General features: G+C 60.4%; 45 protein-coding genes and 1 pseudogene. 7 read left to right on the top strand and 39 right to left on the bottom strand.

Annotation, left to right across the window (positions count from 1 at the left end; genetic code table 11):
* Positions 1-290: pseudogene (locus H8A92_RS18085) on the bottom strand (AGE family epimerase/isomerase); the annotation flags it as partial.
* Between the two features lie 107 nt (positions 291-397).
* Here H8A92_RS18085 and H8A92_RS18080 point away from each other — a divergent pair.
* Together H8A92_RS18080 and H8A92_RS18075 are read left to right on the top strand one after the other, a co-directional pair.
* A complete protein-coding gene (locus H8A92_RS18080) occupies positions 398-1,621 on the top strand; it encodes a phenylacetate--CoA ligase family protein (protein ID WP_229197027.1) in 1,224 nt (407 codons plus the stop codon).
* Positions 1,622-1,724: 103 nt separating this feature from the next.
* Positions 1,725-2,252: an HAD family hydrolase gene (locus H8A92_RS18075; RefSeq protein WP_229197026.1), complete on the top strand. Its 528-nt coding sequence runs from the start codon at positions 1,725-1,727 to the stop codon at positions 2,250-2,252.
* 31 nt (positions 2,253-2,283) lie between these two features.
* Here the strand turns inward: H8A92_RS18075 and H8A92_RS18070 are convergent, their stop codons facing one another.
* Genes H8A92_RS18070 through H8A92_RS18060 form a run of 3 tightly spaced genes read right to left on the bottom strand, consistent with a single transcriptional unit; the run spans position 2,284 to position 4,917 of the window.
* Complete coding sequence (locus H8A92_RS18070; protein ID WP_229197025.1) at positions 2,284-3,381, bottom strand: DegT/DnrJ/EryC1/StrS family aminotransferase; 1,098 nt, start codon at positions 3,379-3,381, stop codon at positions 2,284-2,286.
* Positions 3,382-3,391: 10 nt separating this feature from the next.
* On the bottom strand, positions 3,392-3,859 hold the full coding sequence (locus H8A92_RS18065) for an acyltransferase (protein ID WP_229183894.1): 468 nt from the start codon (positions 3,857-3,859) through the stop codon (positions 3,392-3,394).
* Complete coding sequence (locus tag H8A92_RS18060) at positions 3,856-4,917, bottom strand: Gfo/Idh/MocA family protein (RefSeq protein WP_229183893.1); 1,062 nt, start codon at positions 4,915-4,917, stop codon at positions 3,856-3,858. The genes H8A92_RS18065 and H8A92_RS18060 overlap by 4 nt, the downstream gene beginning before the upstream one ends.
* A 234-nt stretch (positions 4,918-5,151) precedes the next feature.
* Here H8A92_RS18060 and H8A92_RS18055 point away from each other — a divergent pair, with 234 nt between their 5' ends.
* Complete coding sequence (locus H8A92_RS18055) at positions 5,152-6,633, top strand: hypothetical protein (RefSeq protein ID WP_229197024.1); 1,482 nt, start codon at positions 5,152-5,154, stop codon at positions 6,631-6,633.
* A gap of 71 nt (positions 6,634-6,704) precedes the next feature.
* Here the strand turns inward: H8A92_RS18055 and H8A92_RS18050 are convergent, their stop codons facing one another.
* The 32 genes from H8A92_RS18050 to asnB (H8A92_RS17895) form a co-directional block, all read right to left on the bottom strand.
* Positions 6,705-8,009: a nucleotide sugar dehydrogenase gene (locus H8A92_RS18050; protein ID WP_229197023.1), complete on the bottom strand. Its 1,305-nt coding sequence runs from the start codon at positions 8,007-8,009 to the stop codon at positions 6,705-6,707.
* Positions 8,010-8,248: 239 nt separating this feature from the next.
* Positions 8,249-9,304 carry a non-hydrolyzing UDP-N-acetylglucosamine 2-epimerase gene (gene wecB / locus H8A92_RS18045; RefSeq protein ID WP_274613399.1) on the bottom strand — a complete coding sequence of 352 codons (1,056 nt, stop codon included), beginning with the start codon at positions 9,302-9,304 and terminating at the stop codon, positions 8,249-8,251.
* Between the two features lie 8 nt (positions 9,305-9,312).
* Positions 9,313-10,224, bottom strand: a complete 912-nt coding sequence (locus H8A92_RS18040) for an NAD-dependent epimerase/dehydratase family protein (RefSeq protein WP_229197022.1) — start codon at positions 10,222-10,224, stop codon at positions 9,313-9,315.
* 7 nt (positions 10,225-10,231) lie between these two features.
* Positions 10,232-11,443, bottom strand: a complete 1,212-nt coding sequence (locus H8A92_RS18035; protein WP_229197021.1) for a class I SAM-dependent methyltransferase — start codon at positions 11,441-11,443, stop codon at positions 10,232-10,234.
* Positions 11,380-13,242 carry an asparagine synthase (glutamine-hydrolyzing) gene (gene asnB, locus H8A92_RS18030; RefSeq protein ID WP_229197020.1) on the bottom strand — a complete coding sequence of 621 codons (1,863 nt, stop codon included), beginning with the start codon at positions 13,240-13,242 and terminating at the stop codon, positions 11,380-11,382. The genes H8A92_RS18035 and asnB (H8A92_RS18030) overlap by 64 nt, the downstream gene beginning before the upstream one ends.
* Positions 13,243-13,248: 6 nt before the next feature.
* Positions 13,249-14,382 (bottom strand): glycosyltransferase, encoded by a 1,134-nt coding sequence (locus H8A92_RS18025; protein WP_229197019.1) that lies wholly within the window; start codon positions 14,380-14,382, stop codon positions 13,249-13,251.
* Between the two features lie 72 nt (positions 14,383-14,454).
* Positions 14,455-15,402, bottom strand: a complete 948-nt coding sequence (locus H8A92_RS18020) for a methionyl-tRNA formyltransferase (protein ID WP_229197018.1) — start codon at positions 15,400-15,402, stop codon at positions 14,455-14,457.
* On the bottom strand, positions 15,403-16,101 hold the full coding sequence (locus H8A92_RS18015) for a polysaccharide deacetylase family protein (protein WP_229197017.1): 699 nt from the start codon (positions 16,099-16,101) through the stop codon (positions 15,403-15,405).
* A gap of 170 nt (positions 16,102-16,271) precedes the next feature.
* Positions 16,272-17,819 (bottom strand): glycosyltransferase family 4 protein, encoded by a 1,548-nt coding sequence (locus tag H8A92_RS41025; protein ID WP_229197016.1) that lies wholly within the window; start codon positions 17,817-17,819, stop codon positions 16,272-16,274.
* A gap of 25 nt (positions 17,820-17,844) precedes the next feature.
* Complete coding sequence (locus tag H8A92_RS18005; protein WP_229197015.1) at positions 17,845-19,182, bottom strand: glycosyltransferase; 1,338 nt, start codon at positions 19,180-19,182, stop codon at positions 17,845-17,847.
* 101 nt (positions 19,183-19,283) lie between these two features.
* Positions 19,284-20,693: a glycosyltransferase family 4 protein gene (locus H8A92_RS18000; RefSeq protein ID WP_229197014.1), complete on the bottom strand. Its 1,410-nt coding sequence runs from the start codon at positions 20,691-20,693 to the stop codon at positions 19,284-19,286.
* Between the two features lie 47 nt (positions 20,694-20,740).
* Positions 20,741-22,687 carry a glycosyltransferase gene (locus tag H8A92_RS41020; RefSeq protein ID WP_229197013.1) on the bottom strand — a complete coding sequence of 649 codons (1,947 nt, stop codon included), beginning with the start codon at positions 22,685-22,687 and terminating at the stop codon, positions 20,741-20,743.
* A gap of 78 nt (positions 22,688-22,765) precedes the next feature.
* Positions 22,766-24,088: a glycosyltransferase gene (locus H8A92_RS41015; protein WP_229197012.1), complete on the bottom strand. Its 1,323-nt coding sequence runs from the start codon at positions 24,086-24,088 to the stop codon at positions 22,766-22,768.
* 159 nt (positions 24,089-24,247) lie between these two features.
* The gene (locus H8A92_RS17985; RefSeq protein ID WP_229197011.1) at positions 24,248-25,381 is read right to left on the bottom strand and encodes a DegT/DnrJ/EryC1/StrS family aminotransferase; all 1,134 of its coding nucleotides are present in this window, start codon (positions 25,379-25,381) and stop codon (positions 24,248-24,250) included.
* A gap of 59 nt (positions 25,382-25,440) precedes the next feature.
* Positions 25,441-26,040: a hypothetical protein gene (locus tag H8A92_RS17980; protein ID WP_229197010.1), complete on the bottom strand. Its 600-nt coding sequence runs from the start codon at positions 26,038-26,040 to the stop codon at positions 25,441-25,443.
* Positions 26,041-26,045: 5 nt separating this feature from the next.
* Positions 26,046-26,777: an SDR family NAD(P)-dependent oxidoreductase gene (locus tag H8A92_RS17975; RefSeq protein ID WP_229197009.1), complete on the bottom strand. Its 732-nt coding sequence runs from the start codon at positions 26,775-26,777 to the stop codon at positions 26,046-26,048.
* Between the two features lie 24 nt (positions 26,778-26,801).
* The gene (locus H8A92_RS17970) at positions 26,802-28,190 is read right to left on the bottom strand and encodes an ANL family adenylate-forming protein (protein ID WP_229197008.1); all 1,389 of its coding nucleotides are present in this window, start codon (positions 28,188-28,190) and stop codon (positions 26,802-26,804) included.
* The gene (locus H8A92_RS17965; RefSeq protein WP_229197028.1) at positions 28,175-28,630 is read right to left on the bottom strand and encodes a MaoC/PaaZ C-terminal domain-containing protein; all 456 of its coding nucleotides are present in this window, start codon (positions 28,628-28,630) and stop codon (positions 28,175-28,177) included. The genes H8A92_RS17970 and H8A92_RS17965 overlap by 16 nt, the downstream gene beginning before the upstream one ends.
* 11 nt (positions 28,631-28,641) lie before the next feature.
* Entirely contained in the window at positions 28,642-28,884 is a 243-nt protein-coding gene (locus tag H8A92_RS17960) for an acyl carrier protein (protein WP_021080477.1), read from the bottom strand.
* An 83-nt stretch (positions 28,885-28,967) separates the two neighbouring features.
* Entirely contained in the window at positions 28,968-29,657 is a 690-nt protein-coding gene (locus H8A92_RS17955; RefSeq protein WP_229197007.1) for an LbetaH domain-containing protein, read from the bottom strand.
* Complete coding sequence (locus H8A92_RS17950) at positions 29,639-32,158, bottom strand: lipid II:glycine glycyltransferase FemX (RefSeq protein WP_229197006.1); 2,520 nt, start codon at positions 32,156-32,158, stop codon at positions 29,639-29,641. The genes H8A92_RS17955 and H8A92_RS17950 overlap by 19 nt, the downstream gene beginning before the upstream one ends.
* The gene (locus tag H8A92_RS17945) at positions 32,155-32,994 is read right to left on the bottom strand and encodes a class I SAM-dependent methyltransferase (RefSeq protein ID WP_229197005.1); all 840 of its coding nucleotides are present in this window, start codon (positions 32,992-32,994) and stop codon (positions 32,155-32,157) included. The genes H8A92_RS17950 and H8A92_RS17945 overlap by 4 nt, the downstream gene beginning before the upstream one ends.
* Positions 32,991-34,313: an ABC transporter ATP-binding protein gene (locus tag H8A92_RS17940; RefSeq protein ID WP_229197004.1), complete on the bottom strand. Its 1,323-nt coding sequence runs from the start codon at positions 34,311-34,313 to the stop codon at positions 32,991-32,993. The genes H8A92_RS17945 and H8A92_RS17940 overlap by 4 nt, the downstream gene beginning before the upstream one ends.
* Positions 34,297-35,160, bottom strand: a complete 864-nt coding sequence (locus tag H8A92_RS17935) for an ABC transporter permease (RefSeq protein ID WP_229197003.1) — start codon at positions 35,158-35,160, stop codon at positions 34,297-34,299. Before H8A92_RS17935 ends, H8A92_RS17940 begins: the two co-directional genes overlap by 17 nt.
* A gap of 27 nt (positions 35,161-35,187) precedes the next feature.
* A complete protein-coding gene (gene asnB, locus H8A92_RS17930) occupies positions 35,188-37,059 on the bottom strand; it encodes an asparagine synthase (glutamine-hydrolyzing) (RefSeq protein WP_229197002.1) in 1,872 nt (623 codons plus the stop codon).
* 53 nt (positions 37,060-37,112) lie between these two features.
* Entirely contained in the window at positions 37,113-38,108 is a 996-nt protein-coding gene (locus H8A92_RS17925; RefSeq protein ID WP_229197001.1) for an NAD-dependent epimerase/dehydratase family protein, read from the bottom strand.
* A 5-nt stretch (positions 38,109-38,113) separates the two neighbouring features.
* Positions 38,114-38,707: an acyltransferase gene (locus H8A92_RS17920; protein WP_229197000.1), complete on the bottom strand. Its 594-nt coding sequence runs from the start codon at positions 38,705-38,707 to the stop codon at positions 38,114-38,116.
* Positions 38,704-39,642 carry a Gfo/Idh/MocA family oxidoreductase gene (locus tag H8A92_RS17915; RefSeq protein WP_229196999.1) on the bottom strand — a complete coding sequence of 313 codons (939 nt, stop codon included), beginning with the start codon at positions 39,640-39,642 and terminating at the stop codon, positions 38,704-38,706. The genes H8A92_RS17920 and H8A92_RS17915 overlap by 4 nt, the downstream gene beginning before the upstream one ends.
* 116 nt (positions 39,643-39,758) lie before the next feature.
* Positions 39,759-40,274, bottom strand: a complete 516-nt coding sequence (nusG, locus tag H8A92_RS17910) for a transcription termination/antitermination protein NusG (RefSeq protein ID WP_229196998.1) — start codon at positions 40,272-40,274, stop codon at positions 39,759-39,761.
* A complete protein-coding gene (locus H8A92_RS17905) occupies positions 40,274-40,912 on the bottom strand; it encodes a winged helix-turn-helix transcriptional regulator (protein ID WP_163152961.1) in 639 nt (212 codons plus the stop codon). The genes nusG and H8A92_RS17905 overlap by 1 nt, the downstream gene beginning before the upstream one ends.
* Before the next feature lie 104 nt (positions 40,913-41,016).
* Complete coding sequence (locus H8A92_RS17900) at positions 41,017-42,267, bottom strand: glycosyltransferase family 4 protein (protein WP_229196997.1); 1,251 nt, start codon at positions 42,265-42,267, stop codon at positions 41,017-41,019.
* Positions 42,268-42,343: 76 nt separating this feature from the next.
* Positions 42,344-44,095: an asparagine synthase (glutamine-hydrolyzing) gene (asnB, locus tag H8A92_RS17895; RefSeq protein WP_229196996.1), complete on the bottom strand. Its 1,752-nt coding sequence runs from the start codon at positions 44,093-44,095 to the stop codon at positions 42,344-42,346.
* Between asnB (H8A92_RS17895) and H8A92_RS17890 the strand changes: the two genes are divergently transcribed.
* The 3 genes from H8A92_RS17890 (at position 44,075) to H8A92_RS17880 (ending at position 46,941) form a co-directional block, all read left to right on the top strand.
* The gene (locus H8A92_RS17890) at positions 44,075-44,251 is read left to right on the top strand and encodes a hypothetical protein (protein ID WP_229197029.1); all 177 of its coding nucleotides are present in this window, start codon (positions 44,075-44,077) and stop codon (positions 44,249-44,251) included. The genes asnB (H8A92_RS17895) and H8A92_RS17890 overlap by 21 nt on opposite strands.
* A gap of 194 nt (positions 44,252-44,445) precedes the next feature.
* Positions 44,446-45,750: a glycosyltransferase family protein gene (locus H8A92_RS17885; protein ID WP_229196995.1), complete on the top strand. Its 1,305-nt coding sequence runs from the start codon at positions 44,446-44,448 to the stop codon at positions 45,748-45,750.
* Between the two features lie 45 nt (positions 45,751-45,795).
* On the top strand, positions 45,796-46,941 hold the full coding sequence (locus H8A92_RS17880; RefSeq protein ID WP_229196994.1) for a glycosyltransferase: 1,146 nt from the start codon (positions 45,796-45,798) through the stop codon (positions 46,939-46,941).
* Between the two features lie 141 nt (positions 46,942-47,082).
* Here H8A92_RS17880 and H8A92_RS17875 read toward each other — a convergent pair whose 3' ends face one another.
* Both H8A92_RS17875 and H8A92_RS17870 read right to left on the bottom strand, forming a co-directional pair.
* Complete coding sequence (locus tag H8A92_RS17875) at positions 47,083-48,498, bottom strand: HlyD family type I secretion periplasmic adaptor subunit (RefSeq protein WP_229196993.1); 1,416 nt, start codon at positions 48,496-48,498, stop codon at positions 47,083-47,085.
* Entirely contained in the window at positions 48,485-50,629 is a 2,145-nt protein-coding gene (locus H8A92_RS17870; protein ID WP_229196992.1) for a type I secretion system permease/ATPase, read from the bottom strand. Before H8A92_RS17870 ends, H8A92_RS17875 begins: the two co-directional genes overlap by 14 nt.
* 711 nt (positions 50,630-51,340) lie before the next feature.
* Between H8A92_RS17870 and H8A92_RS17865 the strand changes: the two genes are divergently transcribed.
* Entirely contained in the window at positions 51,341-52,090 is a 750-nt protein-coding gene (locus tag H8A92_RS17865) for a hypothetical protein (protein ID WP_163152927.1), read from the top strand.
* A gap of 191 nt (positions 52,091-52,281) precedes the next feature.
* Here the strand turns inward: H8A92_RS17865 and H8A92_RS17860 are convergent.
* Positions 52,282-52,476: hypothetical protein (locus H8A92_RS17860; RefSeq protein ID WP_229196991.1), on the bottom strand; the 195-nt coding region annotated here is incomplete at its 5' end.

Below are 52,476 nucleotides of genomic sequence, written 5' to 3'. Positions count from 1 at the left end.
CTTGGCCAGCAGGAATTCCAGCCCCTTCAGCGCGACCGCGCGGCCGTCGGGATACCAGCCCAGCTGGCCGCCTTGGCGTAGCAATAGATCTGGCGGGCCTGCACCATGGTCCGGCGCGGCGCGGCGTGATCGGCTGTCCCATCCTGATGCAGCCGGTCGACAAAGCCGCCGGCGGTGCTGTCCCAGCCTGTGGTCGACCACAGCGGCAGCGCATGGTCGATGATGCGGTGCTTCAACCTCGCGACGACATCGGCGGCCCCGTCCGCCCCAACGCTCTCTGCCTCAGCCATCGTGCTTCCTGGAACCGTCCCAATGTCAGCGGTCACCGTCTGATAGCACGGGCGGACCGGCACGCAACCTGCGCACATCCTCTCAAGGACCTGCCAAAGGACCTGACATGACCGACCACTACGACGCCCTTGAAACGCGCGATCCGGCCGAGCGTGAGGCCGCCCTGCTCGCCCTGCTGCCGGAGGTGCTGCGCAAGGCGATGGCAGCGCCGGCCTACTCCAACCTGCTCAGGGGCATCGATCCCGCCTCCATCACCAGCCGGGAGGCCCTGGCGGGGCTGCCGGTGCTGCGCAAGTCGGAACTCCCTGCCCTGCACAAGGCCGCTCCACCGTTCGGCGGCTTCGTGGCCGACAAACCCGGCTCATTCGCCCGGCTGTTCACCTCGCCCGGACCGATCTTCGAGCCAGAAGGCCGCCAGGCGGACCCCTGGCGCGGCGCTCGGGCGCTGTTTGCGGCGGGCTTTCGCGAGGGGGATGTGGTGCTGAACACCTTCAGCTACCACCTGACCCCCGGCGGCTTCATCTTCGACGCGTCAGCGCGGGCGCTCGGCTGCGCGGTCATCCCGGCGGGCCCCGGCAACACCGAGCAACAGTTCGAGCTCATCGAGGCCTATCGCCCGGTCGGCTATAGCGGCACCCCTGATTTCCTGAAGATCCTGCTGGATGCGGCCGCCACCGGCGGCCGCGACGTCTCCTCGATCAAGCGCGCGCTGGTCTCCGGCGCCGCATTTCCGAAATCGTTGCAGGAGGAGATGAAGTCGCGCGGCGTCGAGGCCTATCAGGCCTTCGGCACCGCCGATCTCGGCCTGATCGCATTCGAGACGCCGGCGCGCGAGGGAATGACAGTCAATGAGGATTTGATCCTGGAGATCGTCAAGCCCGGCACCGGCGATCCCGTTGCGCCGGGTGACGTGGGCGAGATCGTGGTGACCTCACTCGATCCGCACCACCCCTGGATCCGCCTCGCCCTCGGCGATTTGACCGCGGCCCTGCCCGGTGCCAGCCGGTGCGGACGCACCAATATGCGTATCAAGGGCTGGATGGGCCGCGCCGACCAGACCACCAAGGTGAAGGGCATGTTCGTGCGCCCCGAGCAGATCGCGGAAATCGGCAAGCGCCATCCCGAGCTCGGACGGCTGCGCCTCGTCGTCACGCGTGCCGGCGAGGCCGACGCGATGACGCTGAGGGCCGAATGCGCTTCCGCGCCGGAGGCCCTGCTGAATGAAGTCGCGGCGACGCTGCGCGCCGTGACAAAACTTGGCGGAGCCGTCGAGCTGGTCGGGACCGGCTCGCTGCCGAATGACGGCAAGGTGATTGCGGACGAGCGATAAACGCAAAAGCACCCGGAGCGTGGTCGATCCGGATTTGTCGCGCGGGGCATTGTGAACTATTGAGCTAGTTCGTGCCTCGTGGAGACGGACGGATCACCAGCTCATGAACAACGTTTCAGGAAATCAGCCGCGACGACCGGCGGTTTTCTTCGATCGGGACGGCGTCCTGAACAGGGACATCGGCTACCTCTTCGAGAGCCACAGGCTGATCTGGATCGACGGCGCGCGCGAGGCCGTGAAGGCCGTCAACGAAATCGGCTATTTCGCGTTTGTCGTGACCAACCAGTCCGGCGTTGCAAGAGGCCTCTATGAGGAGTCCCACATCCAGCAGCTTCACGACTGGATGGCGGCTGAGCTCGGCAGGATCGGCGCACATATCGACGCCTTCGAATACTGCCCGTTCCATCCTGAGGGGACCGTGGAGCGATATCGGCAGGTCAGCCACCGCCGCAAGCCCTCGCCGGGCATGATCAACGATCTCCTGGAACGCTTTCCGGTCGACGTCGAGCGAAGCTTCCTGGTCGGCGACCAGCCGACCGATCTCGAGGCCGCGCGCGCAGCGGGCCTGAAAGGCCACCTGTTCACTGGCCCCAATCTGGAGCTGTTCCTGCGGCCTCTGCTGCGAGGCTAAGCCCGCGCCCGGCGCGAGCCCACGATCACGATCAGAACTTCCGAACCAGCTCGATCACTTCATCCTGCTGCTGGCGCGTGATCTCGGCGAACATCGGCAGCGAGAGGATCCGGCCCTGATCGCGATGGGCGTTGGGGAATTGCTCCGGCCGATGACCAAACCGGGCATAGGCCGGCAGGAACGGCAGCGCCGTCGGGTAATTGATCGCGGTCTGCACCCCATTGGCATTGAGGTGTGCGGCGAGCGCGTCGCGGCGCGGATGCCTGATCGTGTAGAGGTGATAGACGTGGCTGCGCGCCGGCGCGACCTCGGGCACCACGACGTCCTCGATCTGGTTGAGGCCGGCGTCGTAGACTTCGGCGGCGGCCTGCCGGGCCTCGGTCCAGGCGGCGAGATGCGGCAGCTTGGCCGAGAGGATCGCGGCCTGCATACCATCGAGCCGGCTGTTGATGCCCTCGATATGGTGCTGGTGCTTCACCAGCCCGCCATGGCGCGCCAGCATGGCCATCTGCTCCGCGAGCGCCGCATCGTTGGTGACGACCGCGCCGGCGTCGCCCATCGCGCCGAGATTCTTGCCGGGATAGAACGAATAGGTCGCGGCCTCGCCGAAGGTGCCGACCATGCGGCCCTTGTAACGCGCGAGATGGGCCTGCGCACAGTCCTCGATCACCCAGAGCTTGTGCTTCTGCGCGATCGCCATGATCGCGTCCATATCCGCGGGCTGGCCGTACAGATGCACCGGGATGATGCCGACCGTGCGCGGCGTGATCGCCGCCTCGATCGCGGCCGGATCGATCGTGAACGTCGCATCATCGGTATCGCAGAATACGACGGTGGCACCGGAATGGGTGATCATCGCCGCGGTCGAGATCCAGGAATGCGCTGTCGTGATCACCTCGTCGCCCGGCTGCACCTTCAGCGCGCGCATGGCGAGGTAAAGCGCGTCGGTGCCGTTGGCACAGGATACGCAGTGAGCGACCTCCGCAGCCGCCGCAAACTCGCGCTCGAAAACGTCGACATAGCCGCCGCGGATGAAGGCGTTGTCGCGGATCACACCGGCGATCGCCGCATCGATCTCGCCCTTGATCGACTGGTATTGCAGTTGCAGGTCGGCATACGGCACAACCATCGATGTTCCCCTATTGGCTCGCCAGCAGCCGGCGCGCCGGATTGCCGGCATAGGTGCCTGATGTCGTGATGTCCTTGGTCACCACAGATCCCGCACCGATGACGACATCGTCCGCGATCCTGACCGGCATGATCGTGGCATTGGAGCCGATCGACACACGATTGCCGATCACGGTCTCGCGCCACAGCTCCTTGCGTCCGCGCGCCGGGCCGCCGGTTGCGAACGTGTCGTTGACGAACATTACGCCGTGGCCGACGAAGCAATCGTCACCAATGGTGACGAGCTCGCAGACGAAGGCGTGCGACTGCACGCGGGTGCGCGCCCCGACGACCACGCCTTTCTGGATCTCGGTGAAAGGCCCGATGAAGCAGTCGTCACCGAGCTTGCAGCCATAGAGATTGCAGGGCTCGACGATCTTGACGCGCTCGCCGAACGCGACATCGCGCACGCTGGCCTGATGCACTTCCGGCCGATTCACGAAACGACACCCAATCGGCTCAAGCGCGGCGTGAAGCGCAGCGCAACTTCCTCACCGGTCTCGATCGACTCATAGAGGGCCGAGATCAGCTCCAGGCTCTTGCGGCCCTCGAGCCCGTCGACCAGCGCAGCGCGTTGGTTCTCCAGGCAATCGACCACGTGATGGTAGTAGGCCTGATGGCCGAAGCCGTAGACGTTGGGCGGGTTGACCGAGAACTTCTCCACCACGTCCTTGTCCGACGGCAGCTCGTTGACAAAGCGCCAGTGCCGGATCTGGTTGACCGCGAAGCCGGAAATCTCGACCGTGCCCTTCTCGCCGAGAATCGACAGCGAGCCCTCGAGATCGGTCGGACGCGCCGCGGTGGTCGCCTCGATAATCCCGAGCGCGCCGTTGCGAAACTTCAGCGTTGCGACGGCCGTATCCTCGGTTTCGATATTGGCCAGCGCCGTCGTCGCGCGCGCGTGCACGCTCACAACGTCGCCGAAGAACCACTCCAGCATGTCGACATGGTGGCTCGCCTGATTGGTCAGCACTCCGCCGTCATAGGCCCAGGTGCCGCGCCAATCGTCCTGGTCGTAATAGGCCTGATCCCGGCACCAGCGCACCCGGACCGTCCCCAGGATGAGCTTGCCGAAGCGGCCGGCATCGAGCGCCTCACGCGCCTTGACCACCGGCACGTTGAAGCGGTTCTGCTTGACGATGAACATCTTGATGCCTGCCTCGTCGCAGGCCCGGATCATGTCGTCGGCGTCCTGCAGACGCAGCGCCATCGGCTTCTCGACCACGACGTGCTTGCCGGCCCTGGCGCAGGCGATCACATGCGCGGGATGCAGTCCGCTCGGCGTCAGCACGGCAACCGCGTCGATATCCTTGCGCGCCAGGAACTCATCCATGTCGTAATGGGCCGGAACAGCGAACTTCCCGGCGACCGCATCAGCGCGCGCGCGGATCGGGTCGCAAACCGCGACCAGGCTCGCTCCCGCGATATGATTGCCACCCAGGAGATCGGAATGACGCTTGGCAATACGCCCGCACCCGAGCAGGCCAAATCTGATCATGCAACAGGCCCTGTCTTGTCTCGTGACCGGCCCTAGCAGCCGACCGAAAAACCGAGGGAACAAGCGGCCTTGCGAGCCGCACGATAGCGTTCCATTACCCAGAAAACCCGGGGTAAGGCAAGGCCGCGCGCCGATCAGGCGGCACGGTCCGCAGCGGATTTGCTGCCGGAGGCACGCGGCGCCGACCCATCGGAGGTGCAGGCGGCATTTGCGTCATTGGGCAACATTCATAGAATGAAACACAAGCATAATTCTTGTCGTCCTACCGGTGCCGTGCCATGCCATGCCCCTGTCGAACCCGATGACCATCAGCGAAGCAGTCCAGACGGAAAGCCCGACACGGCGGTAATGAGAATGAACGATCGCGTTATTCAGCTGGAGCCCGGTTTCGGTTGGCCCCAGGCCAGGCTCGGCATGCTCGCTTATGCCCACGTCGTGGTTTGCGCCGTTTCGTTGTATTGCATCACGATCACCAATTCCTTCCCGGGCATCATCGGTTTCGACAAGTCGCACCTGGCGGCGGCAATCCTGAATGTGGTGGCGTTCAGCCCGGTCGTGATCCTGTTCGCATTTGGGCGCTTCAGCTTTGGCTACCTCGTCGGCTTCTACTTCTACATCATGGTCCTGGGATATCTCTGGCTAGCCGAATTTTCATTGCTTGATTACGATCACCGCCTGGCGCTCGCCTCGATCGTGCTTTCGGCATTTGCGTTCCTCGTCCCCGCCCTGTTCGTCATCTCTCCAGTGCAGCAGGCCGTCGTGATGCCGGCACGCGCCTTTCACATGCTGCCTTCCGTCATCCTGATTGCCTCAGCCGCCATCGTCGGCATCGGCTCCCTCTATAATCTCCAGCTGGTCGGTCTCAGTGAGATGTACAAGTATCGCGCGGAGGCGGAGCTTCCGGGCTTCCTGCGATACGCCGTCTGGATCGCCTCAAACGCGCTGTTGCCGTTCGCCTTTGCCTGCTTCGTCGCCAGCAAGCGGTTCTGGCAGGCAGGGATCGCCCTGCTTCTGATGCTTTTGTTCTACCCGATCATGCTGACCAAGATGGCGCTGTTTGCTCCGGTCTGGCTGCTGTTTCTCGCGCTCATCTGCAAGCTGGCCGAGGCCAGGGTTGCAACGATCCTGTCGTTCTTCCTGCCTGTCCTGATCGGCACCATCTTGTTCCTCCTGGTCAAGGCCGAGGTGTTTCCACTCACCCCCGGACTGGTTTATTTCGGCACCGTCAACACCAGGATGGTCGCGATCCCGTCGCTCGCCCTTGAGGTTTATAACAACTATTTCTCAGCGCACCCGCTGACCCATTTCTGCCAGATCAACGCGCTGAAGGCCGTGGTTGCGTGCGCCTATAACGAGCCAATATGGGCCGTCATGGCCAAGGCCTACGATCTTGGCGCCTTCAATGCTTCGCTGTTCGCCACTGAAGGAGTTGCTTCGGTCGGCCTGGTGTTCGCTCCGCTGTCCGCGCTGGGCTGCGGCCTCATCATCGCCCTCGGCAATCGCCTGTCGGCCGGCTTGCCGTCGCAATTTGTGCTGCTATCCGCCGGACTTCTCCCCCAGGTTCTTCTCAACGTGCCGCTTTCGACGGCTTTGCTGACGAACGGCACCGGGCTGCTGTTCCTGCTCTGGTACATAGCGCCGCGGTCAGCCTTCGACCAGGTGTCGGCAGCGACAGCCGCTGAGAGCGGAAATCGACAAGCGGCGCGCGCCGACTAACGCGCCGCTCCAAACCCGCTCTCAGACCGGCTATCGGGCACGAGGGATGACCGGAGCGCTTACGCGATTGCCTAAGCGCGAATGATGTTGTCTGCCGGCTGAGGAAACTTGCCACGGCAATCGACCAGCAGCGGCGCGTGCGCGCCGAGCAGCTGATAGTCGAACTTGTCGTGGTCGGTCGCGAGCAGAACGCAATCGAAACGCCGCAGATTGTCCTCGGTGAGCGCGACACTCGACAGATCGAACGAATGCGCCCGCATCTTCGGGAATGCAGGGACGTGCGGATCGCTGTAGGACACCTTGGCGCCGAGATCACGAAGCCGTTCCATCAACGCCACCGACGGCGATTCGCGGACGTCGTCGACATTCTTCTTGTAGGCGATGCCGAGAACCAGGATCGAGCTGCCGCTGATCGACTTGTGCCTCTGATTGAGAGCCAGCGAGATCTTCGACACCACGTAATCCGGCATCGAGGAGTTGATCTCTCCGGCAAGTTCGATGAAGCGGGTGTGCATGCCGTACTCCCGCGCCTTCCACGTCAGATAGAACGGGTCGATTGGAATGCAGTGGCCGCCGATGCCCGGACCGGGGTAGTACGGAACAAACCCGAACGGCTTGGTCGCCGCCGCGCGGATCACCTCGTGAATGTCGATCCCCATCTTGTCGGCAACCATCTTCATCTCGTTGACGAGGCCGATGTTGACCGAGCGATGGATGTTCTCCAGCAGCTTCGTCAGCTCGGCGGCCTGGGTCGAGCTCACCGGAACGACCTTGTCGATCACCTGACGATAGAGCGCGATGCCGGCCTCGAGACATGCCGGCGTGCAGCCGCCGCAGACCTTCGGGATCGAACGCGTCGTGAAATTCTGGTTGCCGGGGTCTTCGCGTTCCGGCGAAAAGACGAGGAAGACGTCCTTGCCGACGGTGAAGCCGCACTTTTCGATGCGCGGTTTCAGCTCCTCCTCGGTCGTGCCGGGATAGGTGGTGCTTTCCAGCGACAGCACCATTCCCGGGTGAAGATACGGCAGCAGCGATTCCGTGGTGTTCAGCACGAAGCTGAGATCGGGCTCGCGGTACTTGTTGAGCGGCGTCGGCACGCAAAGGATCAGCGCATCGACCTCGCGCGCACGCGAGAAATCGGTCGTCGGCTCGAACCCAAGCTCCGTCGCATTCTTGATGCTGGCGCTCGAGATATGTTCGATATAAGAGCGGCTGGCGCGAAGCGCGTCGACCTTGGTCTGGTCGATGTCAAAGCCGATCACCTTGTAGCCGACCTCGCAATAGCGAAGCATCAGAGGCAGGCCGACATAGCCCAAACCGACGATGCCGATCTTGGCCGTTTTGTCGTTGAGCTTCGCGATCAATTCGGAATTCATTTCATCACTCGTACGGGGTTGTTACGGCCTGAAAAGCATCTATTTCGGTCTCTGATAGCGTCATAGCGGCAAAGCCACAACCCTGGAAGCCATACCGGAGCCTCGTCAGGCACCATGGCGCGCAGCCAAACGGGGCTATTATTGGCTATTTCGGCACACTATCCGCAGCGTCCGGTGTCGCGTGCCGGAAAGCCCGGAACACCATCTTCCGCGTTCAGTGTTGAGAGGCGGCAGCCTGATCAAATGCCCGGCGAGCTGCCGGAAATCAACAAGCGCGCGACGTCATAGGCGGCGCGACCCGTGCCATACTCGTCGATATCACGCCGAACGGCCTGCGCCGGCTGCTTCCAGAGCCGGTTCCACCCGTGCGTGATCGTCTCCGTCCACTCGGTCTCGTCACGCAATGTGATGCACGGGACGCGATGGAAATAGGCCTCCTTCTGCACCCCTCCGGAGTCCGTGTAGACTTCAACGGCGTTGTGCAGAAGCTTCGCCATATCGAGGTAACCCACGGGATCGATGACCCGCAAGCCGCCCAGACTGACCCCCATCGCCAGCGCAGCCTGTCGGGTGCGTGGGTGCAGCGGGAGGGCAACGGGAAATTTGCGCGACTGATCCTGCAGGAACTGCACGACTGCGAGAAGCTGCTGCCGATCCGCGGTGTTCTCCGCACGATGGATCGTCGCGAGCGCATATGTCTTCGGGGCCAGTCCGAGATTGCTCAAGATCGCCGAGCTCTTCTCTGCCTTGTCGGTCACGAACAGGGTCGCATCGTACATCACGTCCCCGACGTGATGGACGCCGGCCGTCACGCCTTCAGCAGCCAGATTGGTCACGGCGGTCGTCGTCGGACAGAGCTGCAGCGCGGAGAGATGGTCCGTCACGACCCGGTTGATCTCCTCCGGCATGCGGCGATTGAACGATCGCAGGCCCGCCTCGACATGCGCGACCGGAATATGCAGCTTCGACGCCGCGAGAGCACCGGCCAGCGTCGAATTGGTGTCGCCGTAGACGACGACCCAGTCGGGCTTTTCCTCGAGCAGGATCGGCTCGATCGCCATCAGCATGCGTCCCGTCATATCGCCATGGCCGCCGCCATTGATATCGAGATGATGTCGCGGCCTCGGAATGTCGAGCTCCTCGAAGAAGACATCTGACATGTTCGGGTCGAAATGCTGACCGGTATGCACCATCACTTCCGTGAGCCCATCGGTCTCCCGGATCGCACGGCTGACGGCCGCGGCTTTGATGAACTGCGGCCGGGCACCAACGATGGTCAGGATCTTCAGCGTCATGGGTTCTACTAGCGGTGTTGGGACTGAGCCAGACGGTGACCCGCTGCATTGACAGGGCTCGCGGAGATCGTCTTCTGAAGCCCTTCCTTGAACTGCACAAACCGCCGCAAGTCCAAGCGAGATGCAAGACGGCTCAGATCAGGAGCAATGTCGACGGAAGGAGTGTTCGGGTTCACGGTCTCGAATTTCGGTTCGAGGCCAAGCTGCTGACCTATCGTGTTCGCGATCTGCCGGATTGAGAGCGTCTCGGAGGCTGCCACGTTGAGCGTATCCGTCCACGACGAAGCAATACTGGCGAGGATGACTTCGACGATATCGTCGATGAAGGTGGGAGCGAGCCGAATCCCTTCCGTTCCGCCGGAGAGCTGGATCGCCTCGCCGTCCTGGATCCTGCGGACCAGCTGCGGAATGAGCCGATCACGCTGGCCCGGACCGTAGGGAAAGAACAATCTCAGAATGCTCAAGGAGAAAATACTAGAGAACGGCTTCGCAACGACTTCGGACGCAAACTTGCTCGCGCCGAGAAAACCGGGAGGCGCAAGGCCCGCATCCTCTCTCAGCGTTCCCGCGAACGGCTCGTAGACCGCCCCCGACGAAAGCAGGCAAAAGTGCTTGACCGACGCCCGCGCCGCCCAATCCAGCAGCCGCATTGTCATGCCGACGTTGACGTCAAACATCTCCAGCGAATCCGCGGGGAAATCGCGGTAGCGGCGCGATTGAGCGCCATGAACGACAACATCGATCGTCTTGGGAAAGTCGGCAGCTTCGATCGAAGCCGCTCCATCCCAAACCACTTTCGTTCCGAAGGCGACCGACGTTCCCGGCCGGCAGACGCTGAACAACTCATGCCCCTCGGCCACCAACCGGGGACCGAGAGCAGAGCCGACGAAACCGCTACAGCCCGTCAATAATATCCGCATGCCCGTGTCAGACCATTGGCTTCGTCAGCAAGACTGAAATCCCGTTCGGATTGGAGTCATTGAAGGCGTAGTCCTTGACTCCGAGCTCCTTCATCCAGCCCGCAACCTCGTCATCGCTGTGCTGCCAGGCATTGTGCGGATGATACCAGTCGAAATTGACCATGTTGTTGGTCTCATAGTCAAACGCCTCGTTCCAGAAGCACTTCAGGAAGTTGTAGTACAGCAATCGCTGAACGTTGTGCGTCCCTGCAGGAATTCCGAGCACCGGAATCGGCTTCTCAAGCGTGATCGTAGCGTTCAGCCGCGATAGCTCGCGGCCCAGCTCGGTGATCCCTTCGCAGGCCGCGTAGCATTCCTCCGCGGAAAGCGGCATGAAATTCTGGCGAACATGATCGTCGGCGAAGACGCGCACGGCGCCCATCTTCCGATAGACGTAGAAGAAGAACTGGCCGCCGGGCCTGACCTTTCGGTACAAGGCCTCCACCGCCGCCCTGGTGTTGGGCGTGTGATGCAGCACCCCGTCCGCGATGATGAAATCGAACGTGTCATCGGGGAACGGCGCTTCCATCAAATCGGCCTGGACGACCGAGCAGTTTTCGAGATCGCGGGTGTTCTCGAACGTCGTCAACGCCGCATCCGACACGTCGAGCGCAAACACCTCGCCCGGACAATTCTCGGCGATGAATCTCGTGTTGAAGCCCGACCCCGGGCCGACCTCGAGCACGCGCTGCTTGGACCGGTAGAAGGCTTTCAGGGCGTCCAGATCAGGCAGCCCAAGCTTCTTGCAATACCAACCGAACAGGAATTCCTTATGCTCGGGCTGCAGCCCGTACTGCTTGAAGCGGCGCCACTTGTCCGAGAAGGTCTGATTTGTCTTGGCTTGCTCATGGGCTTCGGGCCGGCTCTGCGCGCTCGCCGGCTTCGGCAAGCCGTACCGCGAGCAGAAATCGGTCAGATCAGGCTGCATCGGCCCGCTGAGGAAGCAGGGAACCCCATGCAGAATCGGATACCATAGCGATGCATCGGGCGTCCGGAGGACACCTTCGATGACCTGGCCATCCTGTTGCGTGAAAGCCTCGAGCTGAAGCTCCATTCCGTTCGGACGGAGACGTGAAGACGCAACGGTTCGCATAAAACTAGCTCCTACAACTGCAACTAATGGAGGGCGCCGCCATAGGCACCATGTTGCTTGCACCAGGACTCGAAGCTGAGCAAGCACCAGATCAACGCGACATGGTTCGCCCTTTGCTCGAAATGCTCGTCCAGAATCCGATGTACGAAGTCGTGTTGAAATACGCCTCGCTGCCTAATACGGGATTCCGAGAGTTGCTCCTCGATCCATGGGCGCAGAATCCCTCTGTACCAAGACGCGTCCGGAGGACCAAATCCCATCTTCGGCTTCCGGTAAATCGTGTCGGGGACCAGCGGCCGGACGGCCTCGCGAAACAGGATCTTGCCCGTGGTGCCGTCGGACAGCAGGCCCCAATCCACGCCGAGCAGGTAGTCGACCAGTTCGTTATCCAGAAGCGGCACCCTGGTCTCAAGGGAATGCGCCATGGACAGCTTGTCTTCCAGCGACAAAAGACCTGGAAGATAGGTGGTCAGGTCGACGTGCATGACGGCGTCCCAGGGGTCCCGGGACGGAACCGCCTCGATCGCATCTCCGATCGCAGCGATCGGATCGAAACCTCCTGCGGCTCTCAGAAATTCCGGCGTAAAGGCATCGCCGATCTTCTCGGCCGATACCGGGACGCTAAGGCTTGCCCGGTAGAGCGCAAAGGCATCCCGCGAGGCCGCCTGATCTCCCGCCGCAGCACGAAAACGCTGGATGACACGCTGCATCAGGGAAGCCGGAGCCGCCCGCGGTACGATGGCGTATCTGCCGACATACCCTCCGGTCACCTCGTCACCGCCCGTTCCCGACAGGACGACCTTTGCGTCCTGCGCGACCCGTTGCGCGATCAGATAGTTCACATAGGCCATTCCCATGCGAGGATATTCGATCGCTCCAACCGTCGCATCGAGATGGCGGGCCAGGGCATCCTGCGGCACCATGAGCTCGACACGTTCGATGTTGAGCTGCTTGGCAACCTCGCGGGAGAACTCGCGCTCATCGACGAATTTGTCGACACCGACATTCTCGAGATCGAAGATGCACGAATAGGCGCGGACGACCGGATCGATCTGGTGCGCGCCTGCCGTGATCGCCGAACTGTCGATGCCACCCGACAGGTAGGCCATGACCGGCACATCGGCAGCCAGCTGCCTGCGCAGGGCCGCCTGCAATATTTCGCCGAATTCGCCCGCAGCCCGCGCCAGGCCAGGCGAATATTTGCGGTGGTAAGAAGCCGACCAATAGGTGCCGCTGGAGTGTCCACTCGCCGCAATTCGTTCGAACGTGCCGGGCTTGAGGAGACGGACGCCGCGGAATGGCGTGCGCCCTCCCCAATTGTTCATGAGCGTGAAGTACTCGAGGGTCGCCGATGCATCGAACTGCTTGTTCAGCAATCCGCTGGCGTACAGCGCGCGTACCTCCGAGCCGAACACGAGACCCTTGCCGGGCAACTCCGCGACATAGACCGGCTTGATCCCGTATCGGTCGCGGGCGATCACCAGCTCGCGCTGGTTTTCGTCCCAGATGGCGCAGGCGAACATGCCGTTCAGCCTGCTGAATAGCCCGTCCCTCCACTGCTCCCAGCCATGGACCAGAACCTCGGTGTCCGAGTGGTCCGTCGCGAAAACATGCCCGGCGGCCTCAAGCTCCTTTCTCAGCTCGCGGTGATTGTAGATCTCCCCATTGAAGACCACCCATACGGTTGCATCCTCGTTGCCCATCGGCTGGTTGCCGGTGGCCAGGTCGACGATCGCAAGCCTGCGGAAGCCCAATGCGACGTCTGCCGACAGATGAAAACCGCTGTCATCAGGGCCACGGTGCTCGATACTGGCCGCCATATTCCGGATCCGGGCGTTCGCGTCCGGACAGGCGCCAAAATGCAGAATGCCAGCAATGCCACACATCTGAACCTACTCGACCTCGGCGCCCGCCGGCGCCAGCACAAACGTACTGTCGGGGCTGCGATAGGCTTCGATCATCGCTCCGGCAATATGATCAGGATCATGCCATCGCTCGACATAGCGACGAGCTCGCTTTCCGAGCTCTGTCCACTCGGCTCGGCGCTCGAGAATGGCCGCAAGATCTTCCGTGAGCCGCCCGGGATCGACGTTCAGGATCGCAAGATCATCCCGCATGGCCGGCGGGACGAACTGCAGGTCGTTTTCCCTGACATAGCACACCACCGGCTTTCCCATCGCCATCATCTCGACGGCAAAGCCGCCGTACCAACCCGCAAGCACCTGGTCAATGGCAAGATCAGCGGACCTGTAGATGGCCATCGCCTCCTCATGCGTCTTCTTTTCAACCAGGATCAGCTCGAAGTCGAACCGTGACTTCAGGCGCTCCAGCGCATCAAGGATCATCTGAGTGCCTTTGATGCTTGCATCGCTCGGCGCGTGAACAATTCTCGGCCTGCCTTCGGCACGGGGATACTCGGGCGAGAATTGACCGATCTCCACATTGGCGTAGGGCAGGAACTGCCCTCCCGGAACGACGTGTCCCAGCTCCGGATTGAGGTAGAAGACGCGGTCGAACAGCGGGAGCACGCGAGCGATCAGGCGGGACCGGCGCGCATCCAACGACGTGACGCAGGTCTCGTAGGCGGAGCAACGGCCGCTGGCGCACATGGTCCATTCATTCCGCCGATTACCCTCCCCGGCGAGCCTTGCGTCGCACCCTTGCAGGGTCATGAACCTCTTCTTGCCCAACCCCTTGGCCAACTGGAGGTCCACGGTCACGAGCCGATTCAGCAGCGGCCCCATCCGACCGACACCTTCGAACGCATAGCCCGGATACAGAAACGTCGTTCCAAAATAGTAGTGGAGCACATCGTAGCGCAGGAGCGCGGACAGCCCGAACCACGTACTTCGGACCACCTTTCGAAAGTCGCTTGTCGTCTCGTCATACAGAACCGCGTCGGCCGGGTATCGAAACCAGGTCCCGCTTCGAATGACCAGGTCACTCTTGTTGCCGCGCCGGCGCTCGGCACGCGAGAGCGACCAGGGCTGATTACCGATATTGAAAGGGCCGTGAAGGATTTTCATCTTGTTGTGCGACTATGACGGTGTGCGGCCTAGAGAACAGACCACCCGCGGTCAGTCCATTTGCTGATCAGATCAATCGACGCTATCGCCGAACCGTCGTCCGACGATGTCTGATCGAGACATCGGATCGACGTCAGCCCCATCGACCTCGGCACGCCTGATCCAAATCGGAGCCGCGCCGGTTTGCACAACGACACCTGATGGAAGGACGCGCAAGATGCGGCCGGGAATGCGAGGAATATCCCGGAACAAGAAGCGGTCGTATCGCTGAACCCTGAGAACTTTCCATCTCTCGGAGCCGAGATACGTAAAGGCGCCTGGGTACGGCGGCACCTGCGCTCGGACAAAGTCGCAAATCTGGCGATCGGTCATCGTGAAGTCGATGAGTCCGTCTGCCTCCGTTCTCTTCGGATAGTGGGATACGAACCGGCGATCCTGGGAGTGCCCGCCCTCCCCCGCCTGCAGCTTTCGAATTGCCGTTAGAAACAGGTCGGCCCCGACATCCATCACCTTTTCATAGAGGGTCTTGACGTCGTCATGCTCTGTTATCTCGACAACCTGCGCAGCCATAATGTCGCCGTCGTCGGCTTGCGCAGTCAGGCGGAATACGAAGACCTCGATATCCGACTGTCCATGTATGATGTTCCAGACCAGCGGCGCTCTCCCCAATCCGAGAGGCGGATGGCCCGCATGGATCCCCAGCGCGCCCAATCGGGCCCGCGAAAACACTTCGGACGGAATCAGCCGATTCCATCCGTTCACGATCAGCAGGTCGAAATCTATCGCTGCCACATCTGCAACTTCGATCTTGTATTCACGCAGCTGAATACATTTCAATCCGTGTTCCAGGCACCAAGGCGATACATCAACATATCCGGACACGAGGTACTTCGTCGCCAGCTGCGGTGGGATGGTCACAACCGCTGCGACGTCAATGCCGGCTTTAGTCAACTGCGCGAGACCGTGCAGGCCGTTCTCGGCACAAGTCACATAAAGAACCTTCGCACCTTGAAGGGACATCTAGTTGCCCAATCCATGGAAGTACGGCCCCTTCAGAAGAAGGTCCTTTTCGAACCACCAATCTGGATGGACCAATACCTGAAAGCGGGAGTGCTTGTTGAAATGCTCGGTCGGATCTCCCTCCCGCCAAAAGCCGTTCGAGTCCGACAGATATTTCATGCCCCCGAAGAAGCGCTTTTCAAGCGCATAATTCCGGAAGCCTCCCTCGAGGGGATCGAAACTATCGTGGTAATTCCCCGTCTGGTGGACGACCTGGCTGATGTCGCGATGTTCGGAGGCCGAGTGTATTTCAAGCCCGGTGATTGCTTCGAGGACGGCCTTCTCCTTACGCAGCAACTCAACCGGCGGCATCTCCAGGGCTCGTCCGATGGTCATGGCCTCGAAATGCAGGCCTATCTCGTGTCCCATTCCGCGCAAGGCATGGATGAGACGATATACATGCGGGGTGAAGCAGTTGTACTCGTGCGCATGAACCCTGAAGAAGTAGGTTGCCGTAACCCCGAGGTCAGACTCAATCAAAGCAAGCTGACTTACACCATTGAGAGTGTAGTCGATATCATGCCGCATGATCAAAGTACGCTCGTTCGCGGCATCATATTTCTCAAACGAACTGACCTTGTAGCCGTTGTCGAGAGCGGTGCGCAGGAGGTGCCGATAGTACTCAAACGTGAACGGCTTCGGACTTGAAGGGTTAGACATTGAGGTGAACCACCAGAGTTAGAGGTTTCGTCAGATCGAGACGCGTATGGGGTCGACAAGCCCACCTGCGGTTTTCCATGGCGCACGTCCTGCGAAGATCCGACAGGAACTTGCAGACGGATCAGGCAAAGCTCGCTTCATGGTTGGATATTTTTTGGCGAAGAGATCGTTCACGGTCCGACGCCGATGCGCTTTCGATAGGCTTCCAGTTGCAGTTCAACGATCCTCTTGGCCGAATGATTGCGCTGAATCCAGCAGCGCCCGGCGTCGCCGATCCCGCGCCCATCGTTTCGGTCCGCGATGACTTTCCGCAAAGCCTCGGCTATCTCATTCTCCGTTGAAGCCGACAGGATGGGCGGCGCCTCCGAAAAGAATTCTTCCGCTGACTGAAAATCGACGTTGGTGATGACGCGCCTTCCAAGCGCCAGCGCTTCGAAGGTAACGCCTCCGAATGAGGGAAGGACGAACTGATCCAGTACGGCATGGCTCGACAAATATGTTTGCCAAAGCTGCGGCTTCCGCATCGGTGAAAGCCATTGCACCCTGGCCTCCAGGTTCAAGCTGCGTATGAGTTCGCGCGACCTGTCGAGGTCGCGTCCCCACTCGATCATGACAAGCCGCGACTGATCATTTTCCCGCGAGACCGTCGCAAAGGCTTTGATCAACCTGTCATTGCCCTTCACCAGGCTGGGGTCCGCATCCAGCCAGTCATGGCGCGCTGGATGAAAGAAGACGACGCAGTCATCGGGGGGACGAATTCCATCGCTTGCGGCTTGGAACTTGGCAAGCTTCGTATCGTCGAACGCATGCGGAAGCGGGGTAATCCGATCCGGGGGCACGCCAAGTCGTCGAGCAGCAGGCACGCAATCGATGTTGGTGACGAAGATGTGGTCAGCTCCGAGGAACACGGTGGCAGTCAGCCGCCCGAGGCTATCGTCCTGAAAGGGAATTGCCCTCAACGTCCCATGCTCATACCCAAAATAGGGGCGCTGGGCGAGCAGCGGCCAGGCACCATCTGTTGCATAGGCCTGGACGACATCAAACCGATCCATCAAATTCACAAGCGGCGCGAGCCGCGCCCGGTAGCTAGCAAAATCCGCGGCACTTGGCGGAGAAGCCGGTGCATTCCCTTGCCTCCAAACGGCAACAAGCCGTTTCTGCTCCGGATCAACATCCCTTGCCAGAACGCGCCGCATGAAGATATCACGAGCCATCGCTGGTGACCGACGAATCCTTCGTTTGATTTTCTGGCCGAGACGGATCGCGCGGGCGGTGGCAGTCTCTCCAGACACCGACTGCCGGGCCCGATCGAGCGAGCGTCGAAATCCGTTGGCTAGATCAGCCTGTCCGTCAACCTCAGCGGAGATCATCGAGCAGCACAGTTCGAGGGGCCCGGAGGCAAACCATCTCGGCCGCTGGTAGCCGCCGAGATCAACCTTGGTCCAGTCTGGGTAGAATGGATCGCCGAGGTCGCCCTCGAACGTCGCCTCTTCCCACTCGGGGGAAGCCATAATGTGGTAAGTTTCATAGGCGATGACGTAGGCATCGATGCCGTACTGGCGCTGGATCCTGGCATTGTTGAACGCATTGTTCGCAATATTGCCGAGATGCAGCACGCGCAGAGCTCGCCCGCGATCCTCCCGAAAACGCCGATGCCAATCGAGGCCGCGCGACTGAAGCGAAGGCGTGATTGTGCCGAACGTGTCGACCGATGTCACCGGAGATTCCCTAGCGGCGCGATCATCAGGGCGCCTTCATGAGTGCATCGAGGCCTTCTGACGCAGGCAGCCTGGCAATCTGGAATGGATGCTGCCAATTCCCGACGACAGGAAGAGCATTGCGTCGAACCTCCTCCCGATCCTGCGCGGACCGAATGCGGTCGACGACGATCGGTGGAAAGTTTGCAGTGTCCCGATACAGCTGGCCCAGCCGTGCGGCGACCGCCGATATGCCATGCCATCGCTCGACATAGCGCCGGCCCTGCTCGCCGATCTTGCGAAGGCAATTGCGGTTGCGGATGATCCACAACAATGCCTGCTCAAGTTCGTCCGGAGTTGCATTAATGATCGGGCACTCCTCGGGCGCCTCAACCAGATCCGCGCTTCTAACGAAGCTCAGGACCGGCTTCCCGAGCGCCATCGCCTCGAGCGCGGTGTAGCCGTAAGCGCCGCCGATAAACTGATCCGCCACGACGTCGGATTGCGCGAAAAGTGCGAGAACCTCACTGTTGGGAACGCCTTGTATCTTGCAATACTCGATATCGTATCCCTGCGCCTTCAGCCCGTCTATCGTCCGCTCCAGATACTTTGAGCCCTTGAAGTGCGTGTGATTTGGCGCGTGAGCAATACGAAGGGGACCGGACGGCGTATCCGGAAGAGCTGCACTCAATCGATCCAGATCCAACGGCCAGTAGTTGATATGTTTTGCCGTCGGCATGTAGGTCAGCATGTCACCAAGCGAGACCAACGCGGTGACGTTCTTGCTCATTTCGGAAACATAACGCTGAGCCTGCGCGTCGTGACATGTGCAATATTTGGGCGCTTCCGTGCAATCGACACAAAAATTCCATTTGCCGAGGGCCAGAGTCGCTTGCCTGGTACGAACGTCGGCACCATACGCATAAATATAGACGCGCTTTCCAGCCCGCCGCAGAGCCGCAAGTTCCTCAAAGCTGATCTGCAAACGATCCGTTGAATCGAGCAAACCGCGGTCCGCGAAAAAGTGAAACACATCATACCGGATCAAGGCCCATGCGAGCACCACCCGCTGGAACGCAGGTCCAAGTCCATGCCTGAGTGCCAGCAGGTACGGGCGCTGAAGATTTAGATCGAAGCGCGACGTGATGACGTAGGTTGCGTAGACAAGAGAAGCCGATCGAAAGCCGAGCACCCGATCCGCCCTCGCCTTGAGGTCCAGGGTCAAGATCGGCGTTACGCCCCACAAGGTCCTGGGTTGCCCGCGCCACAGCCGCACGGCTCCAAATCCTGGAGCGGCGTAAACCGCGAGCCTGAGAATGCCGCGCGATAGAGCCGTCGCGCTGCGCGCGGCAAAGCTTCGAAGCATTCGCTTGAGCGCCGGCAACAGCCCTCGTTTCGGTGATCTTGCAAGCGACCATGACGTGAGCAGCCACTCTCGAACGCTCCGCGGCAACACCAGCCGCGCGAACGATCTCAGTAGATCTCTCATTGCATGGACCTGTAGGCCCGGGATTTTCTCAGGCTGTCGTAGAGCGAAACCACCTTCTGCCACTCCGACTTTGCATCTAGCGTTGCGAGGGCCTTTCGCGTGCTGGCAGCGAAACTCGCTCGAAGCTCGGCATCTTGTGTCAGGCGGTTGATCGATTCTGCGATGGAACGCGGATCATACGGATCAAACGTCAGCCCTACCTCGTGCTCAAGCACAAGGCGCTTCGCCTCTGGATAGTGCGCGACGAGAACGGGAAGGTCCGCCGCCAGATATTCAAAGATCTTGTTGGGGAGCGCAAAGGTGAAGTTGCGACATAGAGCCGGCAATGTCCAAATCCCGGCGTCCGCGCCTCGGGCCGCCGCAACAACATCTTTCGACGGAACCGGCGGCGCGAGTATAACTCTGCCCTCGACGCCCGTGCGTCGCGCCAACGCCAGATAGTCGGGCCCAAACAGATCCAGAGACGGGCCTCGAATGACGAAAGTACAATCCGGCGCATAAGCCAGAGCTTCAATGATCGGCTCGATCAGGCGAGTTGGACCGGTCCCTCCCTGCCAGAGCAGAACGAAGGTCGCTTCGGGCAATCCCAGTTGCTGCTTCAGCGGCGGATAATCGCGTGAGGGGGTAACCGCAATGTCGGGAATGTTACGGATCACAACCGGACGGGTACCACCGAGTTCTTCCTTCATCGCATCGGCAATTGAATCACATACGGTGATGGTCGCAGATGCTTCCGTGAGACACCGAACTTCCAACTCCTGAAGCGCGCGTTTCCAGTCGGCGGGATACGGCGCCCAGGCGGACTTTTGTGCATCCCAATGAACGTTTTCGGAAAACCACTCGTGGAAATCCACCACCAGGTGAGCACCCCGGTATTTTGCGGCCGCCATCGCGGCATATGCCGTGGCCAGATCATGGGCATGGAATGCGAATGGCTTTCGCTTCACGGCTTCCCAGTAGAGCTGATCGGCAAGGTAGCCCGGCTGCTCGCTGATGAAAGTCGCAGCCGTCCAATCAGCGTACTTGATGTGAACGCGCGGCCCCCAATCGAGATTGAAGGATATCCCGACGCCCTTCGATGGCTCGGGACAGATCACGGTCACGTCGTATCCGGAAGCAGCAAGCGCCCGAGCTTCCCTTTCAACTCGTGGGTCCACGCGCAAATCGGAGACGACAAGCATCACCACTTCGCGACCGGAGGCAGATCTCCCAATCTGTCGACTTCGCGACCTAGCATCCCCCGCAGCAGCCATCTTCGGGATGCGCGCCTGCGCGAGCCGCGCGCGATAATTGGCAAACCGTGTGACCGACACATTCCAAAGGCCGAAAAGGAAATAGAATATCGGCCGCAACGCGCGGAAAACAGGAGGGAACTTCTTGATGAAAGATGATATCTGCTTGAGCATTCTGCGGTAACTCTAAGAAATCAGCATCGGCGTGGCGGGAAGCGCCGTCACCACTGACCTAGCAACAAATTGCTATATGCCTTGCACTGGAGAGCAACAATTCTCTCCGCGGAATGGAACGTCGACATCCACTGCGACCCAGCTGCACCTCTGCGTTGGGAATCAAGTGGGTCCTGGATGACCTCCCGCATTCGCGCGGCGCACTCAGCGACGTTGCCGGCCACGAGCAACGGCGGCTCCTGACCGAAGAACAAAGCTGTCTGCTCCCGATCGATAGCGGAGATCAGCCGGACGCCCAACGCCATTGTCTCGAATCCGACACCGCCGAGAGCTGGAATGACGAATTGGTCAACAACCGCATGCGACGTGCAGTAGCGCTGCCAGAGCTCCCGTTTCGACATCGTCGGAACCCATTCAACCAACTTCGACAGGCCCAGTTCCTCGATCAACTCCTTGCTGTCGGTGACTTCCTGACCCCATTCGACGAACACGAGCTTGAAGTCGCTTCGTTCGCGCGCGATCTCCGCCGCCGCGCGAATGACGACGTCATTGCCCTTCCGCCACGATGCGGCTCCGTGCTTCCAATGGTGACGCGAGGGACTAAAGAAAATGACGGGTCCGCTCTTCGGCGGTGCGAGTTCCGGATGCGCCGCCCGAAACTCAACCAGTTTTCGGTCGTCGAATGCGTGCGGCAGGTGGAACACCCGCTCCGGCTTCAAGCCCAGCCGTTCCACCTGCGGAAGCACGTCAGAATTCGTGACGAACGCGGCCGGCGCATGCTGAAACGAGATGCGGCATATCAAGCCGGTCAGGTTGTTCTCGAACGGAATGTCGCGAAGCGTTCCGTGCTCGTAGCAGCAGAAGTTCTTGACGCCGTTCATCATGGGTATCAGGCCGTCGATGGCATATCCCTGAATGACGTCATAATGCGGGAGGATATCCTCGAACGCCCTTGGATGCTGCGTGATGTACTCTTCGCGATACTTAAGTGATTGGCCATCGAGCTCGGCGGGGTCCTTCCTGATTTCGGCCAACAGCGTCTCGATTTCCTGGGCTCGCGTAACGGGATCTGACATCGATCTCGCCACGCAACCGGATTCCGAAACCGGAACGAGTTTGAGCATGATGCGCTCCAGGAGCGCCAGAAAGCTATGCACCAACGAGCGGGCAAACGAAGACGACTTCTCAAAGATTCCGCCAGAGCGCAGGCGGCGAACATCTTCCCGCAACGCACCGAGCGCAGCGCGAGCCTCCGCATCAGCCTGCGGACCTCGGCGCGTAATTCTCAACCACGCAGCGGCCGAGATTCGGTCCAACCAGTTCGCCTCGGACCGACCCATCTTGGATTCGCGCCCGAGCACGCCATTTGCCACGAGCGTCCCAAGCCATATTCTGTACAGGCTCAGAGGTTGTCTGTCTCCGTACGATGACCGAACCGGCCCGCCCAGCCAAAGGCGAAATCTCAGATGCCCGGGGACATATTTGGCGAGGAATCCCGCATCGTCGCCGGAACGTGCATCCTGAAGAGCCGCCAACTCCAGATCCAGCCATTTCAGATATGTTGTCGTTCTCCAGCCCGCGTTCTTCGCGCGAAGGTACTCGATGCAGAGCCCTGCTGGACCCTGGACGAACCAACGGGGCCGCTTCCAGCCCTTCAGGCTTGTCGCCCACCAATCCGGCCTGAAGGGATCCTTCCCAAGCGCCGAGGTCCCCTCTTGGAGCGCGCCGTCCTCCCACTCAGGGCATCCCATGATGTGGTAGTAGTTGTAGCACAGCACGTCCGCATCGATGCCGGACTTCCGCTGAATGCGGGCATTGTTGTAGGCATTGTTGGCGATATTGCCGATGTGAAGCACGCGAAGCGGTCGGCCCGTCTTTTGATGAAAGTCGCTAATCAGACGCAGCGCGCGAGCGTTTTCGGCCTCAATCGCCCGTGCCGAGCCAGCTTGACCCGGATGACTCTCGGAGTCGACGTCAACATAGGAAACTGACACTGGCTTAGGCGCTCCGTGCATTAGTCGCGAGCCGGCATGACCAATTCGAATGCTCGAGCAGGGATCGCTTCGAGGACGTCACGAATTCAGCACCTTCGCGCTTTCGGCGAGCCTTGTCCTCAACGGCTTCGGCAAATCTGCAGTCGCCACATAGAGATCCGCCAAATGCGCGCCGAGCGCCTCGACCGAGTAGTTCTTCCGGACGTATTGCCGGCCGGCGGCTCCGGCTTCGGAAAGCCGCGCGCGGTCCGAGACCAGCTGGCGCAACACTTCCTTGATCGTCTCCGGATTTGCCTCGATGATCGGGCAGGCTTTACGATCCGCGATCGCCACTTCGTCGTGCAAATAGCAGATGACGGGGCAGCCAGATGCCATTGCTTCAACGGCAGTTAGACCGAAGGCCCCGCTTATGAGCTGGTCTACGAGAACGTCGATCGTCCGCATCGCTTCCAGTATTTCGTGGTTTGGCTTTCCGCTCAGCTGCAGAAGCTCAATTGCATGACCGTCCGCCTGCAAGGACTGGATCGCGTCTTGAAGATATTTCGTTCCCTTGAAATAGCCGTGGTTCGGAAAGTGACCTACGACCAGCTTTCCATCTCTCTGGCACGGGGACCGTTCGTGAGAAAACCGTTTAGTATCGACCGCCAGATACGGCAGATTTCGAGCGCCGGGGATCAGCTCCATGGCCAGCCCGTGCGCCACCACCGCGGTCGAGTGCTCCCGGATCACTTGCAACATGGCAGTGCCGCCGGCATCGTCGCAGACACAATAGACCCCCGGATCAGGGCATTCGGAGCAGAAGTTCCATTTTCCAAGCGCCAGGGTTTTCTCGCGCGTTCTATGGTCGGCGCCGTATGCGTAGGTGTAGAGCCGCTTCCCTGCTCGGCGATAGATCTCCATCTCGCGCACGGCAATTCCAAAGCGGGGACTTCCATAGCCGCCGGCCGGTTCGATGATGCCGCGATCATTGTAGAGATGAAAAATATCAAAGTTGACGAGGGCCCAAATCAACATGAGCCATCGAAACAGAAACCAGTCTTCACCACGTTCGGCCACGAGGCGCGCCTGAATTTCCGAGCACACGAAATCAAAGTTCGAGGAAATATGGTACGTGGTGAACACGAGCGAGTGGGCGTTTGAACCTAAAGCACGGTCTGCAGCAACGCACTCTCGCAAGGAGACGATCGGCGTGACCCCCCAAAGAGAATTCATCTCACCTTTCAGCAAGCGCTGCTCGGCCAGCACGTGACAATCAGCCACGAGAGCGTCCCAAAAGTCGCGCGCGTCGGGAGACTGATCGGGCTTCAGAAATGGCCGCAACGCATCCAGCAGAGAGGTGAGGAGCGTGTAGTCTTTCTCAACAGCAACGCGGTTTACGTTTTCGACGATCGCCTGATCCACGCGCCCTCTCGATCGTGATGGCGCAAGCGCAGAAATAGCCGCTCCAAAATTGCGATTCCTGCGGGCCAGCCGGGAGAGATTGGGGAAATGCGTCCCCTCATACAGGCAGTAAGCCGACCGACGCAACTTCGAGAACACCGATGCAGCTCCGCACTTGCTTCAGGCGCAAACGCGACTGATGCAATCGACCACGAGACGCTGATCTTCCTCGGTCATGTTCGGGAAAATAGGCAACGTGATCGTCGTGTCCTCCGCAAGCGCCGCATTCGGAAACTGTTCGGGCCGCAGGCCGTATTTGTTTCTGTAGTAGCCCAGCCGGTGCACCGCATGCGTGCCCGGTCGAGTTTGAACTCCTGCGGCGGCCAGCGCTGCCATCACTGCGTTGCGGCGCGCGCGATCTCCGTCACCCACACGAATGACGTAGGATTGAAATGCGTGCCCGTCGATGTCCCCGCCGAGCGGTCGCACGATCGAATTGATGCCCCCGAGCAACTCGGAATAGCGGTGCCCGAGACGCCTGCGTTCCGCCAGCAGCCGGTCGAGCTTGCCCATTTGCGCCACACCGACGGCTGCCTGGATGTCGGACAAGCGCAAATTGAAGCCCAAATTGTCAAACGTCGCCATCGTCCATGGACCATGGGGCTCGATCGAAGGATCTGGAGCTCCGGTCGCGCCATGATTGCGCTGCGACCGCACGCGTGCAGCGAGATCGTCGCGATTGGTCGTTACCGCGCCTCCTTCTCCCGTCGTAACGGCCTTGCGCGGGTGAAACGAAAAGCAGCCGATATCGCCGATCGCGCCGACAGGCTTGCCTTTGTACGTCGTGCCGATCGCACAGGCGGCGTCTTCGATGATGGCGATGCCGCGCGGTTCCGCGATGGCCCTGATCTCATCCATCGGGGCGGCAAGACCGAACAGGTGGACCGCAACGATCGCCTTCGTGCGCGGCGTGATGGCCGCCTTCAACTTATCGGGATCGATGTTGTAGGTCGACAGATCGATATCGACGAAGACCGGCTTTGCGCCGACGTATTCAGCCGAGTGCGCGCTTGTGACCCAGGTGAACGCCGGAACGATCACTTCGTCCCCTGCCCCAAGATTCAGCGCCAGAGTCGCCAGATGAAGCGCCGCGGTGCAAGACGTGCACGCCAGGGCATACTTCACCTCGTGCTTCTCTGCGAGCAGCTTCTCAAACCGCTCGGTCAATGGCCCCTGCGTCACCCATTTCGAATTGAGACATTCGCGCAGGATGGCGATCTCGCTCTCGTCAAAGCTCGGCTCGGTGATGTTCAATTTGGTGCCTCAGCTGGATGCAGCACATGGAGGACTGCGTCGATACGCATCTTCATCCACTATGCCAGGATGAATGTCAGGGTTCCGATCGCGCCGTCTGCCGAGACAATACGAGATCGGGTCATCTTCTTGCCGACCCTGCGCTCAAGCTCGATAGCAAGGTCGTCGGACTCCTCGTCTCGAAACAGTCGAGACAACTCGAGCCGCGCCAAAAGCCAGCGCGTGCCGGGATTCGGTGGAAAGCTGGACTTGTGAAAGTTCACTGAAAGAGCCGTAGCAACCTCGACGGGCCTCATCCCAACCGGTTCCGCGAGCGATATCCGGCTTCCGGCAATCCGGGACGCACTGAAGATCTTCTGCTCATCATAGCTCTTCCGCGCGAGAACCGGCTCTGCTGTCTCGGTGATCTTCACCTGCCAGGAAGATCCCGGAAGCAGGGCGATAGCGGCGGCGTCTGCCGTATCCACGTCTCCATCCTTTATGAAGGAATAGACCGGGCGGCAGCAGATCTTGCGAAGGATTCTCAGGTCGAAGCCGCAATCCAATGGGATGCCGTGATATCGGGCACCGGCCAGGATCTCTTCGTAAATATCGGTGGAGTGCACATAATCGCGCGATCCCCGAAATGCGGCCGCTGGTTCAAAGAGAAGCGTCTGCATTTCGCTCAGGCCGTCAAACCGCCATCGACGACGATTGTTTGCCCGGTAATGAACTTGGCCTCTTCACTCATCAGGAATCGAACGATCCCGACGACATCGTCAACTGTCCCTGCCCTGCCCAGCGGTGTTCGCCTCACGATTTGCTTCAATTTCGAGGGATCCATGTCGGCAACAAGATCAGTCTCCATATAGCCGGGCGCCACGGTGTTTACCCTTATTCCGCGGCCACCGAGCTCTCTGGCCAGAGCGCGGGTCATCGCATTGATTCCGCCTTTCGTGGCCGAATAAGCAACCGTCCCCTTATATCCGCTGACGCTGACGATCGAACTTATGTTTACGACCACTCCGCCGCCATTGATCATCATGCCGCGGATCGCAGCGCGGGTAAGATGCAGCGGTCCCGCGAGATTGACAGCCAGCAGCTTTTCGATATCGCCGACATCCTGCCGCGCCAGGAGTTCCTCGGCCACGATTCCTGCGTTGTTGATCAGGCCTGAAAGCCGCCCGATGCGCTTTTCAAAGTTCCGAATGAGTTCCCTGAAGCGATCGGTCTCCGACATATCGCACTCGGAGAAGATGAACTGATCCGGATGGTCGTTAAGGAGCGCAACCACTTCGCTCGATTGCCGACGACTGAAAGATGCGACCCGGTGCCCATCCGCCAGGAACGCCTTCACGAGCGCCAAGCCGAGGCCGCGACTTCCGCCACTGATCAAAATGCTGCGCTTGTCATTCATCTGGAAACTCTCGTGGACACCAAATCAGTTCTCCGGCATCGGGCGGGTTCGAGCCTTCTTCGACCGCATCGTCGTCAGGGAAGAGTGGTCGACGATCTCAAACCGGATTGGAACCTTGTATTTTTGCAGACGGCTTCGACAGTGATCGCGGATTTTCTGAACTGCCTCACCCGCACTTTCCGGCCGCTGAAGGGCTACACGCGCAACGACTGCGTTGCCGAGCAGGGTGTGAGGCACTCCATGAACGGCGACCTCCACAACGTCCTCCAGCTCGAGGATCACGTCTTCGACCTCGAGTGGGAAGACCTTCTGCCCGCCAACATTGATAACCTCGGTCTTGCGGCCGATGAAGCGCACCAATCCGCTGTCGTTTTCCTCGACGAGATCGCCGGTGCTCATCCAGCCATCGGCGTTCACCGGACTCGGCGCATTCAGGTATCCGAGCATGGACGACGCCGATCGAACGTGAAGTTCACCGTCAATCACGCGCGTCTCAAAACCATCCCCCCCGATCCTTATCCATAGGGATTCGGGGTCGGGTGACGAGGAACGGAGGACACCGAGCTCGGACAGGCCATAGGTCTGCTTGAGAACGGCATTTGGAAAGACCTCCCTCACCCGCCGAAGTGTAGCGGGTGGCATGGGCTCGGCGCCGTAAGTGATCAAACGAATCGACGATAGATCGTACTGTCTCCAAAGACCCGAGCCGATCAGCACGCCCAGGAACGTTGGAGTCGTCGGAAGCAATTCGGCCCGCCCATCCGATACTGCCCGGCACACCGCCTCCGGAGACCTGTTGCCGACGCATATCCCGACGCCACCGTCGAACAGGCAGGCAAGAAGCGTGTTCACCCCCCCGAAATGGTCGATCAGCAGCATCAACAGCATCCGCCAGGACTTGCGCGGCTTTAGAAATTTCGAGGCGACACGCTCGACGTCATGAAGGATCGCTTTGGGAGTGCCGGACGACCCGGACGTAAATACGATAAGACCTGGATGCTCTTGGGTCCTGAGCTCCTCAATCAGCGGATGATCACTGCCCTCCAACTCAGCCTGTCGCGCGATTTCTCGTGTGAGCGGATCGATGAACCACTTCACTCGTGCCAGCGACGACAATCGTCCGCGCTCCTCGCGCACACCGAGACTGAAGGGCACGAGAACCGTCTTGAGCTTCAACAACGCCAGGATCAGGCTGATCGATTCGACGCCATATTCCCCCTCGAAAGCGCAGATATCGCCGGGCGCGATGCCCGCAGCCACGATATCCGCCTCCCAAGCCGACGTTGCCGCAAGCAACTGGCCGGTCGAGATTTCTGATTTCCCAATCGCCAATGCCGGAGTGTCTCGACGGCTCTCCAGACGCTCCAGCAGAGACGCGACCGACGACACGCTCCTCGCTACCGTATCAGACATTGCGCCTCACCTTCCAAATGGTCGCCGCTATCCGATGTCGTCACAAGACTCAGCTTGATAACCCGCATGGGCCGAAGCACTCGCGTTACGCACACGCGGAAACGAACAGCTTGCCCTTCATAAGTAGGTTGCCGGAAAGTGATATTGACGCCTTGCAGAATTGCGTGCTCGCCCGGCAGATACATTCCGATCAGCCGAGAGAACCGCGAGGCAACGCAGAACCCCTGAATGATAGGACCGCCGAACCCCTTGCTGTGAGCAAACCGTTCGTCGTCATGAACAGGCGCGCGATCGTTTGCAACGATCGCAAAGGCATCGCGCGCCGGGCGATCGAATGCAAACTGCTGCTCGACTGCATCGCCAACCACGATGTCGTCGATCGTCAGGGCTCTGCCTGCAGTTTCGTCGGTGACGAGAACAAGTTGTGGCGGTCGCGGCACAGCCAACCTACCTAGGCCGTCGCGTGGACCGAAACGAATTGGACCAGCTTGTTGATCGAATTCAGGTCCTCCACGTCGGCATCCTGCAGAACGAGGTCGAACTCGTCTTCAATCGCCATCAGCACGCTGGCAAAATCGAGAGAGTCCAGAAGCCCCTCGGCAAGCAACGACTTCTCGGGGTCGGAATTGCCGATCTTTGCAGGCCGCGTTATTCCGTTGATGATTTCAACTATCTTGGCGCGAACGTCCGTCATACATCCTCCCTCGATACGAGATGGTTGGCGAGAGCGATCATGTTCCTATCCTTGATCCAAACATGACGCGGGTCAGGTAACTGCTATCTCTTACGCTTTTGAATCGTACCGACCCGGACGGCCGGATTTCCGAACACCACCCAGTATTCGGGCACGTCCTTGGTAACCGCGGACGAAATTCCTGCGACAGAGAATGGTCCGAGAGTGCGGTTATCGAGCAAAACGGCCCCAGGGCCGAGATGCGCACCGTACGACACGACGGTTCGCCCACACATCGTCGCATTTGGCCCGACGTAGGCGTGATCATCGACGACGCTATGGTGGCCGAGAACCGCGCCGGCGCGAAGGCTGGCAAATCGCCCTATCCGGGATCCGGGTTGAACCGTGACGCAGGAGGCCACGAAGGCGCCGACCCCGACTTCAACATCGGATGCCACCACAGCTCGCGGGTGAATGATCGTACCCCAACGCTCATCCGGAATTCCAAGGCTTTCGATCCTGTCCACCCGGGCCGGCATATCCTTCACCTTTTGAACCGCCGGGCAGAACAGCAGGCCGGGATCAAGTTGCCGCCAGTCTTCGAAACGTCCAAGGACCGGGACATTCTGCAAAGTCGTCCCTACTGGCAGCGCATCATTGAGGAAGCCGACAAGCTCAACCTGCAGCCCTGCTGCAGCAGCCTGGTGAATGGCCTCTGCGACGACAAGTCCGTCTCCGGGCCCCCCAAGCACGACCAAGCGTCGGTGAGCTGTACTCAATGTCTTCTCCGCCATTGAAAGAGTGGTCGTTTCTGCCGTTGAACCTCTGGTTGTTGCCGGCGTTCGAACCATTCAAAGCATTCACTCATCGTCAATGGCACGAAGCCGTCGCGCACAACATCAAGGACCGCCTCGTGCATGCTTCGCGTCTTCTCAATATTCTCGGGATGGAGATTGACGACGATCACCCCGGGAACGCCGCTGTCCTTGATGCGCTTCGCGAGGCCCGTGATACATTTGGCCGACTGAACACTGTCCACACCCTGTACGAACACAACACCGTCGCCGATGGCGGTCAGGACGCTCCAGTGGTCCGTCAACTCACTGTTGAGCACCAAACGCGCGGGCAAAAGCGAGCCGTTGATAATGCGGCCGTCGAGCCCCGGCAAATTGGAACTACCAGCGGTACCATGGGCGATCCAGGCCGACGCGTGCCCCCAGTAACCATCGTTGAGGAACCCATGGTTTCGCACCGTACGGGGATCGTGGCCCGTAAGTTGCCGGAACCAGCCCACCTGTGCGGCAAATAGTTCTGAGTATTTGTCCGGCTGATCGAGCGCGTCCGGATGCAGGCCGAGCTCCAGGCGCCGACCTTCCTTAAGCTGGTTCAGCGTATCGCTGTCGTGCTTGGTAAGCGGATGAAGAAAATACGTGACGGGCAGCGAGCCAAGCGCTTCCGCCTGCTGCGCGTAGCAATGAAGTGCCGCCTGGTCATCGTCCCCCGTCACAACGATGGCGCCCGCCGCTCCATTGGGCAACATTGGCGATCTCGCCAAGCCGCACAACCGGTGCACAGCATCGGCCAGCGTCTCGCACCACCAGTCGGCTGGCCGCTCGTCGAGGTTTTCGCCCGAGAGCTGATGTTCAAACAAGTAGTTCGGCCGTTCACCGGCAATGCCCCACATGGCGTTCGTGGGTCGATTGCTCGCAGCCGCGGGATCGCCTTGCCGATAGCGAACGAGGTCGGAAGCGAGATCCGTTCCAATGAAAATGATCGAACCGCCAGTCCCGGCCTGGCGCTGAAGCCAGATCACCTCCTGGCGCTGGCTTGCCACGATCGTCGTAACATTACCTTTGGGCCTGAAGTGCATATACGAATGCAACGTCCGCAGTCGTGACCACGGTTTTGAACCTGCAAACGCGGCGTGGAACACTTGAGGTGAGGCAGTTGTCTTTACCTCCGTTTCCACACCGAACGCATTTCCAAACTGCACACTGGGAAGAACGGCAATCACGCAACCGCCTCGCCGAAGAGCGTCCTCCGCCAGGGACACATCGGCGTGGCCTGGGCGAAGAAGCACCAGGGGCTCGCCATCCTGCATGGACGAGGCACGCTCGAATCCGAACATTTGGAGATGTTGCGCGATGAACGAAGCGCCGGCTTGTCCCGAAACGGTCGGTCGCAACGGAAACCGTCCAACCTCGTTCAGCGGGTTCGGATGGCTCGGCGTGTAGAGTTCTGGCCGACGGAACAAGCTACCCTGGACGATTGGCAGGCTTCTCGATCCAAATTTGGTCTTGAAAAGGGAGACCTTGGAGATCGGCCAGTCGCGTGGCACCTCCGGAAACCAGGGTCCAAACCGGTACACCTCGAAACCCGAGTGCTTGGCCCACCTGATTGCATTCCAGTGCAGAAAATTGTTGGGCCTCAGATTCATCGCGTCGGGCAGGGAAACACCGGCGAGAAAACTGACTGCCTTCTTGTCGGCCAACAAGATCAGGCCCGCAATTGGATTCGCGTCATGCCTGACAAAAGCAAGGTGAACACCGCCGTCACCCGCAAACGACCTGAAGATATCCCTGTAGTACTCGAGTGGGGGTAGAGCTTCGCCGGTTCTTGTGGCCGATGCGCGCGCAATATCCATGTAGGCTTCGAGATATGAGGCATCACTCGATATCTCGAATTGCAGATTTGATTTCTCCGCTTTCCGGACCGCAGTGCGGCAGCTGTTGTCCAATCGCGCGAACAACTCATCAACGGTTGGGGCGAGATCGACCAACTGATCGGCGTTCAGGGTCGACGAACCGGGACAAGGCAACATTCCCGACGGCCCAAACGCAATACCGAGTTGGAAACCGAACTCGCTGACCCAGAACGGGACCGCTTCTCTCCCGGAATGGCGATTTGCCGGCGCGAGATTGTGGTAGTTCAACTGAATGCGATCGACGTCATATAAATCGCCGATCGCAAGTATTTCCTGCATCGCGGCCTGACGTGCGGCCTTCGCGACGCCCGCGCCGACATCGAGGTCGAGCGCAAGCCCGGTATGGCGATGAATCCCCGAATGCAGCAAGCGCTCGCCAAATGCCATTCCGGCGCGCTCATTGATAAACAAGGGCTGGATGCCGACGAGCTGCGAGTTCTCTTCGAGAGCGAAGGACAAGTTCGCGGACACGAAGAAACGCTCCTCGATCTCGATCCAGGCGGATCGATGTGTGAGCCAGGCCTCGGGCGATTGCAGCGCCAAACGATCCCAGTCACAACGATCAAGTTCGCGAAACCTGACGACCTTCATCGCGATTCAAACACTGCATTGAAGCGTGTGCCGAAATAAGGATTCAGCGGATGGATATCGACAATTCTCGTCTCGACCCCGAGGCGCCGCCCCAGCGCGATAAAATCCTTCCGGTCGAAATAGTAGGAGACGATCTCGGGCTTGATTTCGACTGGAATCGGAGCCGACAACTTGCTCAATCCCAGCAGGCTGGCGATCTTCGCTGCGGCGCCCGACCTTTGTTCGTACTTCCGAATCGTTCCCAATGGCGCCCGTTCCGCTTCGGGTCCAAATTCCTGCTCGAACTTCGTCGTGAGATTCCTAGCGATGACCTGCAGTTCTTCCGCTCTTTCACGGTCTGGAATCGATCCGATCAGAACCCGGCCGTGCGGTTTCACCACCCGGAGCATTTCCGCAATGATTGGCTCTCCCGCCGCAAACGACGGAAAATTCGAGAAAACATCATAGCAAAAGGCTGCGTCGAACTGCTGATCGGAGAAATGAAGACGTTCGCCGCTCGCCCTCTCGAAGCTCGCATTCTTCAGCTGGAGGCGCCTTGCAACGGCAAGCGGCGCCTCCGCGAGATCAACTCCTACGTATTCGTTGACGCTGGGGGCCACCACGTTCGCCAAAAACCCGGCCGCGCAGCCGACTTCAAGAACCGAAGCCGCTCCGTCCACGTTCATCAGACCAAGCATATCCTGTCTGAGATCGTCGAGAAGCCTGCCGTCGGCCCACAGCCGCGGGTTGCGGCCAGCTATATAGCAAAGGTCGTCGAGGGTCGGCTTCTCATCGATCGAACTCGCCCTGAGTTCGAAGAACGCTTCCAATCTCTCTCGCCAACGATCTTCGGTCATAGGTCACTCTCTATCCGGCAGGTGAACTTCGGATCGTAGATGTAGTTAAAGTGCCACAAGGAATTCCGCGACACTGAGAACTGAGCGGCCTTTTCGACATAATGTAGAATGGCCTCTGCCCCCTTCGGCAGCATGTGACGACAGAGGCTCACGGAAACGAAGTACTGGCCCTCGCCAAGGGCGAGTTCTGGTATCTCGTAGACGATACCCCCGCGTTCCGGTAGATGGCCGTCTGCGTCTAGAAACATGCCACCGTCATATCCTTCAATTCCTGCGACGGCTTGCATACGGCCGCTGTCTATCCGCAGGCTGGCGTAGATCTGCTTGTGCTCCGTTGTTCCCGACCACGAAATTCGTATCCGAAGCGGTTCCCCGTTCTTGACAACGCCGATCGGCTTGCCGTCGACGTCAAGCACTTCGACGGCAGTGATCTGCAGGGTACCGCCGCCGAGCTCGTATTTTCCGGTTTCGGCGGTGCTCTCGATCGACGCGCTCAGCTTCTTGGTTTCCCGGAGATTGCGCGCTTCCTCGATATCCCAAACACTCTGCTCGTAGGCCTTGCTGACGCGCTGAGCATTTCCGTGCATCAGCACCCGACCCTTGTCGATCCAGATCGCCTCGTCACACAGCTCGCTGATCAACCCGCTCGAATGCGAAACGAACAGGACGGTGGCGCCGCTTTCGCAGATCTGACGAACCCGCTTCATGCACTTGTTGACAAATGCGGTATCGCCGGCTGCGAGCGCCTCGTCGACGATGAAAAGCTCCGGATCGACGCTGATTGCCGTGGCGAAGGTGAGCCTCGCCTGCATGCCGCTCGAATAGGTCCGGAACGGCTGATCGATCACCTCGGCAAGCTCGCTGAAATCGATGATCCAGGGAACCTTCGCCTCGATCTCCGCTCGCGTCATACCCAGGCACATGCCGCCGAGGACGATGTTGTCGCGACCCGATACATCCGGATGAAAGCCGGTCCCCAGCTCCAGGATCGCGGACAGCTTGCCGGCCACCTCGACACGCCCGGTCGTGGCATCCAGCAGTCCGGCGACGATCTTCAGGAGGGTACTTTTTCCCGCGCCGTTCGGCCCGATGATGCCGACCACGCGTCCACGCAACACCTCGAAGGAAACATTCTGGATCGCCCAGTGCTCGTGGTGCCGAGGCTTTCCGGTGACGATCTCTTTCAGGAAATCCAACGGCTGCTGATAGAGCCGATAGGCCTTTCCGAGATTAGTGACGCGAATAGCGAATTCCGGCTCTGCTGAGCCCACAAGCGGAATCAGTTCACCGGCGTCTCGATCGTTAGAGAGCATTGCCATAGTACGGTTTCAGCTTTTCGAACATGCGGTATCCGAGCCCCAGACTCAGCAGCGCGAACAAGAGGGTGATCGCCCAGGCGTACGGGTGTCTGAACGAACCGAAGAAGAGAACGTCCTGGTAGACCCAGACGAGGTAGCTGAATGGATTCGAATAGATCAATGGACGGAGGGCACGCGGCATCCAGTCGGGGAGGTACACCGTCGGCATCAGGTACATCGCGATCGACGTGAACACGGTGACGAGCTCGCGCAGATCGCGGAAGAACGGCGTGATCGCAGCAAGGGCGAAGCTCAATCCGACAGCCAGGATCGCATGAATGACGAATACGACCGGCAGCAGCAGGACCATCCAGCTGAGCCCCCCCACATAGGCCTTGTAGAGAATGACGAGTGCGAGGGCCGGCAGGTGAGGTATCGTTGCAGCAATGGTCGATGCGATCGGAAGCAGCTCGATCGGAAACACGACCTGCTTGACCAGACTTGCACTCCCGATCAGCGCTCCGGGTCCGCGCACCAGCGCAGCCTGCATCATCAGCCAAGGAACCAGGCTTGCCAGGATATAGGCGGAGAAATCGCCGGGAAAATCCGCGCTGATTGACAGCTTGCTTCCCAGCACGAAGCCGAAGATGAGCAGGTATGTCCCAACGACCACGAGGGGATGAATGAAGACCCACAAGGCACCAAACCCGTGCCGGGCATGCGCAGCGCTCAGGTCACGATCCACCATCTCCCGCAAGAGATCGGGGTACCGCCGGATCTGCTCGATCGTCGTCCATAAGGCCTGAGAGTTGCGGTATGGCGACAAGCCCACCCGCACCCATCTTGCTGCCGGGAAGATACCATTCATCTGCAGCGCGTTCCCATCTGTGCGTGCCTAGAAGCTGCTTTCCATGATCTGCTCGAGATTGAGCAAAGACCAAATCAGCAGCCGCCTGTTTTCCCGTCCTTCCAGATGTTCATCAACCAGCGAACGAACGGTCTTCCGGTCGACAAAATCGTAGATTCGAGCGGTGTTGCTGAAGAGCTTCCGTTTGACATACTCGATGCTCTCTCCCTTGAACCAGCTGGCGTCCGGCGCGGAGAAGCCCTGTTTCTCGCGCTCCGCCACCTCGTCCGGAATATGCCGGCTCATCATCTTCCGCAAAATCAGCTTGCCGTCCTTTGTGCGCTCGTAATAGCGCTGCGCCTTTCCTCCGGGCTCGTTTTCGTTGAGGCGAATCACCTCGGTCAGATTGCCGAGCTTCATCTTGGCGGGGAGCTTCATTGCGAAATCGACGAGATCATTGTCGAGAAACGGCACCCTGCTCTCGAGCCCATGCGCCATGGCGAGCTTGTCCTCGACGACGAGAAGCCCGTTCAGGAACGTCTTGGCCTCAAAGTAGAGCGAGTGGTTGACATAGTCCTCGGGCCGCCGCAGCTCCGAGGCGTGCTCCTTGAACACGCCCCTGAAAATATCGATCGGCGAGGTCTGCTTGGCTTCATCCCATACCGGTCCCAGCAGCCTCGGCATCGTTCCGCTCGGAATCATGCGCTGCCAGAACCCAAAGTATTTTTCGATGTAATGATCGAAGTCGTCGTTCACGACAGCGCGATAGTAGCGCCAGGGGTATCCGCCGAAGAGTTCATCTCCCCCGGTCCCCGTCAGCACCACCTTCCCGAATTTCGACGCGAGCTTCGCCGCGTAGAAGTTGGGATAGGACTGGCCGACACGAGGCTCTTCCAGATGCCACGCCAGCTGAGGCAGCGCGCGCTCCATATCGCCGGCCTTCAAGACCATTTCATAGTGTTCGGTCTTGAACAGATACGACATATGCTCGGCCTTGGTCCGCTCGTCGTATCCAAGTTCGACACCTGAGGCCGAGTTGAGATCGAAGCCGACCGTAAACGTCCGCATGAACGGCAGCTGGCTCGATGCGAGCGCCGTAATGGAGCCGGAATCCATGCCGCCGGAAAGATAGCACCCGACCTCGACGTCGCTCACGAGTTGCCGGTTAACCGCCTGCCTGAACAGGCGATCGAGCTCGTCGGTCGCCTCAATCTCGTCGACCGCGTACTCGGGCTCCTCGAAATGGAAATCCCAGTACTGCACCGGCTCGACGGCCCTGCCGTCCTGCGAAATCTGCAGGTAGCAGCCGGCCGGCAGCAACTTCACGCCGGCAAACAATGTCCGCTCGGCGAAGAAGTTTTGAAAGCTGAGATATTCCGACAGACCGCTTATGTCGACGCGCGGTTTGTACTCGGAGAATGCCCGAAAAGCCTTGTGCTCGGAGGCGAAGACGAATGTCTGGCCAAGCTCCGCGTAGTAAAGCGGTTTCACGCCAAAGCGATCCCGGGCCAATGTGAGCTTCCGCTCCTGATTGTCCCAGATCGCAAAGGCGAACATGCCGTTGAATTTGAGCAGCGCTCCGAGGCCCCACTCGGCGAAGGCATGCAGCAACACCTCGCTGTCACCGGAGGAGTTGAAAACGCGGCCCCTCGCCGAAAGCTCGATCTTCAATTCCTTGAAGTTGTAGATTTCTCCATTGTAGGTCAGCACAAAGCGCCCGTCGCGCGTCTCCATCGGCTGCCGCGCAGCGTCGGTCAGGTCGATGATCGAGAGCCGACGATGGCCCAGTCCAACGGGACCGTTGCAGTAGTGGCCTTCGCCGTCCGGCCCGCGATGGGCAATGATGTCGGTCATTGCCGTCAACGTGGTGATTGAAGCGGGCCGCCCGTCGCGGTGCAGAATTCCGGCTATGCCACACATGTGATGTCGGCCGATCTATTCGATGATCTCAGGTACGAGCTCAGACTTGAGCCTCAGATTTGGGCCTTGGCACGACGCTGATCGACCTGATCGATATGGCTCTTGCGCCACTCGATCAGCCGCCGCAACCCGTCGTCCAGGTCGATCCCGGCGGTGAAGCCGATTTCCTCCTGCGCCCGCTTCGGCGAACCGATCCGGTTGCGCACAAGTGTGGCCTGGCTGCGCGGCGCATAGTTGATGGGCTGGTTGGAGCCGGTGAGGTTCAGGAGCTTTTCGGCGATCTGCTTCAGCGAGGTCCGCTGGCCGGTGCCGACATTGTAGAAGCGATCCGTCGCAGTCGCGCCCATGGCGCACAGATTGGCGCGCGCGCAATCCTCCACCGCAACGAAATCGAACGCCTCCGAGCCATCGCCAAGGATCGTCGGCCCTTCTCCCTTGTCGATCGCGTCGAGCATCTTCATGATCACGGCGATGTAGGCGCCGCGATAATCCTGACGCGGGCCGTACACGTTCATGTAACGAAGGCCGACATAGTCGAGGCCGTAGCGGAAGTGGTAGGCGCGCGCCATAGCCTCGCCGCAGATCTTCGTGGCACCATAGAAATTCTTGTTGTTGAAGGGATGGTCTTCCGTCATCGGCTCCTCGACGGCATCGCCGTACACCGACGCCGACGACGACCAGACCAGCCGCTTGACCCCGTTGCGCACGCAGCCATCCAGCACGTTGAACATTCCGTTGACGTTGACGTCAAAGGCCGTCCGCGGGAATTCGTGGCACTGCAGCAGCCAAAGCGCGGCGAATTGAAAAACGCCATCGGCTCCCTTCAGGGCAGCATCGAGGATATCGACCTGGGTGATGTCGCCGCCGGCCTCGAAAATCTTGACGCGGGGATCGCGCAAGGCGCCTGCAAGGTTCTCATGCGTGCCGCGCACGAAGTTGTCGTAAATGACGATCTCGCCGACGTCAGTCTGCGTCAGCTGATCGACCGCATGCGACCCGATCAGCCCGGCGCCCCCGATAACGACAACCTTCTTTCCGCGAATATCCATCTTCTTCAACCCTCGATTTCAACCAGCGCTTCATTGCGAAGCTCATAACGACGATGCGTGCGCGGGCAGACCAGATCGCTGCCCAACCGCTCACCTGCTCTGCTCATCCAGCCAATCCGTCGCGCCGGATTACCCGCCATCAACGAAAAAGCGGCGACATCCTTCGTGACAACGGAACCTGCCCCGATGAAACTGTACTCGCCCAGCGAATGTCCGCAGACGATGGTCGCATTGGCGCCGATGCTGGAGCCGCGTCCGATCGGCGTCTTGCGAAACTCGTCCTTCCGCGACACACCGGCGCGCGGATTGTTGACGTTCGTGAAAACGCAGCTCGGACCGCAGAACACGTCATCGTCAAGCTCGACGCCGTCATAGATCGAGACGTTGTTCTGGATCTTGCAGCCGTTTCCGATCCTGACGTTCGGACCTATCATCACGTTCTGGCCGATCGAGCAGTCCTCGCCGATCACCGTGCGCGGCAGAATGTGGCAAAAGTGCCAGATCTTGGTGCCGCGCCCGAGCACCGCTCCATCATCGACGTAGCTCGATTGATGGATCAAGACGCCTGGAAAGCGCGGATCCTCGCGCATCTCGCTCATTTGTGCATCGCCTTCTGGGCGAAGGCGTGAACGCCATTGCTTCGGACGATCGGCGCATGGCGAAACGTCGAGACGATATCAATCGAGGGGCGAACTTCGTCCAGCCTGAAACCGCGACCGGCGACGATCTCCTCATAGCTCCGCGTGTGGAGATCGGTGAACCCTTCGGAAAACTCGACCTCCTCGCCGTCGACAGTGATCGAGCGATAGGTCGTCTTCTTCCCTTTCACGCCGTCGGGCAAATCGTTGCGGTCCAGCGACAGGAACCAGCTCACATCCGCACGTTCGCATTCCAGAGAGCCGGCCGCCCTCTCCGCCTCACGCAGATGCGCCTCGTTGCGGCTGGCAGGGCCGAACACGAAGCTCAGCATGTCGAAGAAGTGCACTCCGATGTTGGTGGCTACGCCACCCGACTTCGGGTCTGCCCCCTTCCAGGAGGTGTGATACCAGCGCCCGCGCGACGTAATATAGGTCAGCTCGACCTTGTGGCGCTTCTGCGAATTGGCGAAGCGATCGCGCAACGCGATGATCGCCGGATGCAGGCGCAATTGCAGAATGGTCGAGATGCGGCGGCCGGTGTCCTGCTCGATGGCGGCCAGTTCGTCGATGTCGCCGGGATTGAGGACCAGCGGCTTTTCGCAGATGGCATCCACGCCCGATCGCAGCGCAAACCGACAATGCGCGTCGTGCAAATAGTTCGGCGAGCAGATCGACATATAGTCGATCTTCTTGCCGCCTCTGCGCAACTGATCGACGTGACGATCGAACAGCTCGAACTGGGTGAAGAACTCGGCATCCGGAAAATGACTATCCATGATGCCCACCGAATCGTTGGGGTCGTACGCCACGGCCAGATTGCCGCCGGTCTCGGCCATCGCCCGCATGTGCCGCGGCGCGATGTAGCCGGCAGCGCCGATCAGTGCGTAAGTCGTCATGGGCCCCTCTCTCAAACGTTCTCTGCCTGTTTCAGGCAAGCTACCGCACTCGGGGTGAATCGAGCATCACACCCAAGCCAAACATGTCGATCACGCCTGCCCGTGGGCAGACGCACTTACGCCGCAGCGATCAGGTCCGTCCCGACAAGAACACGAACCTTGCGGCCCAACAGGTTCAAGAGAACCGCAACGCGATGGTGATCGCTGGCGTCTTCAACGAGCGCAAGACTGTCGACGAACGCCCCCTCGACAATTCGCACTTTATCCCCGGGCGAGAACGCCGGCCTGCGTGCAAGCGTGATGAAGCCGGCGTCGTCCTCGCGCCCCTTCAAGGCATCGATGACGCGGTCTTCCACCATGGCCGGCCGGTCTCCGACGCACACGAGGTGCGACACGCCGAGCGTCGATTGAATGGCACGCCACCGCTGCGACGCGAGATCGATCCCAACGAAGAGATAGCGCGGAAACAACGGACGCGGCACAGTCTCCACCTTCCTGGCATGACTGCGGCGCTTCAGGTAACGAGGAAAATAGATGGAAAAGCCCTGCCGCTCGAGGTTGGCGGCCGCCTTTGCTTCGGCATTGACTTGCGTCTGGACGACGTACCAGCGGGTCCCGAGTTCCATCGCCATCATGCCCCCAGCGACTGCTTTGGACGCAAGCCCAGCAGATCAGGCGCGAGGACTTTCTCCGCGCCGAAATTGCTGACTGCCTGCTCGAATACGCTTCGCGCCGCCGTCAGATGCGTCACGACGACCGCATCGAACGGCTCGTCCACCAACGCATAGGAGGAGACGACCTTGACGCCGATGAACCGGGTTGCGGTTGCATCGGGATCGACGATCGCAAGGACAGAAACCGGCCCATCGACCGCGCACAGGATCGCAATTTCGCAAAGATCCGACTGTCCGGCGAGCACCACCCGCCTGAAGCCGAGCGCCTGAGCGCGCTCGAACAGCCTGCCGTACTCCTCTTTCGCCTTGCGGAAGAGCGAAAAGGAATCCGACAGGAACTGGACGGTCAGTCGCGATTTCTCGGAGAAGCCTTGCGGCGTGAGGTAGTAGGCATAGCGCCGCGCCGGTGCCTGCCCGACCTTGACAAAGCCCTTCTTGATCGCCCGCTTGAGATACGCGTTGACGAGGCCGAGCGCGACGCCGAGATCGGCTGCCATCCGCCGCTGCGATTGCGCACCATCTGCCTCGAGCGAGGTGAGCAGCCCGAGCACCAGCCGGTCGCTGTCATTCTCATCCGTTGGTAGAAGTCCTGCCATCACGCCCATCCCCACTGGAAGTGGCTGATAGCGCGTTCACTGGATGAACGTCAAGCTAATTCGTTCACGCCATGAACGTCATAAGCTACTGATAATAAAAGACTTTATTTGAGACCAATGTGTCGCGGGGGCCACACTTGGGCAGGATCCCCCGGCTCGGCCAGATATCGCGCGGCGAGCGTCGAATAGCTGTACCGCTGTGCGATGGCGACGCGCTCGGCCCGCGAACGCACCGGACCGTTGAGCGCAGCGCGCAGCGACGCGGCGAGCGCGCCGGGGTCGTCCGGCGCGCATCGGGCAGTCACCAAATCCTCGAGCCCAACGAGCGCCCGCTCCTCACAGGCAATGACGCTGCGCGGCGCGAACAGGCCGTAGTCGAACAGCTTGTTGGGGCTGATGCCGTGGTGGTACAGCGCGTTCTTGTGGAAGGCGACCACTGCGCAATCGGACGCGTGCAGCATACCGTGCACGATGGATCGCTCGACCTCGTCGTGAAACTCGACGTTGGCGAGCCCCGCCGCCCGCTGTTTGAGCGCGAGCCGGGACGTGCCGGAACCAATCATCACAAAATGGATCCCGGAGTTCGCTTCGCCGAGGATCGAGGCCGCGTCGAGAATAGCCTCCACGGCATTGGGCGGGCCCATGCCGCCAGCATAGAGGACGACGCGCACGCCCTGCTGTTTGAGCAGGTTGATGCGGTCGATCAGGGGGTGATCAAGCTTCTCGATAGTGAGCGCGCTCTGTATTTCACCGTCGGACACCCCATTAGGGACCCACAAGAACTTGCCCGCCGGCAAGCCACGCGCGCGCATGTGGGCTTCGGCTCCGGCCAAGAGGCAGATCACGCGATCAGCCGCGCGATAGGCGGCGCGCTCCTTCCAGCCGAGCACCTTCATCAGGGGATGCCATGCCGGCGTCATTCCAAGCGCTACGATGCTTTCCGGCCAGAGATCGCGGACCTCCAGCCAAAACCTGGCATCGAAATGCCGGGCGATCTGGTGCGCCGCTGAGATGAAGAACAGATGCGGGCTCGACGCGATCATCAGATCCGGTTTGCCGAACTGCGCGGCAATTGCGCTCGCGGTCGAGCGGACGGCCGGCCCAAAGCTCAGATTGTTCCGAAGCCGCCCCAAGCTGCCACTGCCGTAGCGCGGCGTGTCGAGGAACCAGAAGTCGACGTCGTTGATCCGCTGCGGCCCGGCAGCGCGCGCCTCCCGGTGCAGGTGATGGAAGCCGGCGCTGACCACGACGACCCGATGCCCCATTCTTCTCCAGGCGTCGGCGAGCCAAAACGGCCGCCAGTGACGGCCGAGGCCCGGCCCCCCGGCGAACGGATGCAATAGCCAGATGTTCATGGGGCCGCCCGGAAAGCAGCAGCCAGCAAGCCGTCAATTGCGGACGGCAACGATGACATCCAGGAATCCCCAGGCCTCATGGCGCTTCGACCCGAAAGCGCTCACCCCAGAGCGCAACGCAATAAAGCCTCCAGCGCATCCCGAGATCGAGCCGATGAAATTTTCTCTTGAGCTTCGGCATGTCGACATAACGGGCCAAGAGCTCGCTTGCGATCACCTTGTCATACATCGGAGCCGAGTGTCGCGTGAGCCAGATCCGGTCCGGAGCAGCGAAACCGATCTTGTCCCTCCGCCAGCTGATGCTGGCCGGCAGCAGATCGCTCATGGCGGCACGGAGCGGCCATTTTGCCCATCCCTTGTTCAGCTTGATGCGTGTCGGCAGCGCCAACGCAAACTCGACGAAGCGATAGTCAAGGAACGGAAGTCGCGTTTCGATGCCGAACCGCATCGCGTTCTTGTCTTCGAAACGCAGCAGCATCGGCAGATTGGTCTCGGTAATCTCCAGCACCTGCATGGCCTGCGCATCCCTCGTCTTCGAGGCAAAGCGGCGAAGCGGCTCGGGCAAGCCGGGATTTCTGAGAAAACTGTAACGCAGCCGGTAATAGGCAGCGCGCAGCCCTGCCGAACTGGCACCGAACAGATACATCAGCAACCGCCCGCGCGAAACACCTGCCCGCGTGGCGGCACCGAAGGCCGACAGAAATCCACGGAAGCCACCGCTGCGAAGATGGTCGAGCAACCAGGCCGCATAGTAGCGATGGTACCCCAACAACGTTTCGTCACCGCCCTGACCGTCGAGCAGCACGATGACGCCGTTCGATCGCGCGGCCTGCATCACCGCATACTGCATCATGATCGAAGGGCCGGCGAACGGCTCCTCCTGGACGTCGAGCAAGGTCTCGGCCGTGGATGCGAAGTCCTGATAGGACGGTTTGGTGCGTAGCCAGTTCAACTCTGCCTTTTCCGCAACCTCCGCCGCGTACGCCTCTTCATTGTTGGACGCCTGCTCGCTCACGGCCGTGATGGCAAAGAAGCGCTCGCTCGAACCCGGCGCATAGCGCCGCGCTGCCAGTGTCGCGACGCTCGAACTGTCCAGCCCCCCCGACAGGCAGGTTCCGACACGGACATCCGAACGCAGCCGCAGACGCGTCGCGTCATCAAGCAGCTCTCGCAACGATTTCGCTGCGCCGGCTTCGTCGGAGACGGCCGCCCCAGGCGCAAGCGAATAGTAGCGTTCGATTTCGATCTGCCCGGTCGACACGTCGACGCGCATCCGATGCCCGGGAGGCAACTTCTCGACCCCCTTGAAGAAGGTCCGGCTGGTATGGTCGGTCATGCCGCAAACGAGGAAATCGCTGATCAGATCGTCATCCGCGATCGGGCGCTCGACCAACGGAAGAAGCTGGCGGATCTCCGAGCCGAACGCGAACTGCCTCGCCGTATTGATGTAGTAGAACGGCTTCACGCCGAACCTGTCCCGGGCGCAGAACAGCGTGTTGTCGCGCTCATCGTGAATCGCAAACGACCACATGCCGTTGAAGCGTTCGAGGCACTTTGTGCCCCAACAAACATAGGCTGTGAGCAGGACCTCGGTGTCCGAGGCCGTGTGAAAGGTATATCCGAGCGCCTCGAGCTCCGTGCGGAGCTCGACGTAATTGTAGATCTCGCCGTTGTAGGTGATCCAGATGGGAAGCCGTCTGTCGCGCATCGGCTGTGCGCCGTCGTCGGTCAGATCGATGATGGCCAGTCGCCGGTGTCCCATCCCGACGTTCCCGTTGACCCTCACCCCACGCCCATCCGGTCCGCGGTGGGCGACGAGATCAGTCATCTGGTCCACTTGGCGGGCATCGACGGGCCCGGTCTTATCTACGAGGCCAAATATGCCGCACACGAAATGCCTATCCAGATTGATTCGATGGCGGAGCTCGGTATAACCGCCGCGTCGGAATATGTGCGCATTTGGAACAAACCGCCGCTGTCTTAGCCTGTTCACGTATTGAGCGTCAACGTTCCCGGACCAATCGAAGCTGCCTTCATGCGCTGCTGAAACCTGAGATAGCGAGGCCCGGCCGCCAGCTCTGCACCGCCTCTCCGGGCCTGCATCACATGGCCGCTTCGGACCAAACCTGTGCTAGAAACCGCTGGCTGATGTTGAGTTGGCATCCATCGGATCCCTAAGTGAACAAGATTGAACCCATCGGACCGACGTCCCTGACGGAAGCGCCGCTTCCCACCGACGGCATTGCATCTCCCCTGCCGGCCCAATCTGCCATCGCAGGTTTCGTCACCCGCGTGCTTGTTCGCGCGGCGCGGCGCGCCACCGAGAAGCGTCTGGCCAAGGGAAAGGTGCGTACCTTGTGGGCCGCCACCCCGATCCTCACCTTGCCGCTTCTCGCCCGCTGCGATCGCTTGCTGGGATTTCGCTCCTCGTCGCTGGTGTTCAACACGTACTACGTGACGAGATCGTTCGACATCAATCTCATGCTGTTCGAGGGTTTCCTTCGACTGCTGCGCAGCCGAAGAGGTCTCGGCCTGTTTCGTCGCGTGGTCCTGGCGTGGGCCCTGCTTCGCTACGATATCTTCAATTACTTCTACGACCGTGGTCTGATGCTGAGCGATGGACGCTATGGCATCAACCCTGAGGAACTCGACCTCCTGTTCCAGTCGGGAAAGCGCTTGTACACCTACGCCTACGGCGCCGATGTCCGGGCACGGGAATCAACGCTCGCACTCGGTCACCCGAACCTGTGCGAGGAATGCCCGGCCCCGGGCAAGTTCTGTGTCTGCACGACAGAGATGCACGCCTCATCGATCAACCGCCTCACAGGCCGCGCGACCGCGCAGATCGCGATGGGGGACATGGTGACGTATGTGCCTGGCTGCCGGGACATGCACTACTGGCCGATCGACGCAAGCAAGCTCGCCGCGAAGCCGCCGGTCTACAAGGCCGGCGACGTGCTGAAGGTGGCCCATGCGCCGAACCACGGACACTTCAAGGGAACGAGGCTTCTGATCGAGGCGATTGATCGGCTGGTGAAGGAAGGAGAGAAGATCGAGCTGGTTTCCGTCCACGGCGTTCCCAACAAGAAGGTCCTCGAGCTCTTTGGCGCATCGCACGTTGTTGCGGATCAGTTTGTCGCGGGCTTTCACGGCTACACGGCCCTCGAGGCGATGGCCATGGCGAAGCCGGTCTTGTGCTTTCTGCGGGGCGACCAGATGATGATCGATCCGGCAACCTGCCCGATCATCAACACGCGTCCTGACGATATCTATGATGTGCTGAAGCGATGCTTGAGCGGTGAGCTCGACCTGAATGCCATCGGCAAGGCCGGGCGCCGCTACGTAGAAGCACATTATAGCCTGCAAGCCGTCGCAGCCCGGCTCGGAAGGCTCTATTGTGAAACCGCCGATCTTCCCGAAGATCTGCAGACAAGCCTGACGAGGCAAATCGGCGAGTTCGCGAGCCACGATCATGCCGAGTAGCCTGCGCAAACCTTCATCGCGCTCGGTGGACCTGAATACCCGCACATGAGAATCCTGCACGGACCAGTCAATGTCGGCAATCAGCCTTGGGTGCTATCCCGTGCCGAACGGCAGCTGGGGGCATCCAGCGACGTCGTCGTTCGCAACGACACATGGCTTGGATACTCGGCGGACCGGGTGCTATCGGCAAAGAGCACCGGATTTCTCGAAACCGCCATTCGCAGCACGGCGTTCGGCCTCAAGAGCCAATGGAGCTACGACGTTCTTCATTTCTACTTTGGACAGACCTTTCTGTCGCCGGGCTTTCCGCTTTCAGCACCGGGATCCTTGCTCTCCAGGGCGTCGCTGCTGACGGACACGATCAACCGGCTTTCTGCTGCAGACCTGCATGTCGCGCGCTTCTTCAACAAGAAGCTGTTCATGACGCTGCAAGGTTGTGACGTTCGACTGGCGAATGAAGGCAACAAGAGAAACCAATGGACGATGTGCGCCCCGCAGCATTGCGAGCTGTATCAAAGATGCACGGACGCGCTCGACCACCGACGCCACTTCCTGATCGAAAAGGTCCTGCCGCTGTTCGATCGCGTCTTCTATCTCAATCCTGAGCTCGGGCACGTCGTACCGAATGGTCGATTCCTCCCCTACTCCAACGTCGAGATCGAGAAGTTCGACGTTGCGCTGCCCTCGAAGCAGGGACGGCCGAAAATCGTTCATGCCCCGACCGCAGGACGGATCAAGGGCACGCCGATGATCATGAACGCCCTCGAACAGTTGCGATCGCGGTACGACTTCGACCTGGTCCTTGTCGAAAATACCAGCCACGAGCGAGCGCTCGAGATCTATCGATCGGCCGATCTCGCGATCGACCAGGTGCTGGCAGGCTGGTATGGAGGCTTTGCCGTCGAAATGATGGCAATGGGAAAGCCGGTCGCATGTTACATCAGAGAAGAAGATATGATGTTCGTGCCGGACGCCATCAAGCGCGAGCTGCCTCTCTACCGGCTGAACCCAGGAAATCTCGTCGAGGACATTGCCGCCATTCTTGATCGGCGATCCGAATGGCAGATCCGTGGCCAGGCATCGCGGCTCTATGTCGAGCGGTGGCACAACCCGAAGCTGATCGCCAAGGCGATGCTCGATGCCTACGAAGATCCCAACAGCGACTTCAAACTGATCGCGGACGCCAGCTGAGACCGGACGTTCGAACTGTCGTCCGCAAGATTTCAGCTCAGCCGACACCCCTTGCAGGCGCGCCACCGACTGCGGGCGTCATCGGCGATCAAGCTCTCATCTGGCCCTGCGCAGTGCCGAAACTGTGGAGCAGCTCACAGATCATCTCTCCCTCATGCTGTCATGCCCATATCGGACCAGGGGTGACAGCAAGTACGAGAGTATGGATCGTGCTCCAGTCGCAATCTCAACCGTCACGGCCATACCCGGGGAAAGGTTGATCTCGCGATCGTCGATCATCATCTCCGTGCGATCCATCGACACACGTGCGGTAAACACCAGCTGCTGCCCCGCCGGCTCGCTCGTCGTGTTGGTGGAGCCCGGCGTCTGGTCGCTGGACTTGTCCCGGGGCTTTTCGCGAACGACCGCGTCGCGGGAGACACTCTCGACAGTGCCGTGGATCAATCCGTATTTGGTGAAGTTGAAGGTGTCGATCTTGATTTGCGCCTTTTGACCCGGATGCACGAATCCGACGTCCTTGTTCGGCACCATTGCTTCGATCTCGATGCGTCCGTTTGCAGGGGCGATGACCAGAAGCACCTGAGCGGGCGTCACGATGCCACCTGCGGTGTGGATCGCGAGCTGTTGGACAGTCCCGTCAATCGGCGACGTCATGTATTGCGCGTTGATCTTGCTCTGCACTTTCTCGATGTCGTGCGCCAGGCCGTCGGCCTTGCGCTGCGCCTCGACAAGCTGCCCGAACAGCGTCCGCTGAAACTCGGCTATGGCCTGATCGCGCGATCCGCTGAGCGCGGCGATGCTGGCTTCGGCTTCCTGCAGATGGTTCTGCTGGACCACGACTTCACGCTGCGCCTCGGTCAGCGACTGGTAAATCTCCAGATACTGGTACTTCGAGGTGTATTCGCGCTCGGACGATGTCTTCCGGATATCGACCCTCTGCTGGATGATGGGAACGACGGCCGCGAGCTTCTCGAGCGTCGCCTGGGTGGTCGCTCGCGCGGCCTTTTTCTCCTCGAGTTGACGTGAGAGCGATTCGATCTTGGCGCGAAACTCGGCCGTCTGTTTCAGCAGGTAGTCGCGCTCCACCGCGACTTCCGACGGTGAGGCATCATCAGGCGGATGAAAGGCGGTCAGAGGGTCGTCTGCATTGGCGAGTGCGGCGTTAATTCTGGCGACTTCGAGCCGGGCCGCCCGGTAATCGACGACCAGATGATCCCGTTCGGCCTGGTTGATGCGTGGATCCACCTCGACCAGAATGTCACCGGCCTTCACCTGCTGACCTTCGTGAACGTGAATCGCCTTCACGATCCCGGTCTCGAACGGCTGGATCACCTTCGTTCCGCCGATGGGAACGATCTTGCCCTGTGCGGATGCGACGATGTCCACCTTGCCGAAGGCCGCCCAGGCGAGCGCGACGCAGAAGACCGCGATCACTGTCGCGCCGGTGAGGCGTCCGGCCGGCGAGGCTGGTGTCTCCACGATTTCAAGCGCCGCCGGCAGGAACTCCCGCTCGTCGGTACCGGACCGCAGGGCAAGCACGTTTCTAATCCGCGCCATCCGCCCGCCCCTCCTGCAAGCGATAGAGCTTGGAATATCTACCGTTGACGCTGATCAGCTGCTGATGCGTGCCGTCCTCGACGATTGACCCGTTCTCAACCGTCAAAATCCGATTGGCCCGGCGGATAGTGGACAGCCGGTGCGCGATGATCAGGGCGGTGCGTCCCCGCACGATCTGAAGCATGTTCTGCTGGATGATCTGCTCGCTTTCGTAATCCAGCGCGCTGGTGGCTTCATCGAAGATCAGAATCCGCGGGTTGGTCACGAGCGCGCGCGCGATCGCGATGCGCTGCCGCTGCCCGCCGGACAGCGTCGAACCTCGCTCGCCTACGGTCGTATCGTATCCATCCGTCAGTTCGAGAATGAACTCATGCGCGCCGGCAAGCTTTGCTGCCGCCACGACGCGCTCGATCGGCATGCCCGGCTCGGCCACCGCGATGTTCTCGCGTATGCTGGCATTGAACAGCACATTGTCCTGCAACACCACGCCGATCTGGCGCCTCAGCCAGGACGGATCGACCACCGCGAGGTCGACGCCGTCGATGAGAACCCGGCCGCGCTCCGGCACATAGAGCCGCTGCACGAGCTTTGCGATGGTGCTCTTGCCGGATCCCGACGATCCGACGATCCCCACCACCTGCCCGGCGGGAATCTCGAAATCGATGTCCTTCAGAACCTCCCTGCCATCCAGCTGATAGCGAAATCCGACCCGATCGAATTTGATCGCCCCGGATATTTCGGGGAGCGTTGACCGACCGAGATTGTAGGTCGGCTCCGCCGGCGTGTTGAGGATGTCGCCGAGCCGCTCGACCGACAGCCGTGCCTGATGGAAGTCCTGGTATATCTGCGCCAGCCGCAACACCGGCTGACTGACCCTGCCCGCCAGCATGTTGAAGGCGACCAGTTCGCCCACGGTCAGGTTGCCTTCGATCACCGCCTTGGCGCCGAGATAGAGCGTGATCGCGGTGGTCGCCTTGCTGACGAACTGGACCGCCTGGCTCGTGACATTTCCGAGGTTCGAAACGCGGAAGCTCGACGTGACGTAGCCGGCGAGCTGCTCTTCCCACTTGCGCTGCGCCTGCGGCTCGATCGCCATCGACTTCAGCGTTTCAATGCCGGTTACGCTCTCCACCAGGAAAGCCTGGTTTTCGGCTCCCCGCCTGAACTTCTCGTCGAGGCGCCGGCGGAAGACGGGTGTCGCGCTCATCGACAGCGCCACATAGAACGGCAACGAGCCGACGACGACCAGCGTCAGAAGCGGCGAGTAGACGAACATGACGGCGAGGAAGACGAACGTGAAGAACAGGTCGATGGTGAGCGTCAGCGCGGAGCCGGTGAGAAAATTCCGAATGTTCTCCAGCTCACGTACCCTGGCGACGGAATCGCCGACCCGGCGGGCCTGGAAATAGGACAGCGGCAACGCCAGCAGGTGACGGAAGAGTCTCGCTCCGAGCTCGACGTCGATGCGGTTTGTCGTGTGCGAGAAGACGTAGGTCCGCAATGTGCCGAGAACTGTCTCGAACAGCACGATCGCAAAGAAAGCGAAGATCAGCACGTCCAACGTGCTGAGATTCTGATGCACCAGTACCTTGTCGATGACGACCTGGAATATCAGCGGCGAAGCCAGCGCAAACAGCTGGAGAAAGAAGGAAGCGACCAGGACTTCGGCCAGAAGCGCGCGATACTTCACGATCGCGGCCAGGAACCAGGTGATATCGAAGCGCCGCGTCAGTTCGACCAGGCGTGCACGACGCGTGAACAAGACGATCTGGCCGTCCCAGATCTTCTCGAACTCGGCCTGACTGAGGATCTGCGGCACGGCAATCTTGGCGGACTGAACGAGAACCTTGCCCTCGGCCGCCTTGCCCAGGATCAGGACTCCACCGTCGCGCAAGGTGGCGATTGCCGGAAGCGGCGTTTTGAGCAGCCGCTTGAAGCTCGTTCGAAAGGCCCGCGCCTTGAAGCCCGATTGCCTCGCGAAGCGGAGCATCTCGGGGACGCCAATGACGACGTTTCCAAGCGCGTGCTGAATCTGCTTGGGGTCTGCAGCAAAACCATTGAGCTGGAGCAGACGGGCGAGCGCGATCAGCCCTTCGTCGGTTGCGCTGTGCTGGTCCGGGCCTTCGGACACCTGTCTTCCTGAAATATGAATAACAATAAGCTCCCTGATATTGCGAGAACGGCCTAATTTGCAAGTATCTGAGCTAGGCTACCAGCCCCGGCTGTCAAAAATACTTAATTCAATGCCTCGTCCCGCGGGGCGATCTCCTTCGCTCCAAGGGACGGGTTTTCCATACAAGCGATCACCCTGCGCGTGGTGCAGCGTAGTCAGCAGACCGCTGGTCGAACGTGGGGATCGACAACCGAGCCTCCTCCGTGCCGGTCGCTCGAGGCTGAAGGTCGGGGCCAGATAGCTGTCAGGCCGCGAAATGCTGGCGATATGCCTACCATCGGTCCCGGCCAGCGGGCCACCCGTAATATTCCCGGTACAGGTGGGCTATGGACGGATACGAAGTTGATCGGCGAAGTCGATAGTGTCTTGCGCCGCCCTGCCCGCAACGCTCCCACTGAAGCTCGCGGAGCTGCCACGCCTGAGCTTTCCGGTGTTGCCTCGGAACGCCACCGGTGCCGTCGTCTCGCAGGGCAGGCTCCAGCGTGCTGCCTGCGAACCAGTATCCGTTTCCGCTGGTGTCCCGGAGGCCGTATTCGGTAAGCTATCAAGGATCTTGGCCGGCCATCTCAAACGACGAATGCAAGATGCCGGTAACTCACGATCCGCATCAGATAATTGCCGCGAGCGAAAGAGCTTGAATTCCTTCGTTCGCGTCCACCGAGGGGTATCATGTCGCAACCGCCCTATATTCTTGTCGCCACTCCAACCTACGGAGGATTGGCGACCACTTCATACATAACCTCACTTTTGACGCTTCAAACGACGTGCCTCGAGCTCGGCGTTGGCATGGGCGTTCGCTTCTTCAGTGACTCGCTGGTCACGCGCGCACGCAACGAGCTTGTCCGCCAGTTTCTGGCACACGAGCACGCAACGCACCTGATGTTCATCGATGCGGACATCGGATTCTCGCCCGACCAGGTGCTGCGACTTCTGAAATTCAACGTCGACGTTGCGGCGGGCGCCTACCCCTTGAAAGAAGTCGACTGGGCCAAGGCCGAACGCGCCATCAAGGCCGGTCGTTCCAATGTCCAAACCGCGGCACTGCACTATGTACTGGCTTGGGAGGATAGCACCGCAATCACGGCGAGGGACGGCTTCGCGCCCGTGAAGCGCATCGGCACAGGTTTCCTCCTCATCCGACGCAATGTCATCGAGCGGATGTGCGACGCCTATCCCGAGCTTCGTCACATAGCTCCGGTCTACGCGGGGCACGTACCCGAAAACAGCCCCCGCTGGGCCCTGTTCGACTGCATGATTGATCCCGAGACGAAGGAATACCTTTCGGAGGATTATGCGTTCTGCCGGCGATGGCGCGATCTCGGCGGAGAAATCTGGCTCGATACGTTCAGCAAATTGAACCACACCGGCCCGGTGACGTTTACCGGGGATCTACAGGCGCAATTCATCCGACCCGAATAACGAAACGGATAGCTCTACACTTTTCAATGTACCGCGCTTTGCCGTCGAATATCCGTTTGGACATTCGGCGGCAAGATGACGGGCAAGACGAGGCCATCTCTCCGTACAGGGATCCTGTCGCGGTCTACGCGACGCTTCTCGTACCCCTCACCAGGATCTTTTCCGTCCGGTCGGTCTCCAATCGGTACGGTCTAGGCATGCGGCTGCGTCAGTTGGGCCTGCATGGCGACTGCGGCAGGCTCCGTGATCAGCGTTCCGCCGTGGCCGTCACCAGTCGCAACGAAACTGTTGGCGGCGTACTGGCCAAGCAGCGCAATCTGGGCCATGTGCGTGCCGTCGCTGACGCTGAGGGTTCCTCCTGTGCCGCTGCTGTTGGCCGAGAAGCT

It is taken from the genome of Bradyrhizobium acaciae, from assembly GCF_020889785.1.
Classification (GTDB): Bacteria; Pseudomonadota; Alphaproteobacteria; order Rhizobiales; family Xanthobacteraceae; genus Bradyrhizobium; species Bradyrhizobium acaciae.
This window is presented reverse-complemented; position numbering and strand designations above follow the sequence as displayed.

Bases quoted from the DNA above. Each gene is read 5' to 3' on its own strand.
- H8A92_RS18050 (WP_229197023.1), bottom strand. From the start codon at position 8,009: ATGAATTCCGAATTGATCGCGAAGCTCAACGACAAAACGGCCAAGATC.
- H8A92_RS17925 (WP_229197001.1), bottom strand. From the start codon at position 38,108: ATGGATATTCGCGGAAAGAAGGTTGTCGTTATCGGGGGCGCCGGGCTG.
- H8A92_RS18025 (WP_229197019.1), bottom strand. From the start codon at position 14,382: ATGAAAATCCTTCACGGCCCTTTCAATATCGGTAATCAGCCCTGGTCG.
- H8A92_RS18060 (WP_229183893.1), bottom strand. From the start codon at position 4,917: ATGATCAGATTTGGCCTGCTCGGGTGCGGGCGTATTGCCAAGCGTCAT.
- asnB (WP_229196996.1), bottom strand. From the start codon at position 44,095: ATGACTGATCTCGTCGCCCACCGCGGACCGGATGGGCGTGGGGTGAGG.
- H8A92_RS18070 (WP_229197025.1), bottom strand. From the start codon at position 3,381: ATGGTTGTGCCGTATGCCGACCTGCAACTGCAATACCAGTCGATCAAG.
- wecB (WP_274613399.1), bottom strand. From the start codon at position 9,304: ATGACGCTGAAGATCCTGACCATCGTTGGTGCCCGGCCGCAGTTCATC.
- H8A92_RS18000 (WP_229197014.1), bottom strand. From the start codon at position 20,693: ATGCTCAAGCAGATATCATCTTTCATCAAGAAGTTCCCTCCTGTTTTC.
- H8A92_RS17865 (WP_163152927.1), top strand. From the start codon at position 51,341: ATGTCGCAACCGCCCTATATTCTTGTCGCCACTCCAACCTACGGAGGA.
- H8A92_RS18020 (WP_229197018.1), bottom strand. From the start codon at position 15,402: ATGTCCCTTCAAGGTGCGAAGGTTCTTTATGTGACTTGTGCCGAGAAC.
- H8A92_RS17970 (WP_229197008.1), bottom strand. From the start codon at position 28,190: ATGTCTGATACGGTAGCGAGGAGCGTGTCGTCGGTCGCGTCTCTGCTG.
- H8A92_RS17920 (WP_229197000.1), bottom strand. From the start codon at position 38,707: ATGAGCGAGATGCGCGAGGATCCGCGCTTTCCAGGCGTCTTGATCCAT.
- H8A92_RS17935 (WP_229197003.1), bottom strand. From the start codon at position 35,160: ATGAATGGTATCTTCCCGGCAGCAAGATGGGTGCGGGTGGGCTTGTCG.
- H8A92_RS17905 (WP_163152961.1), bottom strand. From the start codon at position 40,912: ATGGCAGGACTTCTACCAACGGATGAGAATGACAGCGACCGGCTGGTG.
- H8A92_RS18015 (WP_229197017.1), bottom strand. From the start codon at position 16,101: ATGTCTAACCCTTCAAGTCCGAAGCCGTTCACGTTTGAGTACTATCGG.
- H8A92_RS17960 (WP_021080477.1), bottom strand. From the start codon at position 28,884: ATGACGGACGTTCGCGCCAAGATAGTTGAAATCATCAACGGAATAACG.
- H8A92_RS18080 (WP_229197027.1), top strand. From the start codon at position 398: ATGACCGACCACTACGACGCCCTTGAAACGCGCGATCCGGCCGAGCGT.
- H8A92_RS17980 (WP_229197010.1), bottom strand. From the start codon at position 26,040: ATGCAGACGCTTCTCTTTGAACCAGCGGCCGCATTTCGGGGATCGCGC.
- H8A92_RS17945 (WP_229197005.1), bottom strand. From the start codon at position 32,994: ATGACCGAAGATCGTTGGCGAGAGAGATTGGAAGCGTTCTTCGAACTC.
- H8A92_RS17955 (WP_229197007.1), bottom strand. From the start codon at position 29,657: ATGGCGGAGAAGACATTGAGTACAGCTCACCGACGCTTGGTCGTGCTT.
- H8A92_RS17975 (WP_229197009.1), bottom strand. From the start codon at position 26,777: ATGAATGACAAGCGCAGCATTTTGATCAGTGGCGGAAGTCGCGGCCTC.
- H8A92_RS18055 (WP_229197024.1), top strand. From the start codon at position 5,152: ATGAAACACAAGCATAATTCTTGTCGTCCTACCGGTGCCGTGCCATGC.
- H8A92_RS17900 (WP_229196997.1), bottom strand. From the start codon at position 42,267: ATGAACATCTGGCTATTGCATCCGTTCGCCGGGGGGCCGGGCCTCGGC.
- H8A92_RS17880 (WP_229196994.1), top strand. From the start codon at position 45,796: ATGAGAATCCTGCACGGACCAGTCAATGTCGGCAATCAGCCTTGGGTG.
- H8A92_RS17875 (WP_229196993.1), bottom strand. From the start codon at position 48,498: ATGGCGCGGATTAGAAACGTGCTTGCCCTGCGGTCCGGTACCGACGAG.
- asnB (WP_229197020.1), bottom strand. From the start codon at position 13,242: ATGTGTGGCATTGCTGGCATTCTGCATTTTGGCGCCTGTCCGGACGCG.
- asnB (WP_229197002.1), bottom strand. From the start codon at position 37,059: ATGTGTGGCATAGCCGGAATTCTGCACCGCGACGGGCGGCCCGCTTCA.
- H8A92_RS17940 (WP_229197004.1), bottom strand. From the start codon at position 34,313: ATGGCAATGCTCTCTAACGATCGAGACGCCGGTGAACTGATTCCGCTT.
- H8A92_RS18040 (WP_229197022.1), bottom strand. From the start codon at position 10,224: ATGCGGATATTATTGACGGGCTGTAGCGGTTTCGTCGGCTCTGCTCTC.
- H8A92_RS18075 (WP_229197026.1), top strand. From the start codon at position 1,725: ATGAACAACGTTTCAGGAAATCAGCCGCGACGACCGGCGGTTTTCTTC.
- H8A92_RS17950 (WP_229197006.1), bottom strand. From the start codon at position 32,158: ATGAAGGTCGTCAGGTTTCGCGAACTTGATCGTTGTGACTGGGATCGT.
- nusG (WP_229196998.1), bottom strand. From the start codon at position 40,274: ATGGCGATGGAACTCGGGACCCGCTGGTACGTCGTCCAGACGCAAGTC.
- H8A92_RS17915 (WP_229196999.1), bottom strand. From the start codon at position 39,642: ATGACGACTTACGCACTGATCGGCGCTGCCGGCTACATCGCGCCGCGG.